Origin of the sequence: Leisingera aquaemixtae (assembly GCF_001458395.1) — a bacterium.
Classification (GTDB): Bacteria; Pseudomonadota; Alphaproteobacteria; order Rhodobacterales; family Rhodobacteraceae; genus Leisingera; species Leisingera aquaemixtae.
Genome location: NZ_CYSR01000010.1, coordinates 109,487 through 166,153, shown reverse-complemented (window position 1 = coordinate 166,153; position 56,667 = coordinate 109,487). Strand labels below are relative to the sequence as shown.

Annotated in this window: 51 protein-coding genes (2 of these 51 only partly in view); 27 read left to right on the top strand and 24 right to left on the bottom strand. The window is 65.6% G+C overall.

Annotated elements, in window-relative coordinates:
• The 4 genes in view from PHA8399_RS04525 to PHA8399_RS04510 are tightly spaced (each overlapping or abutting the next) and all read left to right on the top strand, a layout consistent with a single transcriptional unit that may run on beyond the window.
• Positions 1–623 carry the final stretch of an ABC transporter substrate-binding protein gene (locus PHA8399_RS04525; RefSeq protein ID WP_058284998.1) on the top strand. It extends 1,291 nt beyond the left edge of the window, so 623 of the gene's 1,914 nt are visible here — the last part of the coding sequence; its start codon lies off the left edge, out of view; its stop codon occupies positions 621–623.
• Entirely contained in the window at positions 623–1,651 is a 1,029-nt protein-coding gene (locus tag PHA8399_RS04520) for an ABC transporter permease (RefSeq protein WP_058284997.1), read from the top strand. Before PHA8399_RS04525 ends, PHA8399_RS04520 begins: the two co-directional genes overlap by 1 nt.
• Entirely contained in the window at positions 1,648–2,802 is a 1,155-nt protein-coding gene (locus tag PHA8399_RS04515; protein ID WP_058284996.1) for an ABC transporter permease, read from the top strand. The genes PHA8399_RS04520 and PHA8399_RS04515 overlap by 4 nt, the downstream gene beginning before the upstream one ends.
• Positions 2,799–4,145: a CoA transferase gene (locus PHA8399_RS04510; RefSeq protein WP_058284995.1), complete on the top strand. Its 1,347-nt coding sequence runs from the start codon at positions 2,799–2,801 to the stop codon at positions 4,143–4,145. Before PHA8399_RS04515 ends, PHA8399_RS04510 begins: the two co-directional genes overlap by 4 nt.
• A 106-nt stretch (positions 4,146–4,251) precedes the next feature.
• Here the strand turns inward: PHA8399_RS04510 and PHA8399_RS04505 are convergent, their stop codons facing one another.
• On the bottom strand, positions 4,252–6,753 hold the full coding sequence (locus PHA8399_RS04505; protein ID WP_058284994.1) for a mechanosensitive ion channel family protein: 2,502 nt from the start codon (positions 6,751–6,753) through the stop codon (positions 4,252–4,254).
• A 393-nt stretch (positions 6,754–7,146) separates the two neighbouring features.
• On the opposite strand from PHA8399_RS04505, the gene PHA8399_RS04500 reads away from it, so the two are divergent.
• From PHA8399_RS04500 to PHA8399_RS04470, 7 genes are read left to right on the top strand one after another with little or no spacing between them, the layout of a single operon-like run.
• Positions 7,147–8,373 carry a glycosyltransferase family protein gene (locus tag PHA8399_RS04500; RefSeq protein WP_259943409.1) on the top strand — a complete coding sequence of 409 codons (1,227 nt, stop codon included), beginning with the start codon at positions 7,147–7,149 and terminating at the stop codon, positions 8,371–8,373.
• Positions 8,370–9,614 carry a glycosyltransferase gene (locus PHA8399_RS04495; protein WP_058284992.1) on the top strand — a complete coding sequence of 415 codons (1,245 nt, stop codon included), beginning with the start codon at positions 8,370–8,372 and terminating at the stop codon, positions 9,612–9,614. The genes PHA8399_RS04500 and PHA8399_RS04495 overlap by 4 nt, the downstream gene beginning before the upstream one ends.
• A 6-nt stretch (positions 9,615–9,620) precedes the next feature.
• Complete coding sequence (locus PHA8399_RS04490) at positions 9,621–10,709, top strand: glycosyltransferase family 4 protein (protein ID WP_058284991.1); 1,089 nt, start codon at positions 9,621–9,623, stop codon at positions 10,707–10,709.
• Positions 10,706–11,293: a histidine phosphatase family protein gene (locus PHA8399_RS04485; protein ID WP_058284990.1), complete on the top strand. Its 588-nt coding sequence runs from the start codon at positions 10,706–10,708 to the stop codon at positions 11,291–11,293. Before PHA8399_RS04490 ends, PHA8399_RS04485 begins: the two co-directional genes overlap by 4 nt.
• Entirely contained in the window at positions 11,290–12,426 is a 1,137-nt protein-coding gene (locus PHA8399_RS04480) for a glycosyltransferase family protein (protein ID WP_058284989.1), read from the top strand. Before PHA8399_RS04485 ends, PHA8399_RS04480 begins: the two co-directional genes overlap by 4 nt.
• Positions 12,423–13,181 (top strand): polysaccharide deacetylase family protein, encoded by a 759-nt coding sequence (locus PHA8399_RS04475; protein WP_058284988.1) that lies wholly within the window; start codon positions 12,423–12,425, stop codon positions 13,179–13,181. The genes PHA8399_RS04480 and PHA8399_RS04475 overlap by 4 nt, the downstream gene beginning before the upstream one ends.
• On the top strand, positions 13,182–13,661 hold the full coding sequence (locus tag PHA8399_RS04470) for a class I SAM-dependent methyltransferase (protein ID WP_058284987.1): 480 nt from the start codon (positions 13,182–13,184) through the stop codon (positions 13,659–13,661).
• Between the two features lie 60 nt (positions 13,662–13,721).
• Here the strand turns inward: PHA8399_RS04470 and PHA8399_RS04465 are convergent, their stop codons facing one another.
• Positions 13,722–14,864, bottom strand: coding sequence for an alpha-D-ribose 1-methylphosphonate 5-triphosphate diphosphatase (locus tag PHA8399_RS04465; protein WP_058284986.1), 1,143 nt, complete (start codon positions 14,862–14,864; stop codon positions 13,722–13,724).
• A gap of 50 nt (positions 14,865–14,914) precedes the next feature.
• On the opposite strand from PHA8399_RS04465, the gene PHA8399_RS04460 reads away from it, so the two are divergent.
• Positions 14,915–15,598 carry a DUF1045 domain-containing protein gene (locus PHA8399_RS04460; RefSeq protein ID WP_058284985.1) on the top strand — a complete coding sequence of 228 codons (684 nt, stop codon included), beginning with the start codon at positions 14,915–14,917 and terminating at the stop codon, positions 15,596–15,598.
• Here the strand turns inward: PHA8399_RS04460 and phnN are convergent.
• Genes phnN through phnG form a run of 7 tightly spaced genes read right to left on the bottom strand, consistent with a single transcriptional unit; the run spans position 15,580 to position 20,646 of the window.
• Complete coding sequence (phnN, locus tag PHA8399_RS04455; protein ID WP_058284984.1) at positions 15,580–16,140, bottom strand: phosphonate metabolism protein/1,5-bisphosphokinase (PRPP-forming) PhnN; 561 nt, start codon at positions 16,138–16,140, stop codon at positions 15,580–15,582. The two genes, PHA8399_RS04460 and phnN, sit on opposite strands and share 19 nt — an antisense overlap.
• Entirely contained in the window at positions 16,137–16,820 is a 684-nt protein-coding gene (gene phnL, locus PHA8399_RS04450) for a phosphonate C-P lyase system protein PhnL (RefSeq protein ID WP_058284983.1), read from the bottom strand. The genes phnN and phnL overlap by 4 nt, the downstream gene beginning before the upstream one ends.
• Positions 16,821–16,830: 10 nt before the next feature.
• Positions 16,831–17,601: a phosphonate C-P lyase system protein PhnK gene (gene phnK, locus PHA8399_RS04445; protein WP_058284982.1), complete on the bottom strand. Its 771-nt coding sequence runs from the start codon at positions 17,599–17,601 to the stop codon at positions 16,831–16,833.
• Between the two features lie 49 nt (positions 17,602–17,650).
• Positions 17,651–18,508 (bottom strand): alpha-D-ribose 1-methylphosphonate 5-phosphate C-P-lyase PhnJ, encoded by an 858-nt coding sequence (locus PHA8399_RS04440; RefSeq protein ID WP_058284981.1) that lies wholly within the window; start codon positions 18,506–18,508, stop codon positions 17,651–17,653.
• A complete protein-coding gene (locus PHA8399_RS04435; protein ID WP_058284980.1) occupies positions 18,505–19,605 on the bottom strand; it encodes a carbon-phosphorus lyase complex subunit in 1,101 nt (366 codons plus the stop codon). The genes PHA8399_RS04440 and PHA8399_RS04435 overlap by 4 nt, the downstream gene beginning before the upstream one ends.
• Positions 19,606–19,609: 4 nt before the next feature.
• Positions 19,610–20,194: a phosphonate C-P lyase system protein PhnH gene (gene phnH, locus PHA8399_RS04430; protein WP_058284979.1), complete on the bottom strand. Its 585-nt coding sequence runs from the start codon at positions 20,192–20,194 to the stop codon at positions 19,610–19,612.
• Positions 20,194–20,646: a phosphonate C-P lyase system protein PhnG gene (gene phnG, locus PHA8399_RS04425; RefSeq protein WP_058284978.1), complete on the bottom strand. Its 453-nt coding sequence runs from the start codon at positions 20,644–20,646 to the stop codon at positions 20,194–20,196. Before phnG ends, phnH begins: the two co-directional genes overlap by 1 nt.
• A 107-nt stretch (positions 20,647–20,753) precedes the next feature.
• On the opposite strand from phnG, the gene phnF reads away from it, so the two are divergent.
• The gene (gene phnF, locus PHA8399_RS04420) at positions 20,754–21,467 is read left to right on the top strand and encodes a phosphonate metabolism transcriptional regulator PhnF (RefSeq protein WP_058284977.1); all 714 of its coding nucleotides are present in this window, start codon (positions 20,754–20,756) and stop codon (positions 21,465–21,467) included.
• Between the two features lie 233 nt (positions 21,468–21,700).
• On the opposite strand, the gene PHA8399_RS04415 is transcribed toward phnF, so the two are convergent.
• Genes PHA8399_RS04415 through PHA8399_RS04405 form a run of 3 tightly spaced genes read right to left on the bottom strand, consistent with a single transcriptional unit; the run spans position 21,701 to position 23,915 of the window.
• Positions 21,701–22,504, bottom strand: a complete 804-nt coding sequence (locus PHA8399_RS04415) for an ABC transporter substrate-binding protein (protein ID WP_058284976.1) — start codon at positions 22,502–22,504, stop codon at positions 21,701–21,703.
• Positions 22,501–23,211: an ATP-binding cassette domain-containing protein gene (locus PHA8399_RS04410; protein WP_058284975.1), complete on the bottom strand. Its 711-nt coding sequence runs from the start codon at positions 23,209–23,211 to the stop codon at positions 22,501–22,503. Before PHA8399_RS04410 ends, PHA8399_RS04415 begins: the two co-directional genes overlap by 4 nt.
• Positions 23,211–23,915, bottom strand: coding sequence for an ABC transporter permease (locus PHA8399_RS04405; RefSeq protein ID WP_027244766.1), 705 nt, complete (start codon positions 23,913–23,915; stop codon positions 23,211–23,213). The genes PHA8399_RS04410 and PHA8399_RS04405 overlap by 1 nt, the downstream gene beginning before the upstream one ends.
• 338 nt (positions 23,916–24,253) lie before the next feature.
• On the opposite strand from PHA8399_RS04405, the gene nadA reads away from it, so the two are divergent.
• The 3 genes from nadA to nadC are packed head-to-tail and all read left to right on the top strand — an operon-like array spanning position 24,254 to position 27,717.
• On the top strand, positions 24,254–25,306 hold the full coding sequence (gene nadA, locus PHA8399_RS04400) for a quinolinate synthase NadA (protein ID WP_058284974.1): 1,053 nt from the start codon (positions 24,254–24,256) through the stop codon (positions 25,304–25,306).
• Between the two features lie 3 nt (positions 25,307–25,309).
• On the top strand, positions 25,310–26,866 hold the full coding sequence (locus PHA8399_RS04395; RefSeq protein ID WP_058284973.1) for an L-aspartate oxidase: 1,557 nt from the start codon (positions 25,310–25,312) through the stop codon (positions 26,864–26,866).
• Positions 26,863–27,717 carry a carboxylating nicotinate-nucleotide diphosphorylase gene (gene nadC / locus PHA8399_RS04390; RefSeq protein WP_058284972.1) on the top strand — a complete coding sequence of 285 codons (855 nt, stop codon included), beginning with the start codon at positions 26,863–26,865 and terminating at the stop codon, positions 27,715–27,717. The genes PHA8399_RS04395 and nadC overlap by 4 nt, the downstream gene beginning before the upstream one ends.
• Before the next feature lie 63 nt (positions 27,718–27,780).
• Here nadC and PHA8399_RS04385 read toward each other — a convergent pair whose 3' ends face one another.
• The 6 genes from PHA8399_RS04385 to PHA8399_RS04360 form a co-directional block, all read right to left on the bottom strand.
• Positions 27,781–29,250, bottom strand: coding sequence for a hypothetical protein (locus PHA8399_RS04385; protein WP_058284971.1), 1,470 nt, complete (start codon positions 29,248–29,250; stop codon positions 27,781–27,783).
• On the bottom strand, positions 29,247–30,011 hold the full coding sequence (locus PHA8399_RS04380) for a class I SAM-dependent methyltransferase (protein ID WP_058284970.1): 765 nt from the start codon (positions 30,009–30,011) through the stop codon (positions 29,247–29,249). The genes PHA8399_RS04385 and PHA8399_RS04380 overlap by 4 nt, the downstream gene beginning before the upstream one ends.
• 18 nt (positions 30,012–30,029) lie before the next feature.
• Entirely contained in the window at positions 30,030–30,410 is a 381-nt protein-coding gene (locus PHA8399_RS04375; protein ID WP_058284969.1) for a GtrA family protein, read from the bottom strand.
• Between the two features lie 2 nt (positions 30,411–30,412).
• A complete protein-coding gene (locus PHA8399_RS04370; RefSeq protein ID WP_058284968.1) occupies positions 30,413–31,390 on the bottom strand; it encodes a glycosyltransferase family 2 protein in 978 nt (325 codons plus the stop codon).
• A gap of 202 nt (positions 31,391–31,592) precedes the next feature.
• Positions 31,593–33,578, bottom strand: a complete 1,986-nt coding sequence (locus PHA8399_RS04365; RefSeq protein ID WP_058284967.1) for a CocE/NonD family hydrolase — start codon at positions 33,576–33,578, stop codon at positions 31,593–31,595.
• Between the two features lie 238 nt (positions 33,579–33,816).
• Positions 33,817–34,920: a CaiB/BaiF CoA transferase family protein gene (locus PHA8399_RS04360; RefSeq protein ID WP_058284966.1), complete on the bottom strand. Its 1,104-nt coding sequence runs from the start codon at positions 34,918–34,920 to the stop codon at positions 33,817–33,819.
• Between the two features lie 334 nt (positions 34,921–35,254).
• Between PHA8399_RS04360 and zwf the strand changes: the two genes are divergently transcribed.
• From zwf to eda, 3 genes are read left to right on the top strand one after another with little or no spacing between them, the layout of a single operon-like run.
• Positions 35,255–36,703: a glucose-6-phosphate dehydrogenase gene (gene zwf, locus PHA8399_RS04355; protein ID WP_058284965.1), complete on the top strand. Its 1,449-nt coding sequence runs from the start codon at positions 35,255–35,257 to the stop codon at positions 36,701–36,703.
• A 48-nt stretch (positions 36,704–36,751) separates the two neighbouring features.
• Complete coding sequence (gene edd, locus PHA8399_RS04350) at positions 36,752–38,560, top strand: phosphogluconate dehydratase (RefSeq protein ID WP_058284964.1); 1,809 nt, start codon at positions 36,752–36,754, stop codon at positions 38,558–38,560.
• 3 nt (positions 38,561–38,563) lie between these two features.
• Positions 38,564–39,214, top strand: a complete 651-nt coding sequence (gene eda, locus PHA8399_RS04345; RefSeq protein WP_058284963.1) for a bifunctional 4-hydroxy-2-oxoglutarate aldolase/2-dehydro-3-deoxy-phosphogluconate aldolase — start codon at positions 38,564–38,566, stop codon at positions 39,212–39,214.
• Between the two features lie 12 nt (positions 39,215–39,226).
• Here eda and PHA8399_RS04340 read toward each other — a convergent pair whose 3' ends face one another.
• Together PHA8399_RS04340 and PHA8399_RS04335 are read right to left on the bottom strand one after the other, a co-directional pair.
• Complete coding sequence (locus PHA8399_RS04340; RefSeq protein WP_058284962.1) at positions 39,227–40,156, bottom strand: carbohydrate kinase family protein; 930 nt, start codon at positions 40,154–40,156, stop codon at positions 39,227–39,229.
• On the bottom strand, positions 40,153–41,184 hold the full coding sequence (locus tag PHA8399_RS04335; protein ID WP_058285243.1) for a D-cysteine desulfhydrase family protein: 1,032 nt from the start codon (positions 41,182–41,184) through the stop codon (positions 40,153–40,155). Before PHA8399_RS04335 ends, PHA8399_RS04340 begins: the two co-directional genes overlap by 4 nt.
• A 205-nt stretch (positions 41,185–41,389) precedes the next feature.
• Between PHA8399_RS04335 and PHA8399_RS04330 the strand changes: the two genes are divergently transcribed.
• Positions 41,390–42,055, top strand: a complete 666-nt coding sequence (locus PHA8399_RS04330; protein WP_058284961.1) for a DsbA family oxidoreductase — start codon at positions 41,390–41,392, stop codon at positions 42,053–42,055.
• 145 nt (positions 42,056–42,200) lie between these two features.
• Here the strand turns inward: PHA8399_RS04330 and PHA8399_RS04325 are convergent, their stop codons facing one another.
• On the bottom strand, positions 42,201–43,529 hold the full coding sequence (locus PHA8399_RS04325; protein WP_058284960.1) for an aspartate aminotransferase family protein: 1,329 nt from the start codon (positions 43,527–43,529) through the stop codon (positions 42,201–42,203).
• Positions 43,526–44,290: a beta-keto acid cleavage family enzyme gene (locus PHA8399_RS04320; RefSeq protein ID WP_058284959.1), complete on the bottom strand. Its 765-nt coding sequence runs from the start codon at positions 44,288–44,290 to the stop codon at positions 43,526–43,528. The genes PHA8399_RS04325 and PHA8399_RS04320 overlap by 4 nt, the downstream gene beginning before the upstream one ends.
• Before the next feature lie 306 nt (positions 44,291–44,596).
• Between PHA8399_RS04320 and PHA8399_RS04315 the strand changes: the two genes are divergently transcribed.
• Positions 44,597–45,994 carry an aminotransferase family protein gene (locus PHA8399_RS04315; protein WP_058284958.1) on the top strand — a complete coding sequence of 466 codons (1,398 nt, stop codon included), beginning with the start codon at positions 44,597–44,599 and terminating at the stop codon, positions 45,992–45,994.
• Positions 45,995–46,282: 288 nt separating this feature from the next.
• Here the strand turns inward: PHA8399_RS04315 and PHA8399_RS04310 are convergent, their stop codons facing one another.
• The gene (locus PHA8399_RS04310; RefSeq protein WP_058284957.1) at positions 46,283–47,314 is read right to left on the bottom strand and encodes a permease; all 1,032 of its coding nucleotides are present in this window, start codon (positions 47,312–47,314) and stop codon (positions 46,283–46,285) included.
• Entirely contained in the window at positions 47,307–47,618 is a 312-nt protein-coding gene (locus PHA8399_RS04305) for an ArsR/SmtB family transcription factor (RefSeq protein WP_058284956.1), read from the bottom strand. The genes PHA8399_RS04310 and PHA8399_RS04305 overlap by 8 nt, the downstream gene beginning before the upstream one ends.
• Positions 47,619–47,819: 201 nt before the next feature.
• On the opposite strand from PHA8399_RS04305, the gene pdxR reads away from it, so the two are divergent.
• The 6 genes from pdxR to PHA8399_RS04275 form a co-directional block, all read left to right on the top strand.
• On the top strand, positions 47,820–49,280 hold the full coding sequence (gene pdxR, locus PHA8399_RS04300) for a MocR-like pyridoxine biosynthesis transcription factor PdxR (protein ID WP_058285242.1): 1,461 nt from the start codon (positions 47,820–47,822) through the stop codon (positions 49,278–49,280).
• Positions 49,281–49,653: 373 nt separating this feature from the next.
• Positions 49,654–51,429, top strand: coding sequence for a sulfoacetaldehyde acetyltransferase (gene xsc / locus PHA8399_RS04295; protein ID WP_058284955.1), 1,776 nt, complete (start codon positions 49,654–49,656; stop codon positions 51,427–51,429).
• A 5-nt stretch (positions 51,430–51,434) separates the two neighbouring features.
• Positions 51,435–52,181 carry a sulfite exporter TauE/SafE family protein gene (locus PHA8399_RS04290; protein ID WP_058284954.1) on the top strand — a complete coding sequence of 249 codons (747 nt, stop codon included), beginning with the start codon at positions 51,435–51,437 and terminating at the stop codon, positions 52,179–52,181.
• Positions 52,182–52,195: 14 nt separating this feature from the next.
• A complete protein-coding gene (locus tag PHA8399_RS04285; protein WP_058284953.1) occupies positions 52,196–53,284 on the top strand; it encodes an acetate/propionate family kinase in 1,089 nt (362 codons plus the stop codon).
• Positions 53,285–53,416: 132 nt separating this feature from the next.
• Positions 53,417–54,448 carry a YeiH family protein gene (locus PHA8399_RS04280; protein ID WP_058284952.1) on the top strand — a complete coding sequence of 344 codons (1,032 nt, stop codon included), beginning with the start codon at positions 53,417–53,419 and terminating at the stop codon, positions 54,446–54,448.
• A gap of 25 nt (positions 54,449–54,473) precedes the next feature.
• A protein-coding gene (locus PHA8399_RS04275) for a molybdopterin oxidoreductase family protein (protein ID WP_058284951.1) crosses the window boundary here: on the top strand, positions 54,474–56,667 show its 5' portion. Its footprint extends 629 nt past the window's final position; only the first 2,194 of its 2,823 coding nucleotides appear in the window; it begins with the start codon at positions 54,474–54,476; the stop codon falls past the right edge of the window.

The window sequence follows — 56,667 nt, the reverse complement described above, 5'->3', positions numbered from 1 at the left end:
TGACCGAAAGGGACGGCTACGGCATCCGCTATCTGCCAGACGGACGCCGGATGGAGCTGGTGGTCGAAACCGCGGGCGAGCGTGAAGAAGTGGAGAACGCGCTGCAGATTATCACCGACGACTGGCGCGACGTCGGCGTGAAGCTGGTGATGCGGCCGCTGGACCGCGACATCCTGCGCAACCGGGTGTTTTCCGGCACCACCATGTCGTCTGCCTGGTTCGGCTGGGACAACGGGCTGCCGCAAGCCTATACCTCGCCGGCTTATCTGGCGCCGACCGATCAGGTGTTCCTGTCCTGGCCGAAGTGGGGGCAGCACTACCAGACCGGCGGCAGCGCGGGCGAGCCGCCTGATATGGCCCCTGCCCAGCGGCTGCTGGCGCTGCTTCAGGACTGGAACATGGCCGCCACCCATGAAGAACGCGCCGCCGCCTGGCGCGAGATGCTGAAAATCCACGCGGATCAGGTCTATGCCATCGGTGTGGTGGCCGCCGCACCGCAGCCAGTGGTGGTCAGCAACCGCCTGCGCAATGTGCCGGAAAAGGCGATCTGGGCCTGGGATCCGGGGGCGCATTTCGGCGTCTACCACCCCGATGAATTCTTCTTCGAGGGCGGCGAAGGCTGATGGAAATACTGCGATACGCCATATACCGCTTTGGCACCATGCTGCTGACGCTGCTCGTGGTGTCGGTGCTGGTCTTTGCCATCATCAACCTGCCGCCCGGCGACTACCTGTCGAACCAGATTGCGGAACTGCAGGCCACCGGCCAGTCCGCAGGCGTTGCCAAGGCCGAGTTCCTGCGCAAGGAGTACGCGCTGGATAAGCCGCTGTGGCAGCAGTACATGATCTGGATGGGCTTCATGCCCGGCCCGCACGGGTTTTCCGGCATGATCCAGGGCAACTTCGGCTGGTCCTTCGAGTTCGACAGCCCGGTGGCCGATATCGTCGGAGACAGCCTGTGGCTGACCGTGCTGGTGAACCTCGCCGCAGTGGTGTTTGTCTATGCCGTGGCGCTGCCGCTGGGGGTGCTGGCCGCCGCCCGGGCCCGCACCTGGGTCGATTACACCACTGCCTTTGTCGGCTATCTGGGACTGGCCACGCCCAACTTCCTGCTGGCGCTGATCCTGTTCTACTACGGCCACCGCTGGTTCGATCTGCCGATCGGCGGGCTGATGGCGCCTGAATTCGAAGGCGCGCCGATGAACTGGGAGAAGGTCAAATCCATTCTTGTCCACCTGATCGTGCCAACCTTCGTGATCGGCACCGCCGGCGCCTCTGCCATGATGCAGCGTCTGCGGGCCAATATGCTGGATGAACTGGGCAAACCGTATGTGGAGACCGCCATTGCCAAGGGCATGGCGCCCTCGCGTATGCTGGCGAAATACCCGCTTCGGGTCGCCTTCAACCCCTTTGTCGCCGATATCGGCAACCTGCTGCCCGCGATGATTTCCGGCTCGGTACTGGTGTCGGTGGTGCTGGGGCTGCAGACCATCGGCCCGACCCTGCTGACCGCGCTCAAGACTCAGGACATGTTCCTCTCGGGCTTCGTGCTGATGTTTGTCGCCTTGCTCACCCTGATCGGCACCATGATCTCTGACGTGCTGCTGGTGCTGCTTGATCCCAGAATCCGCTACGAGGGGCGCAACTCATGACCCAGCTGCCCGACGGACGGTATGTCGACGACGAACCCTTTGACCCGCAGGCCTCGCTGCTGGAGCTGGAGCGCAAAGATCTGGACGCCCCCAACTGGCTGCTGATCTGGCGCAAGTTCAAGACGCACAGGCTGGGGCTGATCTCGGGTATTTTCCTGCTGATTGCCTACGGCCTGATCCCGTTCGCCGGCTTCATCGCGCCTTACGGTCCCAATCAGCGGTTTTCAGAGCATCTCTACTCGCCGCCGCAATCCATCAAGCTGTTTCACGAGGGCGAATTCGTCGGACCCTTCGTGTATCCGATGACCTCCGAGGCAAACCTGGAAACCTTTCAATGGGAGTTCAAGCCAGACACCTCGCGGCCGCTCAAGCTGTCGTTCTTCTGCGAAGGCAGCACCTATAACCTGGCCGGTTTCATCGAAAGCAACCGCCACCTGTTCTGTGCCAGCGAGGACGCGACGATCTTCATTCTGGGCTCCGACCGTCTGGGCCGCGACATCTTCAGCCGGGTGTCCTACGGGGCGCAGCTGTCCCTGACAGTTGGCCTGATCGGCATCACCGTTTCATTTGTGCTCGGCATCTTCTTTGGCAGCGTCGCAGGGTATTTCGGCGGCCGGGTCGACTGGCTGGTGAACCGGGTGATTGAAATCCTGCGGTCGCTGCCGGAGCTGCCTTTGTGGCTGGCGCTGTCTGCCGCGGTGCCCTCGAACTGGTCGCCGGTTGCGGTGTTCTTCATTATTTCGATCATTCTCGGCATTCTTGACTGGCCCGGGCTGGCCCGGTCGGTGCGCTCCAAGTTCCTGTCCCTGCGGGAAGAGGAATATGTCCGCGCCGCCGAGATGATGGGCGCCTCCTCCGGGCGGGTGATCCGCAAGCATCTGCTGCCGAACTTCATGTCGCACCTGATTGCATCGGCCACACTGTCGATCCCGGCAATGATCCTGGGCGAAACAGCGCTCTCGTTTCTTGGCCTCGGCCTGCGCGCGCCGGCGGTCAGTTGGGGGGTCATGCTGAATGACGCGCAGAACCTCACTGCGGTCGAAATCTATCCCTGGCTGGCCGTACCGATGCTGCCGATTGTGATCGTTGTTCTGGCCTTCAACTTCCTCGGCGACGGCCTGCGTGACAGTTTGGATCCCTATCAGCAATGACTCTGCTTGCCACCCTGCCCGACACCGGCACTTTCCGCCTTACCGGCACCGGCCGATGGTCCAGCGCCTTTGCGGTGACGGAATTGGCCAATGCCTCGATTGCCGCCGTAGGCGTGGAGCTTGCGCAGCTGATCGAAGCACTGAACCTCGCGCCCTCAGCCCCCGAAGTCACCGTCGACCAGCGGCTGGCGTCGCTCTGGTTCGGCTACAGTTTCCGGCCTGAAGGCTGGGAGCTTCCCAGCCTGTGGGACGCAATCGCGGGCGTATATGAAACGCAGGACGGCTGGATCCGCCTGCACACCAACCTGCCGCACCACCGGCAGGCCGCGCTGCGGGTGCTCGGGTGCGCGGGAGAGCCCAGCGCCGTCACCGCCGCAGTGCGCCATTGGCAGGCGGACAGGCTGGAAAGTGAGATCGTGGCCGCAGGCGGCGTGGCCGCGGCCATGCGCAGCCGCGCGGACTGGCTGGCCCATCCGCAAGGCCGCGCCGTCGCCGCGGAGCCGCTGATCCAGTGGACCTCCCCCCGGGCTGTCCGGTTGCGGGACCGGCCGCAGGCAACGGCAGTGCGGCCGCTGGCGGGGCTGCGTGTGCTCGACCTCACCCGGGTGCTTGCGGGACCGGTCTCCACCCGCACGCTGGCCGGTTTCGGCGCCGATGTGCTGCGCATCGACCCGCCCGGCTGGGACGAGCCGGGGGTGATCACCGACATTTCCCTGGGCAAGCGCATGGCCGCGCTGGATCTCACCAAGGGCGAAGACCGGCTGGTGTTCGAGACCCTTCTGGCGGATGCGGACGTCCTGGTGCACGGCTACCGCCCCGGCGCGCTCGACGGGCTGGGCTACGGGGCGGACACCCGCCGCCGGATCGCGCCCAACGCGGTGGAGGTGACGCTGGACGCCTATGGCTGGACCGGCCCCTGGGCAGACCGCCGCGGCTTCGACAGCCTGGTGCAGATGAGCGCAGGGATCGCCGATACCGGCCGCGCCTGGGCCAAGTCGGACAAGCCGGCACCGCTGCCGGTGCAGGCTTTGGACCATGCTACTGGTTATTTGATGGCTGCCGCCGTGCTCTCTGCGCTCGCCGCGGCGGCCCGGGGCGCGGAAGTTCCCACGGCCCATCTTTCCCTGGCGCGCACGGCTGAGCTGCTTGCCGGACTGCCAAAATCTGCTGATGCCCCGGACCTTGCGCCCCCCGCGGACAGCGACTACGCCGAGGAGACCGAGCGCAGCGGCTGGGGCCCGGGCCGCCGTCTGGCACCGCCGCTCCGGGTTGGCGCGGAGACGATCCGCTGGATCCTGCCCGCTGCCCGTTGCGGCAGCGGCGCGGCTTGCTGGCCCGGCTGACCGCAGAGGACGGCACGCGCCGCGCGGCAGCGCGGCGCCAGGCCCAACCCCAAGCGGAGCGCGCCAGCGGTCCAGCGCGGGGGCGGGAGCGCTGCCGGCTGCGGGCTTAGCGGTCGTCGCCGCCAGGTCCGCCCATATCCTCCAGCATGTCATCGTCGATGGCGGCCTGCACGGCGCCTGCTACGGCTTCCTTCTGTTTCGGCGTCAGCTCCTCCTCCTGGTCCGGCGCCAGCCGCACGGTGACCTCGCGGTGGGCAAACTTGATGCCTTCGCGGGCAAACAGCTCGCGGATCTCCTGGTACACCCGTTTGCGGACAATCCACTGATCGCCCGGCTTGGTCATGAATTTCACCCGGATGATCATCGCCGAATCCTGCATCTCGATCACGCCCTGGGACTTCAGCGGCTGAATGAACGTGTGCCCGACAACCGGGTCGTCCATCAGGGTCTGCCCCAGTTTCTTGATCAGCTTGCGGACCTTTTCCACATCGGTGTCGTAGGTGACGCGCAGCGGCAGCTTCATCATCACCCAATCGCGGGAATAGTTGGTCAGCACCTTGATCTCGCCAAACGGGATTGTATGCAGCGCGCCCAGGTGGTGGCGCAACTGGAAGGAGCGGACCGAGATTTTTTCTACCGTGCCCTTCACGTCGCCGATGTCGATGTACTCGCCCTTGCGGAAGGCATCGTCGATCAGAAAGAAGGCACCGGAAAAGATATCCCGCACCAAGGTCTGTGAGCCAAAGCCCACCGCCAGGCCGACCACACCGGCACCGGCAAACAACGGGCTCACGTTGATACCCAGCTCCAGCAGCAAAATCAGCACGATTGAGACCAGCACCACCGCCAGGATCGCGCCGCGGAACAGGGGCAGCAGCGTTGCCAGCCGGCTGGCACCGACCGCGCTGCCTTCGTCGCCCAGCTCTGCATCGACGACGTCCGCGGCCTCCTCGTCGATCTTGCTGTCGATCCAAATCCGGAACAGGTGATAGACGATATAGCCGATAAACAGGATCACCGTCACATCCACCACCCGTTCGGCGGCAGTGGAATCGATCCAGCTTGCGTCCGGGTTCCAGACGATCAACAGCGAGTATGTTCCGACCACAAAGGCCAGGATGCCCGCAACCCGGCGGGCAAGATCCTCGTAGGTGGCAATCGGGTGCTTGGACCGCGGCGCTATTTCCTCTTCGCCGGTATCGTCTTCCGGTTCCGGCGTTGCGCCGTCCTGCGGCACGTCAACGGCTACCGCATTCATCGTCCCGGCAGCTGCCGGCCCGGAAGTATCCGGAAGGATCTTCTCCGCTGCAGACGCCTCAGCGGCGCGGGTGGCGGGTTCCGCCTCAGCGTCCTGTGCGACGGATTCCGGCTCCCCGGCTTCCGCCGCAGGTTCCTCCGCCTCTGCCGCTTCGCGCTTTACCAGACGGGCCCGGCTGAAATAGCGCTCGATGCCATAGTTGATCGCCCCGTAGACCACCAGAATCGTGGTCAGCACGAAATAGCTGCCCGCCATCAGGGGGACCGGGATATCCTGTTCCAGAACCAGATCAAAGGCCAGCTTGAGCCAGCCGAACGCCATATAGACCATCAGCACCGGCGCCCAGGCCACGGCCAAAACGCGCACCAGCCGGGAACACTCCCCGGGTGCCCGCCCCGCGCGGATGGCGTTAGAAATCGCCCGCCTGTTGACCAGAACCATCAGCAGGTTGCCCAGCATCCCGACCAGGGCCAGAACGCCGTAAACCAGCGCATAGACGTTGTAATTCAGGCCGAAATCCCCGACCCAAGTGGCAAACAGCGTCGAGGAGATGTCGTAGGTCGCCAGTACCGACGCCCAGATATAAAGCCGCTTGGCGTCCCGATTGGAGAAAACGGGGATCCGGTACTGGGCCAGGAATGGCGACAGCACCATCCGCCACAGATCCGACACCGTGCGCGCCAGGAAAAAGGCGGTGTAAACAGCCGTCACGGTGAACTCGATGGACGGATCGCCTGAGGCGCCGAAAATCAGGTAGGAGATCAGTGCCGCAAAAACCATCGCAAAAACGGTGGCGCCAATCCCCATCAGGAACCTGAACACCAGGAAGGGCATCTTTTCCTGATAACCGCGGGGGGCCGCCTGGATCCGCGAGACCACGAACCGTTTGGCAAAACGCTTGCCGTAAATCTCCGTCGACAGCCAGCGGCCGATCAGCAGGAACAGCACGCTCCAGCCCATCACTTCGACATAGGTCATGATGCGCCCGTCCGGGCTGGTCTGGCGCAGGATGTACTGCATTTCGAAGATCGAATAGGGCAGCGCTTCCAGCCGGCTGTTCAGCTCTGCCCGGAAGGCGGCGACCCTGGATTGCGCCTTCATCAGGACCGAAGGCTGCTCCATCACGTCAGAGGCCGGATGCCCGGTGTCCGGCGCTGCTGCCGGCGGCGCGTTCAGAAGCTTGCCACTGCTGTCGACCACGACCACGCTGACACCGCTTTCGGCCGCTTGTTCAATTGCCTTGGAGAGCGCGTCCCCCGCAGCTGTTTCACTTTCCTGCGCGCCGGCGTGAGGCGCCAGGCTGAAGCTCAGCAGCAGGCACAGCAGGACCCTGAACAACATTCTCAGCATGGCCGCCTATCCTTCTGGAAACTTGATCCAAATTAACCACGCGCAACAGCGTTGCGTAAATGGCGCGCGCGCAATTTCCTGTGCGTTATGCAATAAAGGCGCATGATTGCATGCGCATGGGGTCCGGGCTATACCAATCCAGATATCCGCCCTGCGGGCGGTCAGCTGCGCCCGTGGCCCTGCAAGCCAGTGCCAGAACCGGCAGCTGCAAAGGCAAATACTGACCGCGCCCCCTGCCCCACCCGGCTGCGGTGCGCGCAATCTGAGGCGGACGATGGCGGAGCACAACAGCACGCGCCCTGGGACAAGCGGCAGCACTGGCTGGCGTGCTCCCGGCGCCGCCGGAACCATCCCTTTGCCCGGTGCGGTCCGGAACCCGGAACAGGCGGCCCGATGACGGCAAGAAGCACGCAAACGCCAGCAGCGAACCCCGGCACCCGCGGACCGCGGATCATGTTCTACAGCCACGACACCTTCGGGCTGGGCCATCTGCGCCGCTCGCGGGCGCTGGCGGGGGCGATCACGGCGGCAAACCCGGATGCCTCGGCGTTGATCCTGACCGGTTCGCCAGTGGCGGGGCGGTTCTCCTTTCCGACCCGGGTGGACCATGTCCGCCTGCCCGGCGTGATCAAACGCGCAGATGGCTCCTATGCCTCGCGCACCATGGGCATGAGCATCGAGGAAACCGCTGATCTGCGCGCGGCCCTGATCCGTTCGACGGTGGAACAGTATGAACCTGATGTGCTGGTGGCCGACAAGGAGCCGACCGGATTCCGCGGCGAGCTGATGCCGGCGCTGGAGCTGCTGAAATCCAAGGGCCGGTGCAAGATGGTGCTGGGCCTGCGCGACGTGCTGGATGAGCCGGAAGTGCTGGCCGCCGAATGGGAGCGCAAGCACGCCGTTGAGGCGACCCGCGACTTCTATGACGAGATCTGGGTCTACGGGCCGCGTTCAGTTTATGACCCGACCGCCGGGCTGCCCTTCACGCCGCAGATGCAGGCGCGGATGCATTGGACCGGCTACCTGCGCCGCGACCTTGGCCAAGTGGGCGAGCCGCCGGAACAGCCTTATCTGCTGGTCACCCCCGGCGGCGGCGGCGATGGCGAGATGATGGTGGACCTGGTGCTGTCGGCCTATGAAGCCGACCCGGAGCTTTCACCCCGCGCAGTGCTGGTTTACGGCCCCTTCCTGTCCGGCGAGACCCGCGAGGATTTCGAGCAGCGTGTTGCCCGGCTCGATGGCCGCGTCACCGCTGTCGGCTTTGAATCGCAGATCGAGACGCTTTTTGCCGGCGCCCAGGGTGTTGTCTGCATGGGCGGCTACAACACCTTCTGCGAGGTTCTGTCCTTTGACAAACCCGCGGTGATCGTGCCCCGCACCACCCCGCGGCTGGAACAATGGATCCGCGCCAGCCGGGCCGAAGAAATCGGCCTGACCACCATGCTGGACGAGACCCGCGATGGCTGGAACGCGCCGGCGCTGGCCAAGGCGATCCGCGCGCTGGCCACCCAGCCGCCGCCCTCTGCCGCGGGCTCCGAGGGCCTTTTGGACGGCTTGGATTACGTGACGCAGCGGGTCAGCGCCCTGCTGCGCGACAGCCGCCGGGAGGCTGCTGAATGACCGCTTCCCGCCCGCCCCTCGCGGTGGTGGTCAAAGGCTGGCCGCGGCTGTCCGAGACCTTCATCGCACAGGAACTGGTCGCCTTGGAAGCCGCCGGCCATTCATTCGAGATCTGGTCCCTGCGCCACCCCACCGACATCAAGCGCCACCCGCTGCACGCGCAGCTGCAGGCCAAGGTGAACTACCTTCCGGAATACCTGTACCAGGAGCCTGAGCGGGTCTGGCGCGCCCGTGCCAATGCGCAAGAGCTGCCGGGCTACGCCGAGGCCTACCGCATCTGGCGGGCCGATCTGCGCCGCGACCTGACCCCCAACCGCATCCGCCGTTTTGGCCAGGCCTGCGTGCTGGCGGCCGAGATGCCGGATGAGGTTCTGGGCCTCTATGCGCATTTTCTGCACACGCCCTCTTCGGTCGCGCGCTATGCCGCGATCATGCGCGGCTTGCCGTGGAGTTTTTCGGCCCATGCCAAGGACATCTGGACCTCGCCGGACTGGGAGCTTCAGGAAAAACTTTCCGCCGCCCACTACGGCGCGGCGTTCGGTGCGACCTGCACGGGCTTTGGCGCCAGGCATCTACAAGAGCTGGCCGATACGCCGGACCGGGTTGACCTGGTTTATCACGGGCTCGACCTGTCCCGTTTCCCCGCTCCGCCGGAGCGCAAAGCCCGGCAGCCGCAGGATCCGATCCGCTTCATGTCGGTTGGCCGCCTCGTAGAAAAGAAGGGTTTCGACCGCCTGATCGCCGCGCTGGCGCTGCTGCCTGCAGGCCTTGACTGGCACTGGACCCACATCGGCGGCGGCGGCTTGGGCGACCTTCTGCAAGGGATGGCGGAGGATGCAGGCATCGCGGACCGCATCACCTGGCGCGGGGCCTGCGACCAGCCCGAGGTGATCGAGGCGATGCGCAGCTCCGACCTGTTTGTGCTGCCCAGCCGAGTCGCTGCGGACGGCGACCGCGACGGGCTGCCAAACGTGCTGATGGAAGCTGCCTCGCAAACCCTGCCGATCCTGTCGACCCCGGTCTCCGCTATTCCGGAATTCATCACGCACGGCACGCACGGTCTGCTGAGCGAAGACAGCCCCGAGGCGCTGGCCGAAACGCTGCTCTACGCAGCCCGCCATCCGCAAAAGCTGGCAGAGATGGCCGGGGCAGCGCTGGAGAGGCTGCGCTCCGACTTCGGCATGGAACCCGGTATTGCCCAGCTTTCCAAACGGCTTACGGCGATGCTGCAGGGCGTCTGACAGGTCATGCCGCCGGGAGCCGGAAAGCGGGTCGCCTTTTACGCGCCGATGAAGCCGCCGCACCACCCGGTGCCCTCCGGCGACCGCGAGATTGCCCGTAACCTGATGGGCCTGCTCGGCGCCAGCGGCGCAGACGTGCAACTGGTCTCGGAACACAGGATCTACGACAAACACGGCGATGTGGCGCTGCAGGCAGATCTGCGCAAGGCGGCAAAGGCCGAGGCCGAACGGCTGATCCATGACCTGTCGGCAGCAGACCTCTGGGTCACTTACCACAACTACTACAAGGCGCCGGATCTGCTCGGCCCCGCCGTGGCCCGCGCCCGCGGAATACCCTATGTGCAGATCGAATCCACCCGCGCCAATAAGCGCCTGACCGGGCCATGGGCGGGATTTGCCGAGGCCGCTCACTCTGCTGCCGATGCCGCTGCGGCGATCTTCTATTTCACCGCACAGGACCGCTTTGCGCTGGAGCGCGACCGATGCGGCAACCAGATCATTGCTCCCCTTCCGCCTTTCCTGCCGCTTGAGGATCTGCCCGCTGCCTCTTCTCTGGACGGCCCAATGCTGACCGCAGGCATGATGCGCGCGGGCGACAAGCTCGGTTCCTACCGCATCATTGCGGAAGCACTAGGGCATTTGCCTGGCAATTGGCAGCTGGACATTGCTGGCGACGGCCCGGCCCGTTCCGAAGTTGAGGCGCTGATGGGGGCCTTTGGCGGAAAAGTCCGCTTCCTCGGCCAGCTCACCCGCGAGGAGTTGTCAGCAGCCTACGCCCACGCCTCCCTGTTCCTGTGGCCAGGTGTGAACGAAGCTTTCGGCATGGTCTATCTGGAGGCCCAGGCCCATGGGCTGCCGGTTGCCGCTCAGAACCGCCCCGGCGTGCGTGATATACTACTTCCCCGACCCTACCCCGAGCGCGAAGACGGCCCGGAAGCTTTGGCCGCTTTCACGGCCAGCCTTCTGGCAAGCCCCGCGCTGCGCACTACCATTGGCCGGTCGGCACGTGAACACATCGCCCGAAACCACCTCGCCCCCGCCGCGACCCGCCAGTTTTGGGACGTTGCCGCCCCTCTGATGGAGACACGCGCATGACCCGCCTCGCCCTTCTGCGCCACGGCCACACGGCCTGGAACCGCGCCGGGCGCATCCAGGGGCGCAGTGACATCCCGCTCGACGATCAGGCCCGCGAGGAACTGCGCGGTTACACCCTGCCTGCGCCGTGGGACCAGGCGGAACTCTGGTCCAGCCCGCTGATGCGCGCGGTGGAGACCGCTGAACTGGCTGCAGGCCGCCCGCCCCGCACCGCGCCAGAGCTGATTGAGATGAACTGGGGTGACTGGGAAGGCCTGCACGGGCTGGACCTGAAGGCGGATCCAAATAGCGGATTTCGCGATATCGAGGACTGGGGCTGGCACTACCGCCCGCCCGGCGGCGAGAGCCCGGCAGAGGTCTGGCACCGGATAGCCCCCTGGCTGCACGGGCTGACGCGGGATGCGGTCGCGGTCTGCCACATCGGCATCATGCGGATGATCCTGGCCCGCGCCCACGGCTGGAATTTCGACGGCCCCGCCCCCTTCCGCATCAAACGCAACCGGCTGTTTGTGGTGGAGGTTGACGGCGCCTCGCTCACACCCTGGGCTGAACCTGTGCGGCTGATCCGCGAGGACACGCCATGAAGGTTCTGATTGCCGTCACCCACCTCCTCGGCACGGGCCATCTTTCGCGGGCCCTGACGCTGGCACGCGCCTTTTCCGCGGCCAGGCACCGGGTGCAGGTGGCCTCTGGCGGATTTCCCGCGCCGCAGCTCAACGCCGAAGGGGTCGAGGTGATCCAGCTGCCGCCGCTGCGCTCGGACGGGGTGGATTTCACCAGGCTGCTGGACGCGGACGGCTCTTTGGCCGGCGAAGCGTATCTCACCCGCCGCAAGGACGCCCTTTGCGCGGCCCTGCACAGGCTGCAGCCCGATGTGCTGATCACCGAACTCTACCCCTTTGGCCGCCGCTCCCTGCGCCAGGAATTCCTGGCGCTGTTGGAGGCTGCCGCGGCGCTGCCCCGGCGGCCGGTGATCCTGTCCTCCATCCGAGATATCCTCGCACCGCCCTCCAAACCGGAAAAGGCGGAAAAGGCCGATGCGGTCATCGCCCGGCACTATGACGCGGTGCTGGTCCATTCAGATCCCGCGGCCACCAGGCTGGAGGCCAGCTGGCCGGTCTCGCCGATGCTTGCCGGCAGGCTGCGATACACCGGTTATGTCGCGCCGCCCGCCGCCGGCCCGCATCCAAAGCTGGCAGGCCGCGGCGAGGTGCTTGTCAGCGCCGGCGGCGGCAGCGTGGGCACGCCGCTGTACCGGGCTGCCCTGGAGGCGGCCAGGCAGATGCCCGACACCCCCTGGCGCCTGCTGGTTGGCGGTTCGGACGCCGGCGCGCGGATTGCAGAATTTGCCAAGGCCGGTTCCCCCGCCCTGCTGGAACCGGCGCGCAAGGACTTCCGGCAGATGCTTTCTCACGCCGCCGCCTCTGTAAGCATGTGCGGCTACAACACCGCGCTCGACCTGTTGCAGGCCGGCACGCCCGCGGTCCTCATCCCCTTTGACGCGGGCAATGAGACCGAACAGGGCCTGCGTGCCGCCAGCCTCGCCCCGCTGAACGGCATGGAGGTGGTCAAAACAGCAGACCTCACACCCGAAGCGCTATGCGCTGCGGTCAAGGCAGCAATGCAGGCTCCGCCACGGCTGGCAGGCGGTTTCAGGTTTGACGGAGCCGCCCGGAGTGTGGAGATTGCCGCAGAACTTGCGGGAGGGCGCGGATGACACCGGATTGGAGCGGGCTGGACCGGGAACTGGAGCACTGGCAGGAGGCGGGATTGACGCTGCCCTTGTGGTGGCGGGACGATGACGCGATGTCCCAATCGGCGGAACTGGACCGTTTGGCGGACCTCTCCGCGGCGCTTGATCTGCCGGTGCATCTGGCGGTGATACCGCAGGGCGTCACCCCGGACCTGGCCCGATTTGTTGCAGACCATCCGCAGCTGATCCCGGTAGCGCACGGCTGGGCGCACCAGAACCACGCCCCTGCAGGCGAGAAGAAGGCGGAATTCGGTTCCCACCGGCCGCTGGACGAGCTGCTGGACGATGCCGAGCGCGGCTTGACCCGCCTGCGCAAGCTGTTTGGCGCCAGCCTGCGGCCGATGTTCGTGCCGCCCTGGAACAGGGTCTCGCCGGAGATGCTGACCTGGCTGGCCGGCGCCGGCTTCACCGCGGTCTCCACCTTCGGTCCGCGCAGCAGTGCCAAACCCGCCTCCGGCCTTCTGCGTGTGAACACGCATCTGGATCCGATCGACTGGAAAGGCTCCCGCAGCCTGCTGCCGCCAGAGCGGCTGATCGCGCAAGCCGCGCGCCAGCTGCGCGAGCGCCGCCTGGGCGATGCGGACAATGCAGAGCCTTACGGCCTGCTCACCCATCACTTGGTGCATGATGAAAAGGTCTGGGAGTTCACTGCCGCGCTTGCCAGGCGTTTGCTGGCAGGCCCGGCCGAAGCCTGGATTTATGATGAAAGGATGTCCTGAATGAGCCGTCTCGACTCCATGCTCCGCCGCCTGACAGCCCAGCGCGATGGCCTGAATTGGGCCGCCGAGCAGATCCGCACGATGGAGGGCGACGTTCTGGACATGGGGCTTGGCAACGGGCGCACGTACGATCATCTGCGCGCAATCCTCCCCGCCCGCCGGATCTGGGTGATCGACAGGGTGCTGCAATGCCACCCCTCCTGCATCCCGCCGGACCAGGACTTTCTGCAGGGCGAGGCAAAACCAATGCTGGAACGGCTCGACACCGAAGGCCGCCGGATTGCCTTGGCGCATTATGACTTCGGTTTCGGAGTGAAGGAAAAGGACGTCGCCGAGGCCGCTGCCCTGTCCCCTGTGATTGCCAAGGTGATGTCGCCGGGCGGCATCATTGTTTCCGGTCAGCCGCTGGCCGGTTTCGAGGAGCTTGACGGCCCCGAAGGCATCCCGCCCGGCCGCTACATGTTTTACCGCGCCGGCTGATCAATGTCCCGCCCGGCCCCGGGCCGGTCAGCGCACGCCCCCGCCCCTGCAGTTGGGCGGTCAGGCCACCCGCAAGCCGCGCGACCACACGCCGCGCACCGCTGGCGCGCCCGCTGTCACACGGAACCGGATCAGATCGGCGCGCTTGCCTGTCTGCAGCCGCCCGCGGTCGTGCAGCCCCACCGCATCGGCCGGCGCATGTGTGACCGTGCCCAGGCCCCGCGCCGTGTCGCCCCACAGGTCGCCCAGCCTCACCGCCGCCATCAACAGAGCCGCCGGCACATAGTCCGACGACAAAATGTCCAAAAGCTCCAGCTCCGCCAGCTCATGCGCTGCCACATTGCCGGAGTGCGAGCCGCCGCGGATCAGGTTCGGGGCGCCCATCATCACCTTGATGCCATGGGCATGGCAGGCCTGCGCGGCCTCCACCGTGGTGGGGAACTCCGCCAGCTGAATGCCGTGGCTTGCCGAAACGGCCACCTGCCCTGCCGTGGTGTCGTCATGGCTTGCCAAGACCGCGCCAAAGCGCTTTGCTGCCTTCACCGCCTCCGCCTCATGCAGGTCGCCATAGGTCTCGCGCAGCTCTCTCAGATGCGCGATATGCGCCTGGAATCCGGCATCATCGAACCCGTGCTTGCCCTTCACATACTGTTCCAGCTTGGACAGGTCGCGGAACTGCCGCTGCCCCGGTGTATGGTCCATCAGCGACACCAGCCCGACCCGGTCCGCCTCGCCAAAGGCCTCCAGCTCCGCCACCAGAGAATCCGAGCAGACCTCCGCCCGCAGGTGCAGGAAGTGCGAAATTTTCAGCGCCTCCGCCGCCCGAAGCTCCAGCAGCTCGCTAGCCAGCCCGCGGGCATAGGCGCCATAGCGGCTTTCCTTGCGGCTGATCGAGCCGACGCGCATCGCATCAAACACCGTGGTGATGCCAGTGCCCGCAAGTTCCGCATCATGGGCAATGATCGCGCTGGCGTGCGGCCAGTCCACCTTGGGGCGCGGCTGGATGTGACGCTCCAGGTTGTCGGTATGCAGTTCCACCAGACCCGGACAGACAAAATCGCCCCCGCAGTCGATGGCGCCCGCCGGAACCGCGGCGCCCTCCGCAATATCCGCGATCTCACCGCCGGAAACCTTCACGCTGCCGGTGCGGGTCTCCCCCGGAAGCACCAGCGTGGCATTGGCAAGGATCAACTCTTCTGTCATCTGAGCTTCACATCTTTCGAGTTATGGAAGGCCACGTTTAGGAGGCCAATGTGACATTCACGCGATACGCGATCTACTACGCTCCGCCTGCAGACGCGGAATGGTGCCGGTTCGCCGCCAGCTGGCTGGGCTGGGATCTGGAGACAGGCCGCAGCCTTCCCCACCCGGAGGGCACCGGGCTGAACGTGGCGGCGATAACGGCGGTTCCGCGTAAATACGGGCTGCATGCCACCCTGAAGCCGCCGATGCGACTGGCTGAGGGGCACTCCCAGGCGGCACTGGAAGCGGCCTGCGCGGCGCTGGCCGCAGCACAGAAGCCGGTGACGCTCGATGGGCTGCACTTGGCCCGGCTCGGCCGTTTCCTGGCGCTGCGCCCTAGCGGCGGCGAGACCGCGCTGAACGCCCTGGCCGCCGCCTGCGTGACAGAGCTGGATCCTTTCCGCGCGCCGCCGGCCCAGGCTGAGCTGGACCGCCGCCGCGGCGCAGGCCTGAGCCCCGAACAGGACAAAAACCTCATCCTGTGGGGCTACCCTTATGTGCTGGAGCAGTTCCGGTTTCACATCACGCTCACCGGCAAACTGCCAAAGCCCGACCTGCCTGCTGTAGAAGCGGCACTTGAGAAACGTCTTATTCCGCTGCTGCCTGCGCCGCTGGTCATCCGCGACATCGTGCTGGCGGGCGAAGCGCCGGACGGCGGGTTTCACTTGATCCNCCGCTACGCCCTCTCCGGCTGAAGGGCTGCCAGCGCGGCGGCCACCGCCGCACTGAGAGCACCGCTGTTGTCGATCTCATGCACCCTGCGCAGCCCTTCCGGCAACGTGTTGGCCGCCCGGGCCAGACGGCGCTGGACCTCTTCGGCGCCTTCCCGCCCGCGGGCGGACAGCCGTTCAGCCAGCACCTCCGGCCGTGCCGTCACCGACAGCACAATGAAATCGCCGAACACCTCCTGCGCCTGCAGCAGCACAGCCCGGGACAGATTGACCAGCACGCCGTCGGCACCGGCCCGCAACCTTTCAATGTCGCGCGGGATGCCGTAGTGCAGGCCGTGCGCCTGCCAGTGCAAGGCAAAGACGCCATTTCGCTCAAGGGCCGAGAATTCGGCCTCCGTCACCGCCTGGTAGTCCTCCCCGCCAGCCTCGGGCGCGCGGGTGATCACCCGCCGCATCAGCCGCAGCCGGGGACCGGAGACCGCAAGGGCAGACATCAGGCTGTCCTTGCCGGCGCCCGACGGCCCGACCACCGCAATGACCGGTCCCTTTTCCGCAGGCGCACTCATGCCGCCGCCTTGGGTGCAAAACCCGAGACATCAACAAACCGGTCGCAGACCTGCTGGCGCGCCGCCTCATCGTGGAAGATACCGATGATCGCAGCCCCCCGCGCCTTGGCACCTTCGATCAGCGCCAGCACGGTGGCGCGGTTTTGCGCATCGAGGCTCGCCGTCGGCTCGTCCAGCAGCAGCGCCGGATACTCATAGGCAAAGCCGCGTGCGATATTCACCCGCTGCTGCTCGCCGCCCGAAAAGGTGGTGGGGCTAAGGCTCCACAGACGTTCGGGTATGTTGAGCTGCGCCAGAAGCGAGGCAGCCTTGTCCCGCGCCTGATCCGCCGGCGTGCCGACCGCCAGCAGCGGTTCGGCCACAACATCCAGCGTAGGCACGCGCGGAACCACCCGCAGGAATTGGCTGACATATCCCAGCGTCTCGCGGCGCAGCGCCAGCACCTCCCGCGGCTCGGCCTTGGCCACATCCACGCCGCCCACGACCACACTGCCGGAAGCGGCCAGGTAATTGCCGTAGATCACCCGCATCAGGGTGGACTTGCCCGCGCCGGAGGCCCCGATCAGGCCGGCGCATTCGCCAGACTTCACGCTCAGGCTGGCGTTCTCCATCACCGGGATCACTGCGCTGCCCTGGTTATGCAGGGTGAAGCTTTTGCTCACATTCTTCAGTTCAATCATCGCCCCGTCCTTAGACTTGCAGCACGCTGGAGACCAGCAGCTGGGTATAAGCGTGCTGAGGGTCGTCCAGCACTTGATCGGTCAGCCCGGTTTCCACCACATGCCCGTCCTTCATCACCATCAGCCGGCCCGCCAAAAGGCGCACCACAGCCAGGTCATGGGTCACGATGATCGCGCTCAGCCCCATTTCCCGCACCAGACCGCGCAGCAGGTCCAGCAGTAGCGCCTGCACCGACACGTCCAGACCGCCGGTTGGCTCATCCATGAACACCAGCCGCGGACCGGTCACCAGATTGCGGGCAATCTGCAGGCGCTGCTGCATACCGCCGGAGAAGGCTGAGGGGCGGTCATCAATCCGGCTCTCCGAGATTTCCACGCGGCCCAGCCAGTCGGCCGCATGATCGCGGATCGCGCCATAGTGACGGTTGCCAACGGCCATCAGCCGCTCGCCGATATTGCCGCCGGCACTCACGGACATGCGCAATCCGTCGCGGGCGTGCTGATGCACAAACGCCCAATCGGTGCGGCCCAGCATCCGGCGCGCCGGTTCGGACATGGTGACGGTATCCACCGGCCCGTCAGCGCGGGTGTCAAAGATCACCTCCCCCCGGTCCGGCACAAGGTGGCCCGCCAGGCTGTTCAACAGCGTCGACTTGCCCGAACCGCTTTCGCCCACGATTCCCATCACCTCTCCAGGATAGAGATCGAAGCTCACACCGGTGCAGCCGATCCGGGCGCCATACATCTTGGCGACGTCTTTCACTTGCAGCAAAGGCTTCATTGCCTTCCCTCCCGCCAAATCATTTCCGAAATTTTTTGCATATTCTCCATCACGCGGCTTCCGCTCCAAGGCGGCCGGCATGGCCCGCGTCACGCCGCGTGCGGCAGTAATCAGTGTCCGAACAGACAAACATTCGGGTGCCCGCGTCATCCAGGATCACCTCATCCAAATAGCTGTCCTCTGCCCCGCACAGGTCGCAAGGGTGATCGGCCTTGCTGGCCTCAAACGGGTAGTCTTCAAAATCCAGGGACACGACCTGCGTATAGGGAGGCACCGCATAAATACGCTGCTCGCGGCCCGCGCCGAACAGCTGGATCGCCGCCATTTCCATCTTGGGATTGTCGAACTTGGGGATAGGTGAAGGGTCCATGACATAGCGCCCCTCCACCTTCACCGGATAGGCATAGGCGGTGGCAATCGCACCGTGCTGCGAGATGTCCTCGTACAGTTTCACGTGCATCAGCCCGTATTCCTGCAAGCTGTGCATTTTGCGGGTCTCGGTCTCCCGCGGCTCCAGGAACCGCAGCGGCTCCGGGATCGGCACCTGGTAGACCAGGATCTGATCTTCGGTCAGCTCTGCCTCGGGGATCCGGTGGCGGGTCTGGATGACGCTGGCCTTCTCCGTTTCCTCAGTAGTGGCAACCCCGGCCGTCTTTTCAAAGAACTTGCGGATTGAGACCGCATTGGTGGTGTCATCGGCGCCCTGGTCGATCACCTTCAGCGTATCCTCCGGCGTCAGCGTCGCGGCCGAAACCTGCACGCCGCCGGTGCCCCAGCCGTAAGGCATCGGCATCTCGCGGCTGGCAAAGGGCACCTGATAGCCCGGCACCGCCAGCCCTTTCAGGATCGCCCGGCGGATCATCCGCTTGGTCTGTTCGTCAAGGTATGCAAAGTTGTAGTCGTTCATTCCGCAGCCTCCCGTGCGGCCAGCGTCTCTGCCATCTCCGCCGCTTCGCGGCGCAGTTTGCGGACCAGTTCCAGTTCGGACTGAAAATCCACGTAGTGCGGCAGTTTGATGTGCTCCAGAAAGCCGGTCGCCTGGATGTTGTCGGCGTGGCTCAGGACAAATTCCTCGTCCTGGGCGGCGGCGCCCACATTGTCTTCGCCCAGCTCCTCCCAGCGCAGCGCGCGGTCTACCAGCGCCATCGCGATGGACTTGCGCTCTGACTGGCCAAAGACCAGCCCGTAGCCGCGGGTGAACTGCGGCGGCACCGTCTTGGAGCCCTTGAACTGGTTCACGGTCTCGCATTCGGTCAGCTCCACCTCGCCGATTTCAATGGCAAAGCCCAGCTCCGGGATGTCCATCTCCACCGGCACGGTGCCGATGCGCAATTCGCCGACAAAGGCATGATTGCGCGCGTAGCCTCGCTGAGTGGAGTAGGCCATGCCGAGGATGAAGCCTTCATCCCCGCGGGTCAGCGATTGCAGCCGCACCGCCCGGCCCGCCGGAAAAGACATCGGCTCGCGGGTCAGATCGCCCGGCACGCCGTCCGAGGACGGCTCGCGCTCTATAATGTCCTCGCCCTGCAGGAACTCACTGATATGCGGGGTCGCCTCGAGGCGCGGCTCGGACACCGGTGCCTCTGGCACCTCGCCCTCCGCCGCCAGTTTGAAATCCAGCAACCGGTGGGTGTAGTCGAATGTCGGACCCAGCACCTGGCCGCCGGGGGCGTCCTTGAAGGTGGCCGAGATCCGGCGGTCGCAGGCCATCTCCCCGGTCTCCACCGGCTGCGAATAGCCGAACCGCGGCAGGGTGGTGCGGTAGGCCCGGATCAGGAAGATGGCCTCGATCAGATCGCCGCGGGACTGCTTGATCGCCAGCGCCGCCAGTTCCGGGTCGTACAGAGACCCTTCGGCCATCACCCGGTTCACCGCCAGGCTCAGCTGCTCGCGGATCTGGTCCAGGCTCAGCTCCGCAACACTGGTATCGCCGCGGCGCTCCTCTGCCAGCCAGGCATGGGCGTTTTCAATGGCGCGTTCGCCGCCTTTGACAGCAACATACATGGGCTCAGGCCTCCCTGGTGATGCCGGTGGACCGCGGCAGCGCAGCCACCAGCGACCCCGAGGTGAAGAAGAAGTCCACTCCCAGCGGGTAGAGAGCGGCATTGTTCTGGAACGCAGTTAGTTCCGGCAGCTGCATCCGGGCGGTTTCCTTGATGCCAGGTCCGCTCAGCACCGCATTGGTGCCATAGTAACCGGGCGTATCGACAATCAGAGTGGCCGAGCGGTCAGGGTATTCCGGGGTGCCGATGCGGAAGCGGTCCAGCGGCATCAGCGCCTCCCAGCTGCCAAGCGCGAAATCCGCCTGCTCCGCCGGGACAACCGGCGCGCCGGTGTGGAACGCCAGCCAGCCGCGCAAGGCACCGCTGTCCGTGCCCGGCGCCAGATAAACACCGGTTTCCGGATCGCACAGCGTCAGCAGCAGGCTGCCCGCCGCGACTGAGATCCCGTCCGGCGGTGCCGCTCCGGTGATGTCCTGGACCTCGCCGGGCCGGGCCATGGCGTTCATCGCGGCGCGGAAGGCATGTGCCGCAGCCACCGGGGGGTTGCTGAAGCCGCCCGCATAAACGGCATTCGGGGTTTCCAGGCTCATCAGTCTTCTCCCCGCACCATGGTAAAAAACTCGACCTTGGTCGCCGCCGCCTTGGCGGCTCGGGCGCTCGTTTTCGCCTGCCGCTCTTCGGCCAGCGGCTCCAGCACTGCCTTGCGCACACCCGCCGCGGCCCCGGTCTGCATCAGCGCATCAATCTTGGCGGCCATTGCCGCCTTGGCCTTGCTGCGCCCCTGCACATAGCCGTGACCGACGGTACCGTCGTCCAGCGACACCGCACAGCGGGTAACCGTCATTTCCCCCAGATTGAAGGGCGCGCCGGTCCCGCCCATGCGGCCCCGCACCATGACCCCGCCAGCCTCGGGCGGACGCAGCCATTCACAAACGGGATCAATCCCGCAGCCCTGCCACAGCTCAGTCAGCCGGGCCTCGTCAGCAGTGGCCAGCAGGCTCATCCAGCCTTTGCGGTCCGCTGCGGAAAAAGTGGTTTTCATCTGTCTATGCCTCTTGGCCGGGTTGTCTACATCAGCTATACAACTAGACAAATGTTACCCGAGTCGCCCCGGCAGGCGCAATCCAAGACTTGTGAAAGTTCCATGACATGGCCCGCACCCCGGTTTGGAAATCCATCGCCATCGCCCTGACAGACGACATTGCCCAGGGCAGGTATGAGACCGGCGGCAAGCTCCCGGCCGAGGCGCAGCTGTCAGCCCGGTTCGGGGTCAACCGCCACACCGTGCGCCGGGCGCTGGCGGACATGGCGGCGCAGGGCCTGGTGCATTCCCGCCGCGGCGCAGGGGTGTTCGTGGCCGCCAAGCCAACAGACTATCCCATTGGCAAGCGCGTCCGTTTCCACCAGAATCTTGCGCGCGAGGGACGGACCCCGGGGAAGAAACTGCTGACGCTGGAAACCCGCGCCGCCGGGCTGCGCGAGGCTGAGGCGTTGCGGCTGACGGCGGGCGACCCGGTGCTGGTTTACGACGGGCTGTCGCTGGCCGACGGCCAGCCCATCGCCCTGGCGCAAGCCGTGTTTCCGGCCGGGCTGCTGCCAGGGCTGCGCGAGGCGCTGGAGGAGGAAAGCTCGATCACCAAGGCTCTGAAACGCTGCGGGGTCGAGGACTACACCCGCCGCGAAACCCGCATCGCCGCCAAGCTCGCCACCGCCACCCAGGCGCTGCACCTGCAGATCAGCGAAGGCGCCCCGATCCTGCGCACGACATCGGTCAGCGTGGACACAACGGGCACGCCGATCGAGTTCGGCCGCACCTGGTTTGCCGGCGACCGTGTGACACTGACGGTGGGCGGTGAAACCTGAAGCGGACCGCTCCCGCCTGCTCCGGCGCAATTGAAATTGCACCTCACAGTTGGGCGCAGCGCCGCGCTGGCGCGCAGCGCGGTGGCACATCACAGCTGGCACAGCGCTTCTCAGACAGCTTAATTCCCTAAAGCTCTGTACCGCACGGGACCGCACCGCGCGCAGCGTGGTGCTTTGCCCAACCATTCAGGGCATCTGTGATGCCTTGAATAGGCGGGAGTTCCTCCGGCGCGTTACTGCTCTGCGTTGAAGACAAACAGCGTCTCACCGTTGATCTGGTAGCCGTTGATAAGGTCCTTCGCCTTGTCAGAGACCAGCCAGCCCTCCAGCTCCATCGCCAGACCGTTCTTCACATGGCCGTGCTTTTCCGGGTTTACCGGGATATAGGCGTACTGGTTGAACAGCACCGGATCCCCGGCAAACAGCAGCGCCAGCCCGGCCTTGTTGCCAAAGTTCAGCCAACTGGCGCGGTCCGACATGATATAAGCATCCATGCCCGCTGCCGTGTTCAGCGCAGCCCCCATGCCCGCGCCAACCGCCCGGTACCACACGCCAAACCCATCGGGCTCCAGCCCGGCAGCCTGCCACAGCGCCAGTTCTTTCTTGTGGGTACCGCTGTCATCGCCGCGGCTGACGAAATTGGCCTCTGCCCCGGCAATCTTCCGCAGCGCGGCCGCCGCGTTCTCTGCGCCGGCCGCGCCGGCCCCATCGCCCTTGGGACCGATGAGGACAAAGTCATTGTACATGATCTCGCGCCGATGGGTGCCGTTGCCGCCCGCCAGGAACGCCTCCTCGGCCTTCTTGGAATGCACCAGGATCGCGTCCACGTCGCCTGCCTCGCCCAGCCGGATCGCCTGGCCGGTGCCAACCACCAGCAACTGCACATCCAGGCCCAGATCTTTCTTGATCTCCGGCAACAGGATCTCTGCCAGCCCGGAATTGTGGAACGAGGTGGTCACCGCCATCTTCATTTCTTCCGCCAGCGCTGCGGTGGCGAAGACCAGGGATGCAAAGGCACCAGTAATCAGACGTTTCATTCGACAATATCTCCGTTCAGAAAAGCACGCCCCTGCGGCGTTTGCGGCCCGGCAAAAAATGCCTCCGCCGGGCTGAATTCGTGAATGCGGCCGCCCAGGACAAAGATCACCTCATCCGCCAGCCGCCGCGCCTGCCCCATGTTGTGGGTGGACATGATCAGCCGTGTGCCGCTGTCAGAGGCATGGGCCAGGATCTCTTCGATCTCGCGGGTGGCGCGGCCGTCCAGGGCGGCGCAGGGTTCATCCAGGAACAGAACCTCCGGCTCGCGCACCAGGGCGCGGGCCAGGGCGAGCTTCTGCCGCTCGCCGCCCGACAGCATGGTGGCCTGGCGCTGCAGGATCTCCCCAAGGCCGACACGGCCTGCCCAGTCCGCTGCCCGCGCGCGCGCCTCACGGCGGCTCATGCCGGCCAGCCGCAAGGGATAGGCGATGTTGTCGATCACCGTGCGGCGCATCATGACCGGGGTCTGAAACACAAACGCCTGCCGCTTCTGCGCCTCTTCCAGCGGGCAGGCCCAGTCCAGGCTGCCGCCGTTCATCCGCACAATGCCATGCAGCATCTTCAGAAGCGTGGTCTTGCCCGCCCCGTTAGGGCCAATGACAATGGATGTTCCCCGCCCGCCAAGCGTCAGGTCAACCGGTCCGACCAGCACTTTGCCGCGGCGGCGCACCTGGGCGCCTTGGGCCACCAGCGGAAACATCTGCATCACCAGCGCCCCTCGCTTTCGGTGCGGCCCAGCCAGTGGATCGCCAGGTTGACCGCAATCGCCAGCGCAATCAGCACAAACCCAAGCCCCAGCGCCATGGCGAATTCCCCCTTGCCGGTCTCCAGGGCAATCGCCGTGGTCAGCACCCGGGTGGCATGGTCGATATTTCCGCCCACCACCATGATTGCCCCGACCTCGCCGATCGCGCGGCCAAACCCCGCCAGCGCCGCAGTCAGCAAGGCGCGGCGGCCATCCCACAGCAGCGCCTGGATGCGCTGGAACTGAGTCGCGTTCATCGAGATCAGAAGATCGTGGTAATCGCTCCAAAGCTCCCGCAAGGACTGATGCGCGACCGAGGCCACCAGCGGCACCACGATGATCACCTGCGCGATGATCATCGCCGTGGGGGTGAACAGCAAACCAAAGACACCGAACGGCCCGGCGCGGGACAGGAACACATAGACCACAAGCCCCACCACCACCGGCGGCAGCCCCATCAGCGCGTTCAGCACCGCAATCGTGGCACGCCTCAGCCGGAACCGGCGCACCGCCAGAAAGGCCGCCAGCGGCAGCGCGATGGCACAGGCGATGGCCAGCGCGGTCAGCGTCACCCGCAGGGAGCGCAGGGTGATTTCCACCAGATCCGCGTCCAGCGTCACCAGCAGCCAAAACGCCTGGCACAGTCCTGCCCACAGATCCGTCATCCCGCTCGCTCAACTCCGCATCAGCCTGGTCAGACCGGGTCTAACACCCTCTGGCAGATTTCAAAATCACAGGAGGAGGCATCGGAACAGCCAAAAACGTCAGACCTCTGGAAAAAGGCAATTTTTACCACCATATCACTCCTGTCAGTCAAAGGCTTAGCACTGGATCCCGGCTGCAGCGGGTTTATCCGGCACGGGCGCCCCGGCCCATGCCGCCTGTTAGCGCCAAATCACCGCATTTGGCCGCAAATCCCTTCACGCGCGCTTGCGTGCGCGTTTTGAACGTGAAACAACCCCCGCCCAAAGTGTCACCCTGGACGCAACCTTGAGGAAACGCCATGTTCGACCTGCAATCCATGCGGGATCAGCTCGCCGCCCACTATGATCTGGCCCCTAACCCGGCCCTGGCCGAACAGATGGCAGACATCTACGCCCGTATGAACCGCGTGGTGAACCCCATCGAATGGGCCGCCCATGCGCCTTATGTGGCGGCGATTCTGGAGCTGAAGAAGCAGCGCAACGCGGTGATTCTGGCGCATAACTACATGACGCCGGAAATCTATCATGGCATCTCGGACTTTGTCGGCGACAGCCTGCAGCTGGCGATTGAGGCCACCCGGGTCGAGGCTGACGTGATCGTTCAATGCGGCGTTCATTTCATGGCCGAAACCTCCAAGATCCTGAGCCCGGAAAAAACCGTGCTGATCCCAGATATGGAGGCAGGCTGCTCGCTGGCCGAAAGCATCACCGCCGAGGGTGTCGCGGAAATGCGCCGCCGCTACCCGGGCGCGCCGGTCGTCACCTATGTGAACACCACGGCTGAGGTGAAAGCCGCGTCGGACATTTGCTGCACCTCCTCCAACGCCGCGCAGATCGTTGCGGCAATGGAAGAAGACACCATCATCATGACGCCGGACCAGTATCTGGCGCAGAACATTGCCCAGCAGGTCCCGCAAAAGAACATCGTCTGGTGGGAGGGCTCCTGCATCGTGCATGAGCAGTACACCGCCAAGGACCTGCGCGACTTCCGCGAGTGGAACCCGGGCACCCGGCTGATCGCGCATCCCGAGTGCCCGCCCGATGTGGTGGCCGAGGCCGACTTCTCCGGCTCCACCAGCGGCATCGTCAAATACGTGACGGAGGAGAAGCCGGAAAAGGCCCTGCTGATCACCGAATGCTCGATGGCCTCGAACATCGCCGATCAGCTGCCTGAGGTGGAATTCGTCGGCCCCTGCAACATGTGCCCCTACATGAAGAAGATCACGCTGGAGAAAGTCCTGTGGTCGCTGCACACCATGACCGAGCCGGTCGAGGTGGACCCCGAAGTGGCCGCAAAGGCCCGTGTCGCGGTGCAGCGAATGATCGACCTTTCGCAGAAACTGGGCATCTGATCCGTGGTCGAAACCGGCCGCATTGTCATTGCCGGCGCAGGCCTTGGCGCGCTGTACGCTGCGTTAGAACTGGCCCCCAGGCCGGTTCTGGTGATCTCCCCCGAGCCCCTGGGTGAAGGCGCAAGCTCGGCCTGGGCGCAGGGCGGCGTCGCGGCGGCCATGGCCAGCCATGACACGCCAGAGGCGCACGCCGCAGATACCCTGCAGGCCGGCGCAGGCACCGTCGACCCAGAGGTCGCCGCCATGGTCACCCGCGTGGCCCGCGAGCATATCGTCGACCTGACCGAGCTTGGCACGCCCTTCGACCGCGACGCCGAAGGCAATTATGTGATGAGCCGCGAAGCCGCCCATTCCGCCGCCCGCGTGGTGCGGGTCAAGGGGGATCAGGCCGGCGATCAGATCATGCGGACGCTGATTGCCGCAGTCCGCGCGGCGCCCTCCGTGCAGGTTCTGGAAAACACCCAGGCCGTGCGGCTGGAAACCGAGGGCAGCAGCGTCACCGGCATCTGGATCACCCGCGCCGACGTGCCCTCCGCCCCGGTGCTGATCAAGGCACCCGGCGTGCTGCTGGCGGGCGGCGGCTCCGGCGGGCTTTATGCCCACACCACCAACCCGCCCCGCATCCGCGGCCAGGTGATCGGCTTTGCCGCGCGCGCCGGCGCCCGCATCGCCGATCCGGAATTCGTGCAATTCCATCCCACCGCCTTTGACATCGGCGAGGACCCGGCGCCGCTCGCCACCGAGGCCCTGCGCGGCGAAGGCGCGGTGCTAATCAATGCGAATGGCGAGCGCTTTATGCTGGCCGCGCACCCGGATGCAGAGCTTGCACCGCGCGACATCGTTGCGCGCGCCATCTTTGCCGAAACCCAGGCTGGCCGCAGGCCGATGCTCGACACCCGCGCTGCGCTGGGACCCGAGGTGCTGACCCGCTTCCCCACAGTGGCCGAAACCTGTGCCCGTGCGGGCATCGACCCGGTGCAAGAGCCGATCCCCGTTGCCGTCGCCGCCCATTACCACATGGGCGGAGTCGAGGCGGACATGAAGGGCCGGACCAGCCTGAAACGCCTCTGGGTCTGCGGCGAGGCCTCCTCCACCGGCCTGCATGGCGCCAACCGGCTCGCCTCCAACGGTTTGCTGGAGGCGCTGGTCTATGCCCGCAACGCGGCCCAGGACATGGCCTCTTTGGACAGCCCGCCAGACGCAGAAGACGTCCGCCTCAGTTGCCCGGAAGGCGGACAGGAAATGGATCAGGCTGCGCTGGAAACCCTGCGGCAGACCATGACCGCCCACGCCGGGGTGCGCCGTACTGGCGCCGGCCTGAAACAGGCGCTGGCCGCCATCACCCGGCTTGAGGCCGAACAGGCGGCAGACGAAAACTTCCTCAACATGTGCGCCACCGCCACGCTGATCGCTGCCGCCGCGCTGAGGCGCGAAGAGAGCCGCGGCGGCCATTTCCGCGACGACTTCCCCAAGGCAGACCCCGCGCAGGCCCACCGCACCCGCATCACCCTGGATGAGGCCCTGGCCATCCGCGCCAAGGCCGTGAAGGAACTGACATGAGCACCCACTTCGCCACCCTGCCCGACCTGATCCTGGAACCGATGGTGCGCGCCGCCCTGATGGAAGACCTGGGCCAGAACGGCGACATTACCACCCGCGCGGTGATCCCGGCCTCTGCCACCTACGCCGCCCGGCTGAACGCCCGCGAGGACGGCGTGGTCTCTGGGATGCAAATCGCCCGCATCGCCTTTCACCTGGTCGATGCCGGGCTGAAGGTGGACACCCTCCTGCCCGACGGCAGCCTTTGCAAGAAGGGCGACACCTTGATGACCATCGAAGGCTCCGCCGCCTCGATCCTGTCGGGGGAGCGGGTTGCGCTGAACTTTGCCGGCCGGCTGACCGGCATCGCCACCCTGACCGCGTCCTTTGCCGCGCAAACCAAGGGCACCGCCACCCGCATCACCTGCACCCGCAAGACCACACCGGGCCTGCGCATCGCAGAGAAACAGGCGGTGCTGCACGGCGGCGGCTATAACCACCGCTTCGGCCTGTCGGACGCGATCCTGATCAAGGACAACCACATTGCCGCTGCGGGCGGGATCAAGGCCGTGCTCGACGCCGCCAAGGCCAGCGTCAGCCATATGATGAAGGTGGAGATTGAGGTCGATACGCTGGACCAGCTGGCCGAGGTCATCGCCACCGGCGGCGCCGATGTGGTTCTGCTCGACAACATGGACACCCCCACGCTCGCTAAGGCGGTGGAGATGGCCAGCGGCCATGCGGTGACCGAGGCCTCCGGCAACATGCGGCTGGAGCGCATTGCCGAAGTCGCGGCAACCGGGGTCGACTACATCTCCTCCGGCGCGCTCACCCATTCCGCGCGCACCCTCGATCTGGGCCTCGACTTCTGATTTCCCGGGGCAGGCAAGCTGCGGCCGGCGGGCCTTCAAGCCTGCCAGCCCTGAGCTGTGTCGCTAGTCCGCCTGGCGCAGCTGACGGGCCGCTTCAAGCTTGTCCTGCCGCAGTGCCTCGGGCGACAGCATCAGCACAGAACCGCCGTCAATCTGACGCACCTCGAACCCTGTCCGGCCCTGTAAACCGGCGCGCAGTTCCTCCGGCAGCTGCGCGCAATCCTCGGGACGGCTTTCGCACATAACTATCTCGCGCCCGGTAAGATGGTGCAGGCGGAACGCCACCGAATGGTGCTTTTGCAGATCCGATTTGCGGGCTGCCTCCAGCGACAGATAGGTGCCGGTGACATACACCGGGCCCTGGCCTTCAGCCAGCTCCGCAGCCATTGCCCGGCTCACCCTGTGCCATTCAGACAGAACCCGGTGGGTCAGCCCGCCAAAGATCACGTGGACCGCGGTCACGGCAAACAGCAGGTTCCGGCTCAGCCGCGGCCGCCCGCTGTCGCGCAGCGTCAACACGAACAGCCCGATGAACATGGCCCCGAAGATCCACAGGAACCCGCCGGAGCGCACTGGCATGTCAATACCGCTGCGGATCACCTGCAGGCAAATCAGCGCCAGCCCCAGAAAGGCCCCGGACAGCAGGTAAATCGCCCGCCATTTGTCCTGCCGCAGCACAGCCCAGACCGCGCAGGCCAGCAAACCCCACTGCAACAGCGCCAGAACCGTGTTGTTATAGGCCCCCTTCAGCGCCAGGCTGACCAGGAACTGCCAGGCCAGTTTGGAGTTTTCCAGCGCCGACGCCAGATCCCGGGCCGGACTGGGGTTGCGCCATTCCGCCATCGGCACGCCGAACACCCCATGCACCGCATAGTTCAGCGAGTAGATTGCCAGCATGCCCAGCGCGAAACTGGCAATGAACAGCGCCAGCAGCCCCGCCAGATCCCTGGCAGAGCGCGCGACGCCCGCGCGGGTCAGGCTCAGACCCAGGATCAGGAAGGGATAGGTCGTGTAGGCCATCAGCGAAACCGGCACAAACACCAGCACCAGCCAGCGGCAGGCCCGCTCGCTCAGCCGTGTGGCCAGCCAGGCATAAAGCGCGACAATGGCCAGCCCGGGGATCAGCGTGTTGAACCACAATGAGATCAGCACCCAAGGCAGGCCGAGACCCGCAATCAGCGCCACCATCACCCGCTGCCAGATCTCTGCTTCCCGGCCAAAGGCGTTGTGCACCAGGCAGCCAAGGTAGACAGCCCACAAGAACTGATAGGCCAGGAAATTCAGCCAGGCCGGCGTCACAAAACCGCGCAGGTGCCACAGGTAATTGACCCAGCGCCCCTCAGTCAGGGTCTTTGAGTAGAACAGCGATGGATCTGCCAGCAGCGCAGGGTAGTCATCATGCCGGATCATCGGATCCGGCAGCTGGAACAGCGCGGTCAGCAGCAGCATCGCAAAGACCGCTGCCACCGTGACCGGCAGCTGCGGCAGGGCGCGCCGCGGCGCGACGCCGCTGCCGGCGGAGGCCAGTGTCATCCCGCGGCCTCCTGCAGGCGGCGGGCGCGGCGGGCCAGCACAGCGGCGCGGCCCTGAGCGATTCTGGTCACCATCGGCTGCGGCATCAGCGAGACAATACCGCGCCGCATCCGCCAGCCCAGGCTGCCCGCCAGCGGCACCTTCTGCCCGGCCGGGATTTCGGTTGCCAGCACCTCTTGCGGCAGCCCTTCCCGGCCCGCGGCATTGGTATAAAGCACGGTGTTGTAGCGGTACCACGGCTCGACGCCCTGCATGTGCTTCAACCTGGGGCGGGCGAAGTCAAAGGCGGTGAACCCGCGCGCCGCGAACATCTCCTGCCAGAAGGACAGCGGCTTTTCGTTGATGTGAAACTCGCCCCCCTGCCCCGGCACCGCGGCCGAGAACAGCACCCGGTCGGCGTGCCGGGTCAGACTGTCGACCAGCTTCTCCGAGGCCGCCTCGGGCAGGTGCTCCCCCACCTCCAGGCTCTGCGCCAGGTCGAACTTACGGCCCAGGTCAAAGGGCTTGGTCAGGTCAGCGGCATGAAACTGCTGGCGCGGGATCGCCAGCCGGTCGCGGTCGACATAATCGCCGTCAACGCCAACCACATCTGTCACACCGGCCTTGATCCATTCGCTCAGCCACACGCCGCGGCCGCTGCCAAGGTCCAGCACGCTGCCCGCCTGCAGATGCGGCTGCACCACCGAAATCATCGCCTGCGCCGAGGAGCGCGCGCCCTGGTCGATATAGTCGTAAAACTCGTTGGAATAGATATGGGACATGATTGCTCCGAACTTTACTCAGCCAGCCGCGGCATACACCCAGAGGCGGAAGATGATGAAATTCTGAACCGGCAGGATCACCGTGACGGCGGCGGCGGACAGCCAGTCCGCGCAGCCCAGAGCCGGGCCGATGAAACCGGTGATCAGCGCCGAGACAGCAAAACCGGCAGCAATGGTGCAGGCAAACCGCACCATCTGATCCGGCAAGCCCAGCGGGCGGCGGAAGGTCCACCAGGTTTGCAGCACGTATTGCACCGCAACCGCGCCAGCAAAGGCCAGGGCATTGGCTGCAGCCTGCTCCATCCCCGCGGCCAGCAGCGCGGTATAGGCCAGCACATACAGCCCCGCGACCGTCGCGCCGACGATGGAGAAGCGCAGGATCTGCCCGGTGTCCGCCATGCTCACGACGCTTCCTTGCGCAGCGGTGCGGGTTCGATCTTCACCGGCTCAGCGGGGGCGCCTTCGCCGGTTTCCTCCGACAGGAAGTACATCGGGCGCTGCTTGCTCTCCATATAGAGCCGTCCGATATACTCCCCCATAATCCCCAGCGTCAGCAGCTGGATCCCCGAGAAGAAGGACAGCGCCAGCAGCATCGACGCCCAGCCGGGCGCGGTATTGTAAAGGATCAGCGACAGGAAGACGTAAACCGCCATCAGGAAGGTCACGTAAAGGCTCAGGAACGCCAGCCGTGTCGCCATCTTCAGCGGTTTGGTGGAAAAGCCGGTCAGCGCATCGGTGGCAAAGCGCAGCATCGCCCGGAACGGATATTTCGTTTCGCCCGCAACTCGCGCATCGCGCACATACTCCAGCCCGATCTGTTTGAACCCCGCCCAGGCGAACATGCCGCGGATGAACCGCGCCCGCTCCGGCATCGCCAGCACCGCATCCAGCGCGCGGCGGCTGACCAGACGGAAATCGCCGGTATCTTTGGGGATGTCCACATCCGACAGCGTGTTCAGGAAACGGTAGAACAAAAAGGCAGTAGCCTTCTTGAACAGTGTTTCCCCCTGCCGTTCGGCCCGGCGCCCGTAGACCACGTCATAACCGCGGTCCATCATCATCATCATGTCGGGCAGGATCTCCGGCGGGTCCTGCAGGTCGGCGTCCAGCATAAAGATCCGCGCGCCGCGCGCAGCCTCCAGCCCCGCGGTCAGCGCCACCTGGTGCCCGCGGTTGGCCGACAACCGTATGCCCCGCACCACCGGGTGCCTGGCATGGGCTGCCTCAATCGCTGCCCAGGTGCCGTCGCTGGAGCCGTCATCCGCCAGGATGATCTCGGCGTCCTGCGCCCATGGTTCTATTGCCTGCACCAGCCGTTCCACCAGCAGGGGAACCGACTCTTCTTCATTGTAGCAGGGCACAACAACGGAAAGCTGCACCTTTTCGCCCTCAAATCTGTTTGTTAACCGCTCGTTAACCGCGATACTGGCCGATCCGGCGCAGGCAGGGCAACGGCGGGACGCTGAGAGCTGAATTTGCAATTAAATGGTTAAGGGCCTGTGTGCTTTCGGTAACGCACTGTGGCAAAACCGGGGCAAATGCGGACGAATTGCCGAAAATCCGCCCGCATCCCGCCCCGGTTTACAGCACGCCGCGGGGAATCGTTTCCTGCCACTCCTTGGTCACCACCACATCCCGGCCTGCGCCCTCGTAAGCGGTCACCTCGCGCCAGAGATAGAAGTTCTCCCGGTCGCAGGTCGCTTTGTTCCTGGTCTCAATCGCGACCTGCCAGCCGCCGCGTTCAAACTCAAAAGTCCAGTCACTGGCAAAAACCGCCGTAGCCGGATCATCGGGATGCACCTCATAGTGCATGGCCACATGGCTGCCCGCGCAGATGCCGTGATAGGGGTCCACCGACTTGCCGTAATCGTCAAAGGTATCCAGCACCAGCGCGCCGTCCTCCCGCGTCCAGGTGTTGGAGCTGCCGCCAGGCGCGCGCAGCTGCTCCGCCTGCAGCACCGGATACTCCCGCGGGGCGCCGGGATTTTGCGGCTCGATCTCCTGTTCCGCCTTGCGTTCCGGCAGGATCAGGGTGCACTCCTCCAGATACAGCGTCACCTCTGCCGCCTCCGGCGCGGGCCAGACAATCGGCCAATAGGACGCCGACAGCGCCAGCCGCAGCACATGCCCCGGTTTCAGGCGGTGCGCACATTCATTCAGTTCGATCTCCGCCTCATAGCGCTGCCCCGGCACCAGCTTTTGCGGCACCTCGAACCCGTTGCGGCAGGTGAGGTTCAAGGGGCGGTAAGTAGTCCGCTGCGACACGCCTTTCGGCGACACATCGCAAAGCCGCGCCACCAGCTGCGCTACCGGCTTGTCGGCGCTGAACGCCACCTTGACCCGCGGCCTGCCCAGCAGTTCCAGCGGCTCTGCCAGCGGGGCAGCGTCGAAACAGGCCGACAGCGCATCGTCAACCGCCTGATCGCCCGCCAGTTCATTGTCAAACCGCATCCCCGGGCAGAAATAGCCGGACGCCTGCCCGACCGTCGCGGGATTTCTGACCACGGTGACACCGCTGCCCGGCTGATCCGCCAGCACGCCCTGCCCCAGATGCATCACCCGGTCCCGCACATTCGGCGAGGGCCATTCAGCCTCCGCCACCCAGCGGCCCTGGCGCGGCTTGTTCTGCATGGTTGGGTTGAAGTGCTCCTGCATAAAAACGCGGTAGTCCGGCAGGTCTTCGGCGCCTGTCTCCTCGCCCTTCAGCCACCTGCCGAACCAGCGCAGCACCTCGCCGTGAAAATCCGCCGGATCCAGCTTGGCGATATGGGCATAGCGGTGCTCCCACGGGCCGATCATGGCTTTGGCGGGCACGGTCAGATTGGCTGCCAGCGCCGGCGGCGCATTCACGTAGGCATCGGCCCAGCCGGTGATCGCCAGGACCGGCGCCTGGATCGCCGTCCAGTCCTCGCAAACCGACCCGTGCTTCCAGAAATCCCCCCGTGTCTGGTGCCGCAGCCACTCCGCAGCCATGAACGGCATCCCCTCGATCCGCTTGATCCAGTCTTCGCGCCAGTCCGCCCGAAGCTCAGGATCCGCGGGCCGCGACTGGTAGGCAAACATCTGGCTGCCCCAATTGGCGTTATCGCTCAGCAGGCAACCGCCCATATAATGGATGTCGTCGGCGTAGCGGTCCACGGTCGAGGCCACCGACACCACTGCCTTCAACGCCTCCGGACGGCGGAAGGCCAGCTGCAGACCGTTGAAGCCGCCCCAGCTGATGCCGATCATGCCGATATTGCCGCCGCACCAGTCCTGCGCCGCGATCCAGGCCAGCACCGCCTCGCCGTCGCTCAGCTCCTGTTCGGAATATTCATCGTCAAACACCCCTTCGCTGTCGCCGGTGCCTGCAATATCCACCCGGATGCAGGCATATCCTTCGGCGGCAAAAACCGTGTGCGTGGTCTCGTCCCGAGGCGCGGTGCCGTCGCGCTTGCGGTAGGGCAGATACTCCAGGATCGCCGGAAACGGCCCCGCGCCCTCTGGCAGCCAGATCCGCGCCGACAGCCTGCGGCCATCCGGCAGAGGGATCCAAGTGTTCTCAATGATGCGGTAAGCGCCGGGCATGGGGATATTCCTGTCGTTGGTTTGGCATCTGCCACTTAAGCAAACTCTCCAGATCAGCCGCCGAAGGAAAGGGAGCATTTGTAAGCGGATGTAAGCGAACTGACGCGGTTTAGACCCGAATCGAGACGGCCAGCTTGGGAACGCCGCTGATTTTTTGCGTTTTCCTGCCCGATCCGGCCGCACCCGAACGGAACAGCCGGGCGGAGCCGGTTTATCCCGGCAAACGGCACCGGCACGGTTACTCCGGCAGTTTCGGCGCCGATTTATCCAGGGCCAGCTCCGCGTCCGAGAATTTCCAAGGCCCCCGCACCCCCGGCACCCCCTCCGGTGCGATCTGCATCCCCCGGTGCTTGATCTGCGGATCCTCGAACGCCTGGCCGATGGTGTTGATCGGCCCTGCAGGCACCGTTGCCGCCTCCAGCGCCGCCAGCAGATCCGCTTGCGTCCACTGAGCCAGCACGGCCTCCAGAATCGCCGTCAGCGCCTTGCGGTTGGCGACCCGCAACTGATTGGTCTGGAAACGCGCATCCGCCTTGGCCTCCGCCAGACCCAGCACGCCGCAAAGCCGCTGGAATTGACCGTCATTTCCCACTGCCAGGATCACATGGCCATCCTGCACCGCCATCACCTGATAAGGCGCGATGTTCGGGTGATCGTTGCCCAGCCGGGTGGGGCTTTCGCCGGTCGCCAGATAATTCATCGCCTGGTTCGCCAGCAGGGCCGTTGCGCAATCCAGCAGCGACATGTCCAGATGCTGGCCGCGCCCTGTCCGGTGGCGCTGCTCCACCGCCGCCAGAATGCCGATCGTGCCATAGAGCCCGGTGACGATGTCGGTGATTGCCACACCGACCTTTTGCGGCTGGCCGTCCTGCGCGCCGGTGATCGACATCAGTCCCGACATGCCCTGCAGAAGAAAGTCATACCCCGCCCGCTTGGCATAAGGACCGTCCTGGCCAAAGCCGGTCACGGAGCAATAGATCAGCCGGGGATTGATTTTGCTGAGGCTGTTATAATCCAGCCCGTATTTCTTCAGCCCGCCGACCTTGAAGTTCTCAATCAGGATGTCGGCATCCTGGATCAGTCCAAGAACCGCCTGCTTGCCTTCTTCAGTGCGAAAATCGGCCGTCACACAATCCTTGCCGCGGTTGGCGGCATAGTAATAAGCAGCTGACGTGTCGCCGTCGCGTTCAATGAAGGGCGGGCCCCATTTGCGGGTATCGTCGCCGTCCGGGCTCTCCACCTTGACCACTTCGGCGCCGAGATCCGCCAGCGACTGGCCGATCCAGGGCCCGGCCAGAATACGCGCCAGTTCAACCACCTTGAGGCCTGCAAGCGGGGTCATGGGCACTCCTCCCTGTTGGTGCCGTCCTCTTTGCCGGTATGCTTAGCCGCTGCGCCGCCCTGCTGCAAGATTTGATCAAATCCCGGGCCAGCGAAACGCCCTGCAGGCCGAAAGCAGGAAATCACCTGTTTTCCGCGCCCCAAGACGCACAACACTTGCGGCTGTCCATCAGATAAAATTCCCGATGGCCCCGGCCACAACATTATGTTAGCGATAACTCAACTTTAACCGGCCACATGCCAGCTGAGGCGATTGAATTGCCCCGCCTCAGGCGGCACAATGACCCGGCCCCGGGTTCAATTCTTGGCCTCAATGGAACAGCGATGTAAAATCAATGGTTTCCCGCGTCATTCCCGTCCAGCCCTTTGACCTCGTGCTGTTTGGCGCGACCGGGGACCTGGCCCGCCGCAAGATCCTTCCGGCCCTGTTTCACCGCTTTCAGATCGGCCAGTTCGATAGCAACTGCCGGATCATCGGCAGCTCGCGCAGCGACCTCACCGCAGAAGCGTTCCGCAGCCAGACCGCCGATGCGATCCGCGAGTTCGGCCAGGACGTGGAAACCAAAGCCGAGGAAATTGCCGGCTTCACCGCGCTTCTGGACTATGTCGCGGTGGATGCCCGCGGCGAGAACGGCTGGGATGCGATTCACGGGAAACTGCGCGAGGATGCGATCCGCGCCTTCTACCTGTCGGTGGGGCCGGCCCTGTTTCCCGATATCGCCCGCCGCCTCAGCGAGACCGGCATCGCCACGCCCGAAAGCCGCATTGTGCTGGAGAAGCCGTTCGGCCATGACCTCGCCTCGGCCCGGGGGCTGAACGCGGCGCTGCGGGAGCACTTCGAGGAACAGCAGATCTACCGGATCGACCACTATCTGGGCAAGGAAACAGTGCAGAACCTGATGGCGCTGCGCTTTGCCAATTCGCTGTTCGAACCCCTCTGGAACTCCTCTCATATCGACCACGTGCAGATCACCGTGGCCGAAAGCATCGGCATTGAGGGGCGCGAGGAATATTACGACAAATCCGGCGCCATGCGGGACATGGTGCAGAACCACCTGATGCAGCTTCTGTGCTTGACCGCGATGGAGCCGCCCGCCCATTTTGCCCCCAACGCGGTGCGCGACGAGAAGGTCAAGGTGATCGAAGCGCTGCGCCCGGTGGCGCAGGCCAGCATCGCCCGCGGCCAATACCGCGGCAAAAACGGGGACGGCTACCGCGATCACGCGGGCAACCCCGCGAGCCGCACCGAAAGCTATATTGCGCTGAAGGTCGAGGTGGCGAACTGGCGCTGGGCCGGCACCCCCTTCTACCTGCGCACCGGCAAGCGCCTGCGCGAGCGGGTGAGCGAGATTGCGGTTTATTTCCGCGACCCGCCGCACAACATCTTCGAAGGCTCCGGCCCGATCCACGGCAACGTGCTGGTGATCCGGCTGCAGCCGGATGAGGGCATCACGCTGAAGACCACCATCAAGGACCCCGGCCCCGGCGGCATGCGGCTGACCGGCGCCAACCTGGACATGACCTTCGCGGATGAGCTGCCGGAATCGGGCCGCCCGCAAGACGCCTATGAGCGGCTGATCATGGATGTGATCCGCGGCAACCAGACCCTGTTCATGCGCGGCGACGAGGTCGAAGCCGCCTGGGCCTGGGCCGATCCGATCATCGCCGGGTGGCAAGACACCGGCGAAGCCCCGCAGCCCTACGACAGCGGCAGCGCCGGACCCGATGATTCGCTTTTGCTGATCCACCGCGACGGCCGCCGCTGGCGCAGTATCGGAACCTGAGACAGCCGCCCTCCCCTTTGCCCCCGCAGTTTGCTACAAAGGCCCCACATGACCTTGAATTCCACACTGGCCGCCGTCACCGACCGCATTATCGCCCGCAGCGAAACCACCCGTGCAGCCTATCTGGAGCGGATGCGCGCGGCCCGTGGCAAGGGGCCCGCGCGGGCACATCTGTCCTGCTCCGGCCAGGCCCATGCCTATGCCGCCACCGGACCGGACCAGCAGACACTGGCAGAGGCCTCCAAGGGGCATCTGGGAATTATCACGGCCTACAACGACATGCTGTCGGCGCATCAGCCGTTCGAGACCTACCCGGCGCTGATCCGCGATACGGTGCGCCAGGCCGGCGGCACCGCGCAGGTGGCGGGCGGGGTGCCCGCGATGTGCGACGGCGTCACCCAGGGCGAGGCCGGGATGGAGCTCAGCCTGTTTTCCCGCGACACCATCGCCATGGCCACCGGCGTCGCGCTCAGCCACAACGTCTTTGACGCCGCGGTGTTTCTCGGCGTCTGCGACAAGATCGTGCCGGGGCTGGTGATCGGCGCCCAGGCGTTCGGCCATATCCCGGCGGTGTTCCTGCCCGCGGGACCCATGACCAGCGGCCTGGCCAATGACGAAAAGGCGCATATCCGCCAGAAATTCGCCGCTGGCGAGATCGGCCGCGAGGAGCTGCTGAAGGCCGAGATGGCCGCCTACCACGGCCCCGGCACCTGCACCTTCTACGGCACCGCCAACACCAATCAGATGCTGATGGAGTTCATGGGGCTGCATCTGCCCGGATCGTCCTTCGTGAACCCGGGCACGCCGCTGCGCGAGGCGCTGACGGTGGCGGGCGCCAAGCGCGCCCTGTCGCTCAGCGCCCTTGGCAACACTTACACCCCGGTTTGCGACGTTCTGGACGAGAAGGCCTATGCCAACGGCATCGTCGGGCTGATGGCCACCGGCGGCTCGACCAATCTGCTGATCCACCTGATTGCCATGGCGCGGGCGGGCGGCATCCTGCTCGACTGGCAGGACTTTGCAGAGCTGTCGGATGCGGTGCCGCTCCTGGCCCGGGTCTATCCCAACGGGCTGGCCGACGTGAACCATTTCCACGCGGCCGGCGGGCTGGGCTACATGATCGGCGAGCTGCTGAAAACAGGCCTTCTGCACCCGGACACCAGAACGGTGGCGGGCGACGGGCTGGAGCATTACACGCAGGAACCCTTCCTGACGGAGGACGGCCTCACCTTCCGCCCAGGCCCGGGGCAGAGCCTGAACGACGCGGTTCTGCGCCCGGCGGATGCGCCGTTCCAGAAATCCGGCGGGCTGAAGCGGCTGGCCGGCAACCTGGGCACCGCGGTCATCAAGGTCTCGGCGGTGGCGAAGGAGCACCACGTGGTCCAAGCCCCCGCCCGCGTCTTTCACGACCAGGAGGAGGCCAAGACCGCCTTCAAGGCGGGCGAGCTGACCGGCGACGTGATCGTGGTGGTGCGCTTTCAGGGCCCCAAGGCAAACGGAATGCCGGAACTGCACAGCCTCACCCCCTTCCTCGGCATCATGCAGGGCCGCGGCCAGAAGGTGGCGCTGGTCACGGATGGCCGGATGTCAGGCGCTTCCGGCAAGGTGCCGGCAGCGATCCACGTGGTGCCTGAGGCGTTGGACGGCGGGCCGATTTCCCGGATCCAGGACGGCGACGTGCTGCGGCTGGATGCAGCCAAGGGCACATTGGAAGTCCTCACCGAAGGCGCGCTGGAGCGCGAGCCCGCCACCGCTGACCTCAGCGCCCATCAGCACGGCACCGGGCGCGAGCTGTTTTCCCTGTTCCGCCGCTCGGTCGCTTCGGCCGACGAAGGCGCCAGCGTGTTTGGAGTGTAAACCATGCGGATAACCCCACAGGACGCCAGCCTGCGCACCTGCGAGATTTGCGCCCTGGCGCCGGTGATGCCGGTGCTGGTGGTGGAGGATGCGGCCCGCGCCCGTCCGTTGGCCCAGGCGCTGGTTGCGGGCGGCCTGCCCGCGCTGGAAGTCACCCTGCGGACCGGCGCTGCGCTGGACGTGATCCGGGAGATGGCACAGGTGAAGGGCGGCGTTGTCGGGGCCGGCACGCTGGTCACTCCCAAGGACGCTGAAGCCGCCAAGGAGGCCGGCGCCCAGTTCGGCGTCTCCCCCGGTGCGACCGATGCCCTGCTCGACGCCTGCGAAGCGATCGGCCTGCCGCTCTTGCCCGGCGCGGCCACCGCGACCGAGGCGATGCGGCTCTTGGCCCGCGGCTACGGGATGCTCAAGTTCTTCCCGGCTGAGGCCTCGGGCGGTGCCCCGGCACTGAAAGCCATCGGCGCACCGCTGCCGCAGATCTCCTTCTGCCCCACCGGCGGCATTAGCCCGGCTAATGCCGAAAGCTACCTGAGCCTGCCCAATGTGGTCTGCGCCGGCGGCAGTTGGGTGGCTCCCGCGGATCTGGTCAAGGCCGGCGACTGGGGTGCCATCGAGGTTCTGGCACGCGACGCCAGCAAGCTGGGCAAAAGTTAAGCCAGCGCAAAATCACTCTGGCACTTCCGCGCGCCACGGCGGGTTTGCACCGGCGCGCGAAACCGACACAGCCGCCGCCCTCACGGCAAACCGCAAGCAGGCCTTCAAATCCGGTTCGGCAATTTCCCCGGAGGCCGCCGCCTTCAGCACCCCTCGCTCCTGCGCCATCGCCAGGAAGCCTGCGTTGAAGGTGTCGCCCGCCCCGACCGTGTCGGCAACAGTGACAGGCACCGCCGCGGCGGTCACAACCTGCCCGTCCGGCAGATAGGCCTCTGCCCCTTCCCGGCCGCGGGTCAGCAGTATCAGTTTCGGCCCGGCAGCGAACAGCCCGCTCAGTTTGGTGCGCGTGTCCCCGCGGGGACAAAGCCAGGAAAGGTCCTCCTCAGACACCTTCACGATATCCGCCAGCGCTACCATTTTCTCCAGCCGCGCGCGGTAGGCGGCCTCATCCCGTGAAAACCCGGCCCGCACGTTCGGATCCAGCATCACAGGCCGGCGGCCAGCCTCGCGCTGCGACAGCGCCAGATAGGCGTCTGCCGCAGGCGGGTTGCACAGGCTGATGCCGCCAAGCAGCAGCGCGCTCACGCTGTCCGGCAAGTCCGGCAGCGCCTGCGGGGTGAGCGACGAGCCGGCGGAACCGGTGTCAAAAAAACTGTAACTGGCGTCCCCGTCCGTCAGGTGGACAAAGGCCAGGGTGCAAGGCCTTGGGCTGGTGACCGCCAGCGAGGTATCCACACCAGCCGCCGCCAGCGCCTGCGTCAGCTGCTGCCCGAACACATCCGTGGACAGCCCGGTGAACAGCCCTGCCTGCACGCCGAGGCGGCCAAGCGCCAGCGCGGTATTGAACGAAGCGCCGCCGCCATGCGGGACATATGCCGCCTGCCCCGTTGCGGTCTCGCCGGGGATCATGTCGATCAGCGCTTCGCCGCAGCAGAGGATCATGGCGCGCCTGCGCCGCTGCCGAAGCCGAGCGCGTTCTGATAGGCAAACAGCGCGGGCAGCCCGCCGGTGTGCAGCAGCAGCACTTTCTGCCCCTTGCGGATGATGCCCTGTTCCAGCAGCCCCAGCAGCCCGGCAAAGGTCTTGGCGGAATAAACCGGGTCCAGCAGGATCCCCTCAGCCGCGGCCATGCGCTGGAGCGCGGCGCGTGCCGTGCCGCCTGCACGGCCGTAACCGGGTGCCAAGGCGCCGTCCCAGGTGAGGATGCCGTCGCCGGAAAACGGCCGCGGAATGTTCATCAGCCTGGCCAGCTCTGCGGTCACCTGCTCCAACCGCGCCTTTTGCTGCCGGGCATCGCGGCGCACGCAGATACCATAGACCCGCGCGGTAATGCCGGCCAGGCGCACTCCGGTCAGGAACCCGCCATGGGTGGCCCCGCTCCCCGAGGGCACCACCGCGGCATCAAAACCGCCAATTTGCGCCGCCAGTTCCGCCCCGCCCCGAACATAGCCCAGCGCGCCCAGCGGCGGATGGCCAAGCGCCAGCGGGATGATGTAAGGAGTGCGGCCTGCCGCGCGCAGCTGCTCTGCCCGCGCTTCCAATGCGGCATCCGCGCCGGCCTCGTCCTCCCCTTCCGGATAACTCATGATATCTGCACCCAGTATATCCGCCAGGAAGACATTGCCCGAACGGTGGTAGAGCGGGTCCATTCCGGGCACCCGCTCCTCCCGCTGCAATACCGCCTGCATCCCGTATTTCGCGGCCGCCGCGGCGGCGGTGCGGGTAAAGTTCGACTGCACCGCGCCGGTGATCAGGATGGTGTCCGCCCGGGCCGCCAGCGCAGCGCCGATATAGAACTCCAGCTGCCGGGTCTTGTTGCCGCCAAAGCTGAGGCCCGTGAGGTCATCGCGCTTGATCCAGAGGTCGAGGCCCAGCTCCTGCGACAGGCGGTCCAGCCGCTCCAGCGGGGTCGGCTGCGACAGCAGGCTGGCCCGGGGGAAGGGGGAAAGCAGCGTGTCTATGCGGGACATTGCGGTCTCTTTCTTACGGGTCAAGCTGCGGAAGCGGCGCCGCCCGAAGGCAGGCGGCCACCGGGACTTTTGACCGCATCCTGTCCGGACCGCATCACGTTGGCGCAGATTGCGCAGCCGGGCAAGGCCCCGGGGGCAGCGGTTGCTTTCCAGGCGCTGCGCCCCCATGTCCCTGCGAAGCACTGGAAATCCAAGGATACGCGCCATGACAGAGACCGCCCACAGCCCCGCCCTGCGGGTCGATATCATTTCCGACGTGGTCTGCCCGTGGTGCGCGGTCGGCTACAACCAGCTGGCCTTTGCCGCCCGCCGCGCCGGGGTGGCATTGGACATCCACTGGCAGCCGTTTGAGCTGAACCCGGATATGGCGCCCGAAGGCGAAGACCTGCGCGAGCATCTGGCCGCGAAATACGGCAGCACGGCAGAGCAGTCGGCCCAAGTGCGGGCGCAGCTGACGGAACTGGGCGAGGCCCTGGGCTTCACCTTCCGCTTCTTTGACGGGATGCGGATCTACAACACCTTTCAGGCGCATCAGCTGATCGAATGGGCCGAAGAGCACGGCAAGGGCCACGAGATGAAACAGGCGCTGCTGAGCGCGTATTTCACTGATGGCAAGGATGTCTCGGATACTGATGTGCTGGTGCAAACCGCCGAAAGCCTCGGCTTGGACGGTACCGATGCGCGAGCGGCCCTGGAGAGTGGCAAACACGCGGACAACGTGCGACAGCGCGAGGCCTTCTGGGTGCAGCAAGGCATCCGCGGCGTGCCTGCCATGGTGTTCAACGGCCGCCACCTGGTGACCGGCGCGCAAGGGGTCGAGAACTACGCCAGCATTCTGGAGCAACTGGGACAGGCAGAAAAGACGTTTTGACGGCCCCGGATTTCGGGAGACCGCCTAGGCGCAGTTCGGTGCGCTGATCGTTCGCCCGGGCGGGTGCGGAACGCGCCCGCCGTGGGGCGGGCGGACGCGTGCCTGCCCTGGCGCGACAGGCGAAAGGACTCTGTACCAGTCAGGTTCACCCCTGCGGCAGGCACTGGGCGATCGCGGTTTCCAGCTTGTCCACCACCTCGGTGATCTGCTCCTCGGTGATGATGAAGGGCGGCGCCAGCAGGATGTGGTCGCCGTTCCGGCCGTCGCGGGTGCCCGCCATCGGGTAGCAGATCAGCCCGGCCTGAAAGGCTGCCTTCTTGATCCGCCCGGCCAGTCCCAGCGCGGGATCAAACGGCTGCTTGGTGGCGCGGTCGGCCACCAGCTCCACCCCGCGGAACAGGCCGCGGCCGCGGATGTCGCCCACGTTGGGATGCTGGCCGAAACGCTCCTCCAGCGCCGCCTGCAACTTCTCTCCCATCTCAGCGCAGCGCTGCACCAGGCCGCGCTCCAGCATCGCCTTGACCACGGCGAGGCCCGCAGCGGTCGCTACGGGATGGCCGATATAGGTGTGGCCGTGCTGGAAGAAACCGGAGCCATGCTCGATCGCCTCATAAATCTGCCGGGTGCAGAGCATCGCGCCGATCGGCTGGTAACCGGCCCCCAACCCCTTGGCGATACACAGGATATCGGGCGCCACGCCATCCGCCTCGCAGGCGAACAGATGCCCGGTGCGGCCCATACCGCACATCACCTCATCCAGGATCAGCAGCACGCCGTACTGGTCGCAGATCTCGCGGATGCGCTTGAAATAGCCCTCAACTGCCGGCACCGCACCGGAGGTGGCGCCGACAACCGGCTCCGCCATGAAGGCCATCACCGAATCCGGGCCAAGGCGCAGGATTTCCGCTTCCAGCTCATTTGCCACCCGCTGGCCGTAGTCATAGCTGCTCTCGCCCTCTCCCCGGCCGGTGTATTCGTAACAGGGTGAGATGTGGGAGATGCCGATCAGCAGCGGTGCAAACTGGGTGCGGCGCCATTCATTGCCGCCAGCGGCCAGCGCTCCAAGGGTGTTGCCGTGGTAGCTCTGCTTGCGGGCGATGATGTGCCGGCGCTGCGGCTCGCCGCGCTCCAGGTGGTACTGGCGGGCCAGTTTGATGGCAGCCTCGGTCGCCTCCGACCCGCCGGAAACGAAATAGACCCGGTCAATGTCCCCCGGCGCGTTGGCCACCAGCAGGTCCGCCAGTTCCTCCGCCGGTTCCGAAGTGAGAAAGCCGGTATGAGCAAAGGCCAGCTTGCCGACCTGCTCCTGCACCGCCTTGATCACATCGGCGTCGGAATGGCCAAGGCAGGAGACCGCGGCGCCGCCGGAGCCATCGAAATAGCGCTTGCCGTCCGCGTCGATCAGATAGCAGCCGTCACCGGCAACGGCGGTGGGCAGGCTGGCTTTGGTGTGGCGGGGAAAGACATGACTCATGATCGGCACTCCTTGAGGGTATGGCCCTGGGCCTTTGCGGCCTGAACGAAGGCGGTAACAGAGGCCGCATTGTCTGCCAGCAGCCCGCCATCCGGTGTTTCGATGTTATTCTCAAATCCGATTCGCGCATCCCCTCCAGCGGCAACCGCCGCCAGCAGGCAGGCTTGCTCATTGCGGCCAAAGGCGCAGGCAGCCCAGCTGAGGCGCAGATCCGCCGCAGCGTCCTGAAAGACAGCAAGCCCTTCGGGCCGGGCCAGAACCGGCGGAGTGTATTTGCCCAAGACAAAGATCGCATGGCGCATGGCAGCCGGGACAATGCCGTCCTGATACCAGACGCGCAGCCGGGCGATGCAGTCCGGACCGTATAGAATATGCTGCACCTGCGTGCCTGCCTCCGCACATAAGGCGTAGGCGCGCGCGGCCAGGTCCGGATCCCGCGCCATTTCCCGCACCGAGACAGAGGCCGCTGCCGGGCGCAGCGCCTCCAGACAGGCGAACTGGGCCGCCACATCATAGATGCCGGCGCTTTCCGTGGTGATTTGCACCGCCATTTCCGGCGCGCTTTCGCGCACCGCATCAAGGGCTTCGCGGTAGCGCCCAGCATCCAGCGAGTGCCGCCCGTCACCATCGCGCACATGCAGATGCAGCGCGTGGGCACCTGCAGCGAAACAGGCCGCTGCGGTTTCCGCCGTCTGCTGCGGCGTCACCGGCAGCTGCGGGTGATCCCCGCGCCCCCGCCGGGCCCCGTTGGGCGCCACCATCAAACTGTATTCCACCGCTCTCCTCCGTTGCCGCCTGACCCGGTGCGACTCGTATCCGGGCTGCCCGCAGCTTGGCCCGTCGGCACATCCGGTCTCAAGGATACAGCGTCAGAACATTTGTTTTATCTGCCCGCACCTGCGGTCCGCCGCCGCCTCGCGCCCGGGTGCCGCCTCTGGACCTAAGCAAGCAAATGCTCTGGCCCTAACGAATTCCGCAAAACTGACGTTTCTGGTACACAATACGCCTGAAAGCCCGTGTAGGGTGCCGGGCAGCCCGATTCACTTCCAACGCCGAAAGGACATGTCATGGACGGCACGTTCAACGAAAACGATCTCTCCCGCGTGGTGGAGGCCGACAAGGCCCACATGTGGCACCACCTGTTCCAGCACAAGGCGCTGGAAAGCGCGGATCCGCGCATCATTGTCGAAGGCAAGGGCATGCGTGTCTGGGATCAGAACGGCAAGGAATTCCTAGATGCGGTTTCCGGCGGGGTCTGGACCGTCAACGTCGGCTATGGCCGCGAGAGCGTCTGCAAGGCCGTTTACGACCAGCTGATGAAGGTCTGCTATTTTGCCAACTCGGCCGGCTCCATCCCTGGCGCGCTGTTTGCTGAAAAGCTGATCTCCAAGATGCCGGGCATGACCCGCGTCTACTACACCAACTCCGGATCGGAGGCCAACGAGAAGGCCTTTAAGATGATCCGCCAGATCGCCCACAAGAAATACGGCGGCAAAAAGACCAAAATCCTGTACCGCGACCGCGACTATCACGGCTCCACCCTGGCCACCATGTCGGCGGGCGGCCAGGACGAGCGCAACGCGCAGTACGGCCCCTTTGCGCCGGACTTTGTCCGCGTGCCGCACTGCATGGAATACCGCAAGCATGAGCTGGGCCTGGAGCACCTTTCCGGCCGCGAATTTGGTATCGCCGCTGCAGACGCCATCGAGGAAGTGATCCTGCGCGAAGGCCCGGAAACCGTTGGCGCCCTGTGCCTGGAGCCGGTGACCGCAGGCGGCGGTGTCATCGAAGCCCCCGAAGGCTATTGGGAGCGCGTGCAGGAGATCTGCCAGAAGTATGACATCCTGCTGCACATCGACGAAGTGGTCTGCGGTGTCGGCCGCACCGGCAAATGGTTCGGCTACCAGCAGTACGGCATCAAGCCGGACTTTGTGACCATGGCCAAGGGCGTCGCCTCCGGCTATGCCGCAATTGCCTGCATGGTGACCACCGAGGAAGTCTTTGAGATGTTCAAGGACGACGCGGGCGATCCGATGAACTACTTCCGCGACATCTCCACCTTCGGCGGCTGCACCGCGGGCCCCGCAGCGGCGCTGGAAAACATGCGCATCATCGAGGACGAGAACCTGCTGGACAACTGCGTTGCCATGGGTGAGCGGATGCTGAACAACCTGCGCAAGCTGCAGGAAAAGCACGCCGTGATCGGCGACGTGCGCGGCAAGGGGTTGTTCCTGGGTGCCGAGCTGGTTCAGGACCGCGACACCAAGGAGCCGGTGGACGAGAAGCTGGCCCAGCAGGTGGTCGCGGAATGCGGCGCGCAGGGGGTGATCATCGGCGTGACCAACCGCTCGCTGCCGGGGCGCAACAACACCCTGTGCTTCAGCCCGGCGCTGATCGCCACCGCAGACGATATCGACGCAATCTGCGACGCGGTCGACAAGGCCCTGACCAAAGTATTCGGCTGACGCTCTCCCTGTTGGACGAACAAACTGCGCCCCGGTTTCTGCCGGGGCGTTTTTTCTAATAAAGTCCGCCAGTCAACAAGGCCGAAGGCCCCGCCGCCAGGCGGCTTTTCCGTGACGCGGCTGCTCAGCACACAATCGGACAGGGCCTCTGCGCAGACAGCTCTGCCCCTCAAAGCCCTATCGGCAAAAAGCAGCGCCGCGCGTCAGCGCGGCGCCGGGCCCAACGGAAGCGGAGCAATCTCTGATTGCTTCGCGACGGGCGGGAGCCCCCTGCCCGCTGCAGGTGTCTCAGATCAGCTGGAACAGAATGCCCGACAGGATCGCGCCGCTCACCCCAAGTCCCAGGTAAGCGGCAAATACCTGCGGTCTAACCAGCGACCAGACCGCCGCCATCGCAGGAACCGAACTGACCGCCCCTGCCACCATGAAGGCCATGGCCGCGCCTGCGCTCATTCCCTGTTCCATCAGCCCCGCCAGCAGCGGCGGCGCGACATAGGAATTGAGGTATGCAGGCATCCCGACCAGCGCTGCAATGGCAATCGGCAGCACGCCTTCACCGCCCACCAGCCCGGCGATCACACCAGCCGGCACATAGTGGACCAGAAGCGATTCCAGCACATAGGCCAGCGCCAGCCACTTCAGCAAAAACAGACCGTTGGAGACGAACTCCTCGCGGAATGTCACCTTGCGCTCTGCCTCAGTCCAGAACCGCCAGTTCGGCTTGGCGTCCGGTTTTGGCCCGCCGCAGCCGCAGCAGCTCTTGGCCTCCTGCTTACGGAGCGGATTCGCAAAAACGCCCTGCCCCCGCAGCAGCTTGATGGCAAAACCACCGAACAGCCCCAGCGCCACCGCCGCCACCGCCTTGCCAATGGCAAAGGGCCAGCCCAGCGCGCCTGCGGTGATCAGCAGCGTCGGCGGGTCGATCAGCGGCGAGGACAGCCAGAAGGCCATCACCGCCGACAGCGGCGCACCCAGCGCCAGCAGGCCCGCAATGAACGGGATCACCTCGCAGGAGCAGAACGGTGCCAGCCCGCCGAACAGCGCCGCCAGCAGGATCATTCGCGTCTCCCGCCCCTCAAAAGCGCGCGCCACCATGGCCTCGGCGCCCGTCGCCTTGAGATAGGCGAGCAGCAGAACGGCAAGCAAGATGTAGCGGGCCGTGCTGCCCAGCGCGGCCAGGGTGAATTCCACGACAGACCGGAAGTTGCCGGGGTCAAGGACAGCAGCGCCTGCCAGCAGCGCAAGGCTCAGCGCCCAGGGTGTCTTCAGCCAGCTGCCCAGTGTTTTTGCCTTACCGGGGGTTAGTGTCAGTTCAGCCATCGTTCGCCGCCCCTTTGCCCGCATCCGCACAGCATTCGCTGAGAATGAAACCGGCCAGTGCCTCCAGCCGGGTGAATTCGGCGCGGCTGATGGTCGACCGCCCCACCCGTTCCTGCGCCACCACACCGGCGCCGGTAAGGAATTTCAGATGATGCGCCAGGGTTGAGGGCGCAATGCCGGTGCGTTCCTGAATGTCCCCGACTGTCAGCCCGGCCCCGCCCGCCCGGATCAGGCAGCGCAGCACCTGCAGCCGCGCCTCCGATCCCATCGCGGCAAATCCCTGTGCGGCTTCTTCCCATTGCATGATGCTGCTCCACTTGATTCGATAAAACTAGTTTTATAGTTTATTTTGCGTTTTGCAAGAGCCGGGCGGGACCGCAGGAACCACCATCTGATCACAGCCGTCGGCTGGCGTGCCGCCGGACCCAGTCCAAGGCGCAGAATTCGCCAAACCGGCCCTAAGTCCAGATTGCACCGCGTTTAAGTCCACCCTAAGGTGGCGCGCATGGCCATTTCCGTCGACACTTTCTTCCTCAACCGGGACGCCCAGGGCACCCTGCAGGCGCAAATCCAGGAAATGATTGCCGAGGGCATCCTGTCCGGGCGGTTCCGCGTTGGGGAGAAGCTGCCGTCCTCGCGCAAGCTGGCGGCGCATCTTGGCATCAGCCGGATCACCGTGACGCTGGCCTATACCGAACTGCTGGCCAATGACTACCTCACCTCGCGCGGGCGGTCGGGGTATTTCGTGTCAGAAAACGCCCCGGTGCCCCCCTCCTACACGCCGCAGCAGAAGGCCGGCGATGCGATGGACTGGGAAAAAGTGCTGGCACGCAGCTTTACCGGCGGCGACACGCCGCGCAAGCCGCAGGACTGGCGCGACTACCGCTATCCGTTCATTTACGGGCAGGCCGATGCGTCGCTGTTCGACCACGCCAACTGGCGGCTGTGCGCGCTCAGGGCGCTGGGGCAGAAAGATTTCTCGGCGCTGGCAAACGACTATTTCGACCAGGACGACCCGCTCTTGATCGAGTACATTGCCCGCCACACGCTGCCGCGGCGCGGCATCACCGCGCGGCCGCAGGAGATCCTGATCACGCTCGGGGCGCAGAACGCGCTGTGGATCACCTGCCAGCTGCTGCTGAACCGCAAGCGCCGCGCCACGGTGGAGGACCCGGCCTATTACACCCTGCGCGACCAGGTGGTGCAGACCCGCTGCCAGATGGATTGCATCCCGGTGGACGCAGGCGGGCTGCCGCCGGAACAGATCCCGGAAGGCACCGATGTGATCTTCTGCACCCCCAGCCACCAGAGCCCGACCACCTTCACCATGCCGATGGAACGCCGCAAGGAGCTGTTGCGGCGGGCCAGCAGCATCGACGCAGTGATCGTCGAGGATGACTACGAGTTCGAGATGTCGTTCCTCGGGGCCCCCTCGCCGTCCTTGAAATCGCTCGATACCGAAGGGCGGGTGATCTATGCGGGCAGCTTCTCCAAGTCGCTGTTTCCCGGGCTGCGTCTGGGCTATCTGGTTGGATCGGAACCGTTTATCCGCCAGGCAAGGGCCTTGCGCGCCAGCGTGCTGAGGCATCCGCCAGGCCATGTGCAGCGCACGGTGGCCTATTTCCTGTCGCTGGGGCATTATGATGCTCAGATCCGCCGCACCGCCAAGGTGCTGCACGACCGCCGCGCGGTGATCGAGGACGCCATTCGCAAACATGGCCTTCAGATCGCAGGCGTCGGCGGCTATGGCGGCTCCGCCTTGTGGATGCGCGCGCCGGAAGGGGTGGACACTTCGGCGGTGGCAGAGCGGCTGAAGGAGAAAAGCGTCATCATCGAACCCGGTGCGCCGTTCTTTGCCGCCGGAAACCGCAAGCAGAATTACTACCGGCTGGGGTATTCCTCGATCCCCGCAACCCGGATCGAACCCGGTCTCGCGCTGCTTGCAAGCGCGCTGAAGAAAGGCTGAGCCCCCGCACGCATCCGGGCGGCTCCCGCGCCCGCGCCAGCACCGGCTGCGCCGGCGCAGGCTGGCGGCCTTGGGCCGGGCGCCGCGCCTTGCGGCACGGCGCGGTCCCTTCAGCTTGCGCCGGCACTTGAGGAAACGGGGGGGCGGATCACAGCAGCTGGCGCCGCAGGCGCCCGCCGCCCGGCACGGGCGGCGCCGGGCCCAACGGGCACAGCGCATCCTGCGGATGAGCGACGCCGGGCGGGAGGGTGCCTCTGGCCTTACCAGCCGGGAAAACTGGCCCTAACCCGGTCCTGCGCCGCCCCCTAAACCGGAGTCAATTCCCGGCCTCCGCGCCCGGAGGAATTCTGCGTCTCACTCAGGAGCACCCGCCATGAAAATGACCACCGAAGAAGCCTTCGTCAAAACGCTGCAGATGCATGGCATCCAGCACGCGTTTGGCATCATCGGCTCTGCCATGATGCCGATTTCCGACATCTTCCCCGCCGCAGGCATCACCTTCTGGGACTGCGCCCACGAAGGCTCCGGCGGCATGATGGCTGACGGCTACACCCGCGCCACCGGCAAGATGTCGATGATGATCGCCCAGAACGGCCCCGGCATCACCAACTTCGTGACCGCCGTCAAGACCGCCTACTGGAACCACACCCCGCTGCTGCTGGTCACCCCGCAGGCGGCCAACAAGACCATCGGCCAAGGCGGCTTCCAGGAGATGGAGCAGATGCGCATGTTCGCCGACTGCGTCTGCTACCAGGAAGAAGTGCGCGATCCCTCCCGCGTGGCCGAAGTGCTGAACCGGGTGATCATGAACGCCAAGCGCGCCTCCGCCCCGGCCCAGCTGAACATCCCGCGGGACATGTGGACCCAGGTCATCGACATCGAACTGCCAGCCATCGTCGAGTTCGAGCGCCCCGCCGGCGGCGAGACCGCGGTGGCCGAAGCCGCCAAGCTGCTGTCCGGGGCCAAGAACCCGGTGATCCTGAACGGTGCAGGTGTTGTCCTGTCCAAGGGGGGCATTGAGGCGTCCAAGGAACTGGCCGAGCGCCTGGATGCCCCGGTCTGCGTCGGCTACCAGCACAATGACGCCTTCCCCGGCTCGCACCCGCTGTTTGCAGGCCCGCTGGGCTACAACGGCTCCAAGGCAGGCATGGAGCTGATCAAGGACGCCGACGTCGTCCTCTGCCTCGGCACCCGCCTGAACCCGTTCTCCACCCTGCCGGGTTACGGCATGGAGTACTGGCCCGCCAATGCCAAGATCATCCAGGTCGACATCAACCCGGACCGCATCGGCCTGACCAAGAAAGTCTCCGTCGGCATCATCGGCGACGCCGCCAAGGTGGCGCAGGGCATCCTGGCGCAGCTGTCTGACACCGCCGGCGACGAGGGCCGCGCCGAGCGCAAGAACCGTATCGCGGAAACCAAATCCCGCTGGGCGCAGCAGCTGACAGAGATGACCCACGAGGACGACGATCCGGGCACCACCTGGAACGAGCGCGCCCGGGCCGACAAGCCGGACTGGATGAGCCCCCGCATGGCCTGGCGCGCCATTCAGGCCGCGCTGCCGAAAGAGGCAATCATCTCCTCCGACATTGGCAACAACTGCGCAATCGGCAACGCCTACCCGTCCTTCGAGGCCGGCCGCAAGTACCTGGCCCCCGGCCTGTTCGGCCCGTGCGGCTATGGCCTGCCGGCGGTTGTCGGCGCCAAGATCGGCAATCCGGACACCCCGGTTGTAGGCTTCTCCGGCGACGGTGCCTTTGGCATCGCGGTGAACGAGCTGACCGCCATCGGCCGCGGCGAATGGCCCGCCGTCACCCAGATCGTCTTCCGCAACTACCAATGGGGCGCGGAGAAGCGGAACTCCACCCTGTGGTTCGATGACAACTTCGTCGGCACCGAGCTGGACCAGCAGGTGTCTTATGCCGGCATCGCCAAGGCCTGCGGCCTGAAGGGCGTGGTTGCCCGCACCATGGACGAGCTGACCTCGGCGCTGGCCCAGGCAATCGAAGACCAAAAGAACGGCACCACCACATTGATCGAAGCGATGATCAACCAGGAGCTGGGCGAGCCGTTCCGCCGTGACGCCATGAAGAAGCCGGTCCGCGTGGCAGGCATCGACAAGGCCGACATGCGCGAACAGCAGGTCTGACGCACGTGCCCCTGCCCTTTGACCTCTCTCCGGGCCAGGGGGCCTACTTGGCCGCCGCGTTGTTCGCGGCGGCCTTGATCCGGGGCTTTTCCGGCTTCGGGTTCTCCGCGATCTTCATCATCCTGGCGGCGCTGACCACCAACCCGCTGCCGCTGATCCCGGTGGTGTTTTCCTGCGAAATCGCCATGACCGCCTTTCAGGCGCGGGGCATCCGCCCGCATATCGACTGGCCCCGGGCGATTGCCCTGCTGGGCGGGGCCGCAGTCGCCACCGTTCCCGCCATCGCCATCATGGCACGGCTGGGCGAACAGGAGGCGCGGCTGGCGGTTTCCAGCCTGATCCTGGGGCTGAGCCTGGTGCTGCTGAGCGGCTGGCAACTGGCGCGCCCGGTGGGGCGCAACGGCAATCTGGGCGTGGGCGCCATCGCAGGCATCGCCAACAGCGCCGGTGTCGGCGGCCTGCCGGTCGCGGCCTTCCTGACCGCGCAGCCGGTGCCGCCCGCGGTGTTCCGCGCCACCATGATCGTGTTCCTGACTGGCATCGACGTGATGGCGCTGCCGGTGATGGCCGCAAACGGGCTGGTGGGGCCGGAAACCCTGACCGGCATTCTGCTGGCCTTTCCCATTCTGGGCCTCGGCATCTGGGCCGGGTCCCGCGGTTTCCAGGCGGTCTCTCAAAGCCTGTTCCGCCGCGCGGTTATGCTGATGCTGACCGCGCTGTCGCTGATCAATATCGCTAAGCTTGCCGTCTGAACGAGGTGAATAAGATGTCCCGGATACTTATCGTGAACGCAGGTTCCTCCTCGATCAAGCTGGCCGTCTTTGGCGAGAGGCTGAAATCGCTGCTGACGGCCGAAGCAGCGGGCATCGGTGACAGCGGCGAGCTGCGGATCGGCGGCAGCCGCCAGCCTGCCGCTCTTGCAGACCACGCAGACGCATTCGAACGGCTTCTTGAGGGGCTCGCCGCCCAGGGCTATCCCGCTGCCGGTTTCGACGCAGCAGGCCACCGCGTTGTCCACGGAGGCGCAAGCCTGACGCGTCCGGAGCGTGTGACAGCGGCGCTGCTGGACCGGATCGACGCCTGCAGCCCGCTGGCACCGCTGCATAACCCGCACAATGCAGCGGCAATACGCACGCTGACGGACCTGCTGCCGGACCTGCCGCAGGTTGCCTGTTTCGACACCGCGTTCCACGCAACCAACCCGGAGACCGCCGTCCGCTACGCCGTGCCGCAGTCCTGGCAGCAGGCCGGGATCCGCCGCTATGGGTTTCACGGCCTCAGCTACGAGGCTTTGCTGCGCCGGCTGGCGGACACCACCGGCACAGCGCCGCCGCCCCGGCTGCTGGCGTGCCATCTCGGCAACGGCGCCAGCCTGTGCGCCATTGCCGATGGCCAAAGCGTTGCAACCACAATGGGCTATTCTCCGCTGGAGGGGCTGACGATGGGCACACGGTCCGGAAGCATTGACGCCGGCGCCGTGCTGGACCGGGCAGAGCAAACCAGCATTGCCGAGGTGCGCAGGGACTTGCAACAGCAGTCCGGTCTGCTTGGCCTATCCGGCCTCTCCAACGACATGCGTGCGCTGCTGGAGGACGGCGGCGAAGCTGCCAGCTTTGCGGTCGAGCATTTCTGCTATTGGTGCGCGCGCCACGCAGGCTCGATGATTGCTGCGATGGAAGGCATCGACGCCATCGCCTTTACCGGCGGCATTGGCGAAAACTCCGAAGCCATCCGCACCAGGGTCTTGCAGCGGCTGTCCTGGACGGGAGTGCCGGAAAGCGCCGTCCATGTCATTCCGGCAGATGAAGAGCGGCAGATCGCCCTGCATACAGGAAAACTGCTCCACCTGGAGTAAACATTTTCCTTCCATTTGCGCCTGATTTGGAAAACTATCCCAGGTGCAGCGCGACAGACTGAATACACCCGCAGCCGACCGGCCCCCGTCTCCAGCAGCCCATCCTCCACCACATGCCCAAGGTTTCCTTCCATGTCCATCCTGACACCCATCTCTTCGCTGCAATCGGGTGAGTTGCAAGACAAGCTGCGCCGGCTGCTGCCGGGCGTGGCGGTTTCGGTCCTGGTCGCCATCACCGCACAGTTCCTTGCCGAGCATTACGCAACCCCTGCCATGCTGCTTGCGCTGCTGCTGGGGATAGCCGTCAGCTTTCTGGGCGAAGAGGGCAAGGCCGTGCCGGGCATCGCCTTTTCCGCCCGCTCCCTGCTGCGGCTGGGGGTGGCCTTGCTGGGGGTGCGGGTGTCGATGGTGCTGATGATGGGGCTTGGCTGGGACCTGATCGCGCTGGTTGTTGGCGGCGTGATCGCCACCATTGCCTTCGGCCTCGCCGTGGCGCGGTTCTTTGGCCACAAGTGGCGCTTTGCGCTTCTGACCGCAGGCTCCGTGGCAATCTGCGGGGCGTCGGCGGCGATGGCCATCAGTGCCATCCTGCCCCGTGACGACCGCTCCGAGGAGCGGCTGATCTTCACGGTGATGGGCGTGACGGTGCTGTCGACGGTGGCGATGATCGCCTATCCGATCCTGGTGAATGTGCTGGAGCTGAACTCCCTTCAGGCCGGGGTGTTCCTGGGCGGCACCATTCACGACGTGGCGCAGGTGGTCGGCGCGGGCTTCTCAATCTCCGAGCAGACCGGCGACACCGCCACCCTGGTCAAGCTGATGCGGGTGGCCATGCTGGCCCCTATCGTGCTGGCGGCCTCGCTGATGATCCGCTCCTTTGCCGAGCTGCCCGGCGACGGCAAGCGGCCGCCAATCCTGCCGGGCTTTGTGATAGCCTTTCTGGTGCTGGCCGGGATTAACTCCTTTGGCCTGATCCCGCCGGCCCTTACCGAATTCCTCAGCCAGGCTTCGCGCTGGCTGCTGCTCACCGCGATTGCCGCGGTGGGAATGAAGACAAATCTGAAACAGGTCCTGGCCGTAGGAGGCGCGGCCATTGCCCTGATCATCGTCGAAACTCTGTTCATTGCCGGGCTGATCCTGGCGGGGATTGAGCTGTTGACCTGATCGGGGAGACCAGAAGGGAGGCCAGATGAAATTCCAGCAACCCCGGGTGGACACGTCCCCCCCTGTATCCGACGAGGTGCGGAAAACCACCTGCTACATGTGCGCCTGCCGCTGCGGCATCAACGTGCACATGAAGGACGGTAAGGTCGCCTATATCGAGGGCAACCGCGACCACCCGGTGAACAAGGGTGTTCTGTGCGCCAAGGGGTCTGCGGGGATCATGCAGGTGAACGCCCCGTCGCGGCTGCGCGCCCCGCTCAAGCGGGTGGGGCCGCGCGGATCGGGCGAGTTCCGGGAGATTTCCTGGGACGAAGCGATCAGCACCGCCGTCGGATGGCTGAACGAGCTGCACGAGACCGCGCCGCAGAAACTGGCCTTCTTCACCGGGCGCGACCAGAGCCAGAGCTTCACAAGCTTCTGGGCCCAGAACTTCGGCACCCCGAACTACGCCGCGCACGGCGGCTTCTGCTCGGTCAACATGGCGACCGCCGGCATCTACACGATGGGCGGAGCGTTCTGGGAATTCGGCCAGCCCGACTGGGAGCACACCAAGCTGTTCATGCTGTTCGGCGTCGCCGAGGACCATGACTCCAACCCGATCAAGATGGGCATCGGCAAGATCAAGAAGCGCGGCGCGCGGGTGATCGGCGTGAACCCGATCCGCTCCGGCTATAACGCGGTGGCGGATGACTGGGTCGGCATCACACCCGGCACCGACGGGCTGTTCATCCTGTCGCTGGTCCACGTGCTGATGAAGGCGGGGAAGATCGACCTCGATTATCTCAGCCGCTACACCAACGCGCCGGTGCTGATCAACGCCGCCGAAGGCCCGGACAACGGCCTGTTCCTGCGCGATGATGACGGCAAAATGCTGGTGATCGACCGCAACACCGGCAAGCTCACCCCCTTCGACCAGCCCGGCGTGCGCCCGGACCTGACAGCGGTTTACGAACGGGACGGCGTCACCCACCGCCCTGTCTTCCACCTGATGGCGGAGCGCTATCTGTCGCCGGACTACGCGCCAGAGGCGATTGCGGACAAATGCGGCATCCCGGCCACGCGCATCCGCGCCATTGCCGGCGAGCTGGCCCGCGTCGCCTTTGACGAGGCGTTTGAGCTGGATGTGGAATGGACCGACTTCCGCGGTGAAACCCACAGCAAGATGACCGGCCGCCCGGTGTCGATGCACGCGATGCGCGGGGTGTCGGCGCATGCCAACGGCTTCCAGACCTGCCGCGCGCTGCATGTGCTGCAGATCCTTCTGGGCACCGTGGAGGTGCCCGGCGGCTTCCGTTTCAAGCCGCCCTACCCCAAACCCGTCGAGGCGCACCCTACCCCGCACGGCGACCGCCGTCCCGGCCGCCCTCTGGATGGACCGCACCTCGGCTTCCCGCGCGGCCCCGACGATCTGCTGCTGGACGAAAACGGCAATCCCCAGCGCATCGACAAGGCGTTCACCTGGGAAAACCCGATGTCGGCCCACGGGCTGATGCACATGGTGATCTCCAACGCCCATGCGGGCGATCCCTACAAGATCGACACCTTGTTCATGTACATGGCCAACATGTCGTGGAACTCTTCCATGAACACCAAGGGCGTGATGGAGATGCTGAGCGCCCGCAACGACGACGGCGGCTATATGATCCCGCACATCATCTATTCCGACGCCTATTCGTCGGAGATGGTGGCCTATGCGGACCTGATCCTGCCCGACACCACCTATCTGGAACGCCACGATTGCATTTCGCTGCTGGACCGTCCGATCTGCGAGGCGGATGCGGCGGCCGATGCGATCCGCTGGCCGGTGATTGAGCCCGACCGCGATGTGCGCGGCTTCCAGTCGGTGCTGATCGAGCTGGCCAACCGGATGAGCCTGCCGGGATTCACCAACGCCGATGGCAGCCCCAAGTGGAAGGATTACGCCGACTATATCGTCAACCACGAACGCAAACCCGGCATCGGGCCGCTCGCAGGCTTCCGCGGGGAGAACGGCGACAAGGAAGGCCGCGGCGAGGTGAACCCGGATCAGCTGAACCGCTACATCGAAAACGGCGGCTTTTACGTGGCGCACATCCCGCAAGGCGCGGATTACTACAAACCCTGGAATGCGGCCTATCAGGACTGGGCGGTGGGCATGGGGATTTATGACAGCCCGCAGCCCTATCTGTTCCAGCTCTATGTGGAGCCGATGCGCAAGTTCCAGCTGGCCGCCGAAGGCC

Coding starts and splice junctions, on each gene's coding strand:
- phnH (WP_058284979.1), bottom strand. CDS start 20,194: ATGAGCCTGGAAACCCCGAATGCCGTTTATGCGGGCGGCTTCAGCAAC.
- PHA8399_RS04500 (WP_259943409.1), top strand. CDS start 7,147: ATGACGGCAAGAAGCACGCAAACGCCAGCAGCGAACCCCGGCACCCGC.
- phnL (WP_058284983.1), bottom strand. CDS start 16,820: ATGATTGAACTGAAGAATGTGAGCAAAAGCTTCACCCTGCATAACCAG.
- PHA8399_RS04330 (WP_058284961.1), top strand. CDS start 41,390: ATGACAGAGACCGCCCACAGCCCCGCCCTGCGGGTCGATATCATTTCC.
- PHA8399_RS04285 (WP_058284953.1), top strand. CDS start 52,196: ATGTCCCGGATACTTATCGTGAACGCAGGTTCCTCCTCGATCAAGCTG.
- PHA8399_RS04495 (WP_058284992.1), top strand. CDS start 8,370: ATGACCGCTTCCCGCCCGCCCCTCGCGGTGGTGGTCAAAGGCTGGCCG.
- PHA8399_RS04480 (WP_058284989.1), top strand. CDS start 11,290: ATGAAGGTTCTGATTGCCGTCACCCACCTCCTCGGCACGGGCCATCTT.
- PHA8399_RS04325 (WP_058284960.1), bottom strand. CDS start 43,529: ATGAGTCATGTCTTTCCCCGCCACACCAAAGCCAGCCTGCCCACCGCC.
- PHA8399_RS04320 (WP_058284959.1), bottom strand. CDS start 44,290: ATGGTGGCGCCCAACGGGGCCCGGCGGGGGCGCGGGGATCACCCGCAG.
- phnF (WP_058284977.1), top strand. CDS start 20,754: ATGGCCCGCACCCCGGTTTGGAAATCCATCGCCATCGCCCTGACAGAC.
- nadC (WP_058284972.1), top strand. CDS start 26,863: ATGAGCACCCACTTCGCCACCCTGCCCGACCTGATCCTGGAACCGATG.
- PHA8399_RS04510 (WP_058284995.1), top strand. CDS start 2,799: ATGACTCTGCTTGCCACCCTGCCCGACACCGGCACTTTCCGCCTTACC.
- PHA8399_RS04310 (WP_058284957.1), bottom strand. CDS start 47,314: ATGGCTGAACTGACACTAACCCCCGGTAAGGCAAAAACACTGGGCAGC.
- zwf (WP_058284965.1), top strand. CDS start 35,255: ATGGTTTCCCGCGTCATTCCCGTCCAGCCCTTTGACCTCGTGCTGTTT.
- PHA8399_RS04465 (WP_058284986.1), bottom strand. CDS start 14,864: ATGACAGAAGAGTTGATCCTTGCCAATGCCACGCTGGTGCTTCCGGGG.
- PHA8399_RS04505 (WP_058284994.1), bottom strand. CDS start 6,753: ATGCTGAGAATGTTGTTCAGGGTCCTGCTGTGCCTGCTGCTGAGCTTC.
- PHA8399_RS04520 (WP_058284997.1), top strand. CDS start 623: ATGGAAATACTGCGATACGCCATATACCGCTTTGGCACCATGCTGCTG.
- PHA8399_RS04335 (WP_058285243.1), bottom strand. CDS start 41,184: ATGTCCCGCATAGACACGCTGCTTTCCCCCTTCCCCCGGGCCAGCCTG.
- PHA8399_RS04435 (WP_058284980.1), bottom strand. CDS start 19,605: ATGTATGTTGCTGTCAAAGGCGGCGAACGCGCCATTGAAAACGCCCAT.
- PHA8399_RS04405 (WP_027244766.1), bottom strand. CDS start 23,915: ATGACGGATCTGTGGGCAGGACTGTGCCAGGCGTTTTGGCTGCTGGTG.
- PHA8399_RS04360 (WP_058284966.1), bottom strand. CDS start 34,920: ATGACCCCGCTTGCAGGCCTCAAGGTGGTTGAACTGGCGCGTATTCTG.
- xsc (WP_058284955.1), top strand. CDS start 49,654: ATGAAAATGACCACCGAAGAAGCCTTCGTCAAAACGCTGCAGATGCAT.
- phnK (WP_058284982.1), bottom strand. CDS start 17,601: ATGAAGCCTTTGCTGCAAGTGAAAGACGTCGCCAAGATGTATGGCGCC.
- pdxR (WP_058285242.1), top strand. CDS start 47,820: ATGGCCATTTCCGTCGACACTTTCTTCCTCAACCGGGACGCCCAGGGC.
- PHA8399_RS04490 (WP_058284991.1), top strand. CDS start 9,621: ATGCCGCCGGGAGCCGGAAAGCGGGTCGCCTTTTACGCGCCGATGAAG.
- phnG (WP_058284978.1), bottom strand. CDS start 20,646: ATGAAAACCACTTTTTCCGCAGCGGACCGCAAAGGCTGGATGAGCCTG.
- nadA (WP_058284974.1), top strand. CDS start 24,254: ATGTTCGACCTGCAATCCATGCGGGATCAGCTCGCCGCCCACTATGAT.
- PHA8399_RS04485 (WP_058284990.1), top strand. CDS start 10,706: ATGACCCGCCTCGCCCTTCTGCGCCACGGCCACACGGCCTGGAACCGC.
- PHA8399_RS04385 (WP_058284971.1), bottom strand. CDS start 29,250: ATGACACTGGCCTCCGCCGGCAGCGGCGTCGCGCCGCGGCGCGCCCTG.
- eda (WP_058284963.1), top strand. CDS start 38,564: ATGCGGATAACCCCACAGGACGCCAGCCTGCGCACCTGCGAGATTTGC.
- PHA8399_RS04305 (WP_058284956.1), bottom strand. CDS start 47,618: ATGCAATGGGAAGAAGCCGCACAGGGATTTGCCGCGATGGGATCGGAG.
- PHA8399_RS04315 (WP_058284958.1), top strand. CDS start 44,597: ATGGACGGCACGTTCAACGAAAACGATCTCTCCCGCGTGGTGGAGGCC.
- PHA8399_RS04415 (WP_058284976.1), bottom strand. CDS start 22,504: ATGAAACGTCTGATTACTGGTGCCTTTGCATCCCTGGTCTTCGCCACC.
- PHA8399_RS04340 (WP_058284962.1), bottom strand. CDS start 40,156: ATGATCCTCTGCTGCGGCGAAGCGCTGATCGACATGATCCCCGGCGAG.
- PHA8399_RS04375 (WP_058284969.1), bottom strand. CDS start 30,410: ATGGCGGACACCGGGCAGATCCTGCGCTTCTCCATCGTCGGCGCGACG.
- phnN (WP_058284984.1), bottom strand. CDS start 16,140: ATGAGTGCGCCTGCGGAAAAGGGACCGGTCATTGCGGTGGTCGGGCCG.
- PHA8399_RS04475 (WP_058284988.1), top strand. CDS start 12,423: ATGACACCGGATTGGAGCGGGCTGGACCGGGAACTGGAGCACTGGCAG.
- PHA8399_RS04380 (WP_058284970.1), bottom strand. CDS start 30,011: ATGTCCCATATCTATTCCAACGAGTTTTACGACTATATCGACCAGGGC.
- PHA8399_RS04470 (WP_058284987.1), top strand. CDS start 13,182: ATGAGCCGTCTCGACTCCATGCTCCGCCGCCTGACAGCCCAGCGCGAT.
- PHA8399_RS04515 (WP_058284996.1), top strand. CDS start 1,648: ATGACCCAGCTGCCCGACGGACGGTATGTCGACGACGAACCCTTTGAC.
- PHA8399_RS04440 (WP_058284981.1), bottom strand. CDS start 18,508: ATGAACGACTACAACTTTGCATACCTTGACGAACAGACCAAGCGGATG.
- PHA8399_RS04280 (WP_058284952.1), top strand. CDS start 53,417: ATGTCCATCCTGACACCCATCTCTTCGCTGCAATCGGGTGAGTTGCAA.
- edd (WP_058284964.1), top strand. CDS start 36,752: ATGACCTTGAATTCCACACTGGCCGCCGTCACCGACCGCATTATCGCC.
- PHA8399_RS04365 (WP_058284967.1), bottom strand. CDS start 33,578: ATGCCCGGCGCTTACCGCATCATTGAGAACACTTGGATCCCTCTGCCG.
- PHA8399_RS04410 (WP_058284975.1), bottom strand. CDS start 23,211: ATGCAGATGTTTCCGCTGGTGGCCCAAGGCGCCCAGGTGCGCCGCCGC.